Here is a 49,382-nt window from a genome sequence, read left to right as displayed (position 1 = left end):
GCGGGCGGGGCCGCGCGTGTCAGCCGGCGGGCCGCGGGCCGGCCTCGGCCAGCGCCCGCCGCACCTGCGGCGAGCCGACGAAGGCGTCGGTGACCTGGCCCAGCCAGGCCAGTTCGGCCACGAGCAGGTCCCCGGGCTGCCACATCGGAGGCTCGGGCGCGGCGTCGCACACCGCCGCGCCCGCGCGCTTGCGCCGGATGGCGAGCGCCACCAGGCTCGCCTCCGTCGCCGCCCGCCGCTCCGCGTCGCCCAGGCCCGCGCCGTCGGCCAGCCGCCGGGCCAGGTCCACGTCGGCGGGGCGCATGTACGGGCGCAGCGCGCGCTGCCCGTCCCGGATCTCGATGACGGTCCGGTACAGGCGGGTGCGTACCGGCCCGACCCACAGCGGCGGCCGCGGCGAGCGCGGCGGAGAGCCCAGCACGATCTCCGGCACCACCTCGCACAGTGCGTACCACAGGGGGTACAGGCGGCGCACGGCGCGGTACTGGCGCAGCCACCCGGCCGGGCAGCGGCGCGGGGGGACCTGGATCAGGTAGCAGGCGGCGAACGCGGTGGCTCCGAGACAGCCCAGCACGGGGGAGCACAGCACCGCCAGCGCGTCCAGCCGGCTGGTGCCGCACCAGCGGCCGGCGACGCCGGCGGACGCGGTGAGGACGTAGCCGGCCATCAGCAGCGAGCCCAGGGCGCGCAGCCGCAGCGACTCGCGCAGCCAGGGGCGGCCCGCCGACCGCAGCGCCGTGCGCACCCGCACGAAAGTGGGGTAGAGGTACGCGCCGCAGGTCACCAGCCAGACGGCCAGGTGCGCGCCGGCCTGGTCGAAGGACGCGTAGCGCACCGCGAAGTCGACCGGGTGCTGGCCGTGCCGCGGCGCGCGGAGGAACAGGACGGCCATGGCCACGACGGCCAGGGCGCACCACGCCGTCGCCCGGGCCGCCCTGCGCCGCGCCTCCCCGGCCTCGTACAGCCAGCTGAGCGGCAGGGTGTACGAGGCCAGGAGCGTCAGCGCGCTGCTGACGTGCATGAGGAACACGCCGAGTTCGGCCACGCCGGCCCGCCGGCCGACCGCCGCGCACAGCGGCGGGGTCATCAGGAGGTAGGTGACGCAGGCGAGGACGAGCGTGCCGCACACGGCCCACAGGGACGCGTTCCGCCGGTCGTGCCGCAGGTCGTCCAGCTTGTAGCCGAGGGCCAGCGCGTCGGCCGCCGCGCACAGCGGGAACCACACGGTCAGCAGCGCGGCGGCCGTACCGGTCACCGCGCGCCCCCGCCGTGCTGGAAGGAGCGCTCCAGGCGGCCCACGAGGCCGGCCGTGCCGGACGGCGCGGCGGGCCCGGGCGCGGGCGCCGGGTGGTACCACGCGCTGACCTCCCGGAGCACCTGCGTGGCGAAGTACTCGGCGGCGTACTCCTCCGGCTGCGCGTAGTGGCTGCGGGCGAGCATGTGGCGTACGAGGGTGGGGCTGACGTCCTCGGGCAGCAGCCCGCGCACGGGTCCCGGCAGGGATAAGGACGTGGGCTCGTGACCCAGCAGCAGATGGCCCAGCTCGTGCACGATGACGTGCGTCTGGTGGGTGGCGGTGGTGTGCGCCTCATAGAAGACGTAGTCGGCCGTTGCGGTGGAGATCAGCAGGCCGCCGGGGCCTCCCGGCGGAAAGCCCAGGGGAACCCGTCGGATTGGCCGTCCGCGCCGCTCGGCTATGCGGGTGCAAAGTATTCCAACATCGAACGGGTCCGGAATGTCGAGGCCCCGTATCAGTCTGGTGCACGTTTTCCGCAGCGACCTTTGCACCACTGTCGACCTCCCCGCGCACGTAGGGCTGCGAACGCCGCCGCCACGTGACACGAAGATACCTCAGCGCGGTCTCTTTTCCCGTGCCACCGATCCGTGTGTCGCGCCCGCCAATCCCCGTGCGGCGGGGGCCGGTTCGCCGGGCGGCGGGCCCGGGGCGGGCCACCGGGGGCCTCACCTCTGCGGCGGTGTCAACCCNCGGGGGCCTCACCTCTGCGGCGGTGTCAACCCCGCGCGCAGGGCGTAGAGCGCGGCCTGCGTGCGGTCGGTGGCGCCGATCTTCCCGTAGATTCCGCTCAGATGGTTCTTGACCGTCTTCTCGGAGATTTCGAGGCTGCGCGCGATGCGGCGGTTCGTCATGCCGCAGGCGACGAGGCGGAGAATTCCGACCTCTCGGGGTGTGAGTTTTCCGGACTGCGGTAAAATCCGGTCGCGCGCGGCCGGTCGCGGCGGAATGTACGCGGGGCGCTGTTCGCCGACACCGGCCCGGACGGCGTAGAGCGCGGCCTGTGTGCGGTCGGTGGCGCCGATTTTCCCGTAGATCGCGGTGAGGTGGTTCTTGACCGTCTTCTCGGAGATTTCGAGGCTGCGGGCGATGAGGCGATTGGTCAATCCGCGTGCGACGAGGGTGAGAACGGTGACCTCGCGAGCGGTCAGGTCGGCGGGCGGCGATTTGCGCACCGGCACCGGGACGGGCGCGAGCACCCCTCCGGGGGCACGCCGCGCACTCGTCGGCTCACTCATGAACACTCCTTCGCTCCGGCGCCGCGGCGAGCGGAATCCACTTCTCGGCGGGGGCCCCGCGCACGGTATGGATATGGGGTGTTGCCATGCACTAACATGCGTGGTGCGTGTGGCGACCACAGCAGTTGTCGATGATCGTACGTAACCCCCGGATACCCGTCAACTGGTGTGGTCACCAAGGACCTCCCGCGCACCGCAGTTGTCACTCGTGCAAGGGACAAGGAGCAGGGCAGATGGCGGACAAGTCACCCAGCGTGCTGGCGGAACGGCTCAACCACCTGTTCGCCACCGTCCACCCCCGTGGTCGCGGTCCGTACAGCAACGGGGAGGTGGCGCAGTTCATCCGCGACCAGGGCGGTGATATCTCCAAGCAGTACATCGCCTACCTGCGCAACGGCGAGCGCGACAATCCGCGGATGCACCATCTGGCGGCGCTGGCCCGTTTCTTCGGTGTCAAGGTGTCGTACTTCTTCGACGACGGGACCGAGCACCAGACCAACGCCGCGCTGGAGGAACTGGCCGCGTTGCGGGACGGTGGTCTGTCACAGCGGGACCTGGGGGCGCTGGAGGACGCGGGAGTCACCCGGCTGGCGATGCGGGCGGTCGGACTTTCGCCCAAGGGGCTGGACTTCGCCGAGGTCGTGCTCGACCGGCTGCGGGAACTGGAAGGGCTTCCTCCGAAAGATTGCGGGCCGGAAGATTCCGGTACCACGGACTCCGGGGACGAAGGCACCGACGGCGGCACCGGCGGCAAAGACACCTGAGCCCCGGATCCGGCGCGTACGGGTCCGGCGCGGACTCCGGCCGGCATTCCGGAAAGGGCGGCGGCGGGCACGCGGACCCGCCCGCGGCGCGCGGATCACGGGGCGCCGCCGCCCGGACCGGGCTTCCGCCCGCCCCCGTCGGACCCGTCGGACCCGTCGGACCCGTCGCCCCCGTCGGACCCGTCGGACCCGTAAGGCCCGTCCGATTCGCCGCTGCCGCTGCCGCTGCCGTTCGCCCGCGCCGTCCCGCCCGTCATGCGCAGCCGTACCGCGCGGGCCTCGTCGGCCAGGCCCAGCTCCTCGTACAGCGCCAGCGCGTCCCGCCACAGGGCCTCGGCCGCCTCGCCGCCCTGCCGGGAGCGCACCAGGTCCGCGATGGCCTCCAGCGCGCGGGCCTCCTCCAGGGGCCGGTGCAGCCGGTGGGCCGCCGACCTGGCCTCCCGGTACGTGGCCAGCGCCTCCTCCTGCTGCCCGCACGCCCGCTGGGAGGCGGCCGTCGCGGCGAGCACCTGCTGGCGCTGGTAGGCGTCGCCGGTGCGCTGGGCGAGGGTGTCGGCGAGCGCCAGGTGCGTACGGGCCTCGGCGTGCCGGCCCAGGGCCTGGTAGGCGAGACCGAGGTTGATGAGCGAGTCCGCCTCGCCGTGCCGGTCGCCGATGGCCTGGTAGGTCTCCAGCGCCAGGCGGAAGTAGTCGAGGGCGCGGGCGGACCGGCCGCCGTCACGGCAGGTGTTGCCGAGGTTGTTGTAGAGGATCGCCAGCTCCTGGCGGCCGCCGACCTGCCGGACCAGCTCCAGCGACCGCTCGTAGTACTCCCGCGCCTTCTCGAACCGCTCGCGCATGCCGTACAGCTCGCCGATGTTGTTCAGCGCCTTGATCTGGCCGCGGACGTTGCCGGTGGCCCGGTGCAGGGCGAGCATGTCGCGGAACTGCCGGGCCGCCTCCTCCAGGCGGCCCAGCTGGGCCAGGGCGATGCCCTGGTGGTTCAGCGCCTCCGCCTCGCCGCTGCGGTTGCCGGCCGTGCGGTGCAGCGGCAGCGCCTCCCGGAAGCGCGCCAGCGCCTCGGCCAGCCGGCCGGACACCAGGTCGGCGATGCCCATCTGCTCCAGCGCCTCGGCGGCCACCCACCGGTCGCCCGCCTCCCGGGCCGCCGCCAGCGCCTCCCGCCCGCAGCGCATCGCGTCGTCGGGGGCACCCCGCGGCCACAGCAGGGCGGCCCGTTCGACCAGGGCCAGCGCCACCGCGGCCCGGTCGCCGCCGGAGCGCAGCGCCGCGAGCGCCGCCGCGTTGAGGTCGACGGCGATGCCCCACATGCCCCAGATGTGGAACGCCTGGTCCAGCACGTGCGGGAAGAGCGCCGCGTGCTCGGGGGAGCGGTCGGCGGCCAGCCGCGCGGCGGCCAGCAGGTTGCCGCGGTTCAGGTCGAACCACGCCATCGCCTCGTCGGCGTCGGCGAACTGCGGCGCGTACCCGCGCGGGTGGGCGACGGGCACCTCGCGGCGCCGCCGCAGGGGGTGGACCAGACGGTCGGCGCGGTCGGCCACCACCAGGTAGTGGTCCAGGACCCGCCGCACGGCGGCCGCGCGGTCGGCCTCGGAGTCGTCGCGCTCGCCGACCCGGACCGCGTAGCCGCGCACCACGTCGTGCAGCCGGTAGCGCTCCTTGACCGGCTCCTCCAGCAGGTGCACGTCCAGCAGCTCGTCGAGGCCGCGGCGCACCTCGGCCGGGTCCGCGTCGGCCAGCACGCACGCGGCCTGGAGCGTGAAGTCGCCGCCGGGGTGCAGGGCCAGGCGGCGCAGCAGGAGCCGGTCGCTCTCGCGCAGCCCGGCGTAGGACAGGTCGAACGCGGTCGCGATGCCCGGCGCGGTGTCGATCTCCTCCAGCGGGTGCGGCGAGCGGGCCAGCTGGTCGGCCAGGTCGTGCACCTCCCACGCGTCCCGGTGCCGGAAGCGGTGCGCGGCCAGCCGGATCGCCAGCGGGAACCGGTTGCACAGGTTCACCACCTTCCGTACGGTCCCCGAGTCGGCCACCCGGCCGCGCCCGGCGACGCGGGTGAACATGTCGGCGGCCTCGGCCGTGTCCGGCACGTCGAGGAAGACCGACCGCGCGCCCTCCAGGTCCGCCAGCCGGTAGCGGCTGGTGACGAACACGCAGCAGGTGGGCGTGCCCGGCAGCAGCGGGCGGATCTGCGCGGCGCTGCGCGCGTCGTCCAGGACCAGCAGCACCGACCGGTGCGCGGTGCGCTCCCGCCACAGCGCCGCCCGTGCGTCCAGGGCCTTGATCTCCTGGAGTTCGTCGGCTCGTACGCCGACCATGCGCAGCAGTATCGCCAGCGCGTCGGCGGGGTCCTTCAGCGGCTGCTCGGCGTGGGCGTGCAGCTCCACGAAGAAGCGGCCGTCGGGGTAGCGGTCGGCCAGCAGGTGGGCCGCGCGGGTCGCCAGGGTCGTCTTGCCCACCCCGCCCAGGCCGTGCACGACCGTCAGCGGCAGCGCGGTGTCGCCCGGCTCCGGCTCGCGCAGCAGCCGGGCCAGCTCGGCTCGGCGGCCGGTGAAGTCGTGCACGTCGCGCGGCAGGTTGCCCTGCGGGGCCGGCCGCGGGCGGGAGCGGTCCCGCGCGGGGGCCGCCAGCGTGGCGTCGCGGTTGAGGATGCGCTGGTGCAGATCCTCCAGCTCAGGGCTGGGGTCGGTGCCCAGCTCCGCGCTGAGCCGCCGCCTGGTCTCCCGGTAGACGGCCAGCGCGTCGCCCTGCCGGCCGCAGCGGTGCAGGGCCACCATCAGGTGCCGGGCGTACGGGTCCGGGTCGGGCTCGTGCGCGACCAGCTCGTACAGCTCGCCGACCAGGTCGGCGTGGCGGCCCAGGTCCAGTTCGAGCCGGATGCGGCCGTCCCGCACCCGGCGCAGGTCCTCGGTGAGCCGCTTGCGGGTGGCCGCCGCCCAGCTGCCGGGGAACTCGGCCAGCGGCTCGGCCCGCCACAGCGCCTCCGCCTGCCGCAGCAGGGCCGCCGCGCGGTGCGGGTCGTCGCCGTCGGCCGCGGCCCGCGCCTGGGAGCGCAGCTGCTGGAAGCGGCGGAGGTCGACCGCGCCCGGGTCCACGCGCAGCACGTAGCTGCGGGCGGCGAAGGCCACGTGCGCGCCGTCCCCCACCGCGGCCCGCAGCTGGGAGCGCAGCCGGGAGATATTGCTGTGCAGGGTGGCGGAGCTGGGCTGATCCTGCCCGTCCCACACGCGCCGCATGAGCGTGTCGACGGGCACCGGCGTCCCCTCCGCGCACAGCAGGACGGCCAGCAGGCACCGTACTTTGGGTGAGTCGAGCGGATGCTGGGAACCGCCCGCCCACAGCTCCAGGGGTCCGAGTACTCGGAACTCCACCAGCGTCCCCTTCGCGCCGGTCGTTCCTGATGTCAGATGTGCTGTTCTTCCGTGCCATCACGTCCCGTACGGTGCCGCGCGCGGTCCGTGTTCAATGCAGCCAGTGTTGCCCTCCGCGCGGGGCCGGGCAAGGGACATTGCGGTGCGCCGGGAGCGCGTGGAGCGCCGGGGGCGCGCGCGCTGTCCGGGCGTCGCGCTCCCCGGCGCTGCCCTCCGCGCGCGTCACCGGGGGCCGTCCAGGAGGTTTGCACCTGGAATGATCAGGGGATGTTAAATGTTACGCACCGGTAAGTCTCCCGTCGATGTGCCCTTGCCGGGGAGGGCAGGTTGGGGGTAGGGGGCCGTGGAGGCTGAAGGTTGTCGCACGCCGGCCGACGCGCCCGGTGAGGCCGTGTCCAACGCGATCTCCGGCACGGTCCGCGGCCCCAGCCTCCAGGCCGCCATGATCCACGGCGACGTGTACCTCGGCGCCCCCGCCGCGCCGCGCCCCGTCGCCCCCCGGCAGCTGCCGCCCGCGCCGCGCCACTTCACCGGCCGCGGCGACGACCTGGCCGCGCTGGACGCCCTGCGCCGGCCCGGCCAGCCCGCGATGGCCGTCGTCACCGGACCCGCCGGCGTGGGCAAGACCGCGCTGGCCCTGCGCTGGCTGCACGAGCACAGCGACGACTACCCCGACGGTCAGCTGTACGTCGACCTCGGCGGCCACGACGCCGACGACCCCGTCGCCCCCTCCACCGTCCTGCCGTGGTTCCTGCGCGCCCTCGGCGTGCCGACCGGCGAGGTGCCGGTGGACCTCGCCGAACAGGCCGCGCTCTACCGCACGGTCACCGCCGGCCTGCGCGTCGCCGTGCTGTGCGACAACGCCCTGTCGGCCGCGCAGGTGCGGCCCCTGGCGCCCGCCTCGCCGCGCGGCGTCTGCCTGGTCACCAGCCGCTGGCGGCTGACGTCCCTGCTGCTGGACGGCGCGGACCTGCTGCCGGTCGAACCGCTGGACACCGACGCGGCCGTGGACCTGCTCGGCCGCATCGCGGGCCGGGACCGGATCGCCTCCGAGCGCCGGGCCGCACGGGACCTGGTGACCTCCCTGGGCCGCTTCCCCCTGGCGGTGTGCGTGGGCGCCGCCCTGCTCCTGACCCGCCCGGGCTGGAGCGTCGCCTCCGCCGCGGCCGGGTTCACCGCGCTGCGCTCCGCCGTTCCGGGCGAGGAGGTTTCCATGACCGCCAGTCTCGACCAGTCGTACGCGGCGCTGCCCGCCGACGCCGCCTGCCTGTACCGGCGCCTGGGCCTGCACCCGGGCACCGAGTTCAGCGCGGACCTCGCGCGGGAGGCGGCCCTGACCGAGCCGCCGGTCCAGCGGGTCGGCGACTGCCTGACCGCGCTCACCGAGGCCAACCTCCTCACCGCGCCGGGCCCCGAGCGCCACCGCTTCCACGACCTGATCAGGCGGCACGCGCGGGATCGCGCCGAGGCCGACGAGACCCCGGCGCAGCGCCAGGAGACCGTCCAGCGCATCACCGACCACTACCTGGCCAGCGCCTACGCGGCCGACAAGGTCCTGTACCCGCAGCGGCAGCGGCCCGTGAAGGTGTACGAGTCGATCGCCCGCCACCCCGTCGACTGCCCCACCCCGGCCGCCGCGCTCCAGTGGTTCGACAGCGAGCGGCACAACCTGCTGGCCGTCCAGCGCCTGGCGGCCGACGAGGGCCTGCACGCGCAGAGCTGGCAGCTGGCCGACGCCCTGTGGGGGCTGTTCGTCTTCCTGCGCTACCACCCCGACTGGATCGCCGCCTACGAACTCGGCGTCACCAGCGCCCGCGCGTGCGGCCACCGGCTCGCCGAGGCGCGGCTGCGCACGGGCCTGGGAGTCGCCTTCCGGGACACCGGCCGGTACGACGCGGCGCTGGCCGAGTTCGAGGCGGCGATCGCCCTGCGCCGGGAGATCGGCGACCGGCGCGGCGAGGCGGTCGGCCTGCACAACGTGGCCCTCACCCACCGGGAGCGCGGCGACCTGGACCGGGCCCGGGAGACCCTGCGCGCCGCCCTGGCCCTCCGCGAGGAGGCCGGCGACCGGCGCGGGGTCGCCCGCGAGCACACCACGCTCGGCGAGGTGGCGAGCCTGGCCGGCGACCATCCGGCCGCCGTCGCCCACCTCACCCGCGCCCGCGACGAACTGGCCGGCACCGGCGACCCCTTCGCGGTCCTGGCCGAGCGGCTGCTGGGCGAGGCGCACCTGCGCGCGGGCCACGAGACGGCGGCCGAGGCACACCTGACCGCCGCCCTGGAGCTGTCCGCCGAGACCGGCCAGGGGCTGTTCGAGGAGGCGCGGATCCACGAGACGCTGGGCGAACTGGCCGAGCGCCGCCGGGACCGGGACGCCGCCGCCGACCGCTACGCGCGGGCCGAGGACATCTACACCGGCCTCGCCGCCGCCGCGGACGCCCGCCGCGCCGCCGCCCGGCGCCGCCGCCTCGACCCGGAGCCCGGCGGGTGAGCGCCCGCCCGGCCCGGCGCCCCGGGCGCCGTCCGCGCGGGCTCAGCGCCAGCTGCCGACCCGGGTCCGCACCGGGTAGACCTGGCGCAGCGCGGCCAGCTCCCGGTCGGTGAGGAACCCCTCGGCCGCCGACTCCGCGCCGACCTTCCAGCCGGCGAAGACGGTGGCGGACTCCAGCGCCTCCACCGGTTCGCCCGAGGCGAGCCAGCCGTGCAGGAAGGAGGCGAACAGCGCGTCGCCCGCGCCGTCGGTGCTGCGCACCGGACGGGGCGACACCGCCTCGATCTCCACCAGCCGCCCGTCCCTGAGCCCCATCGCACAGCCCCGCTCGCCGCGCCCGACGGCCGCGATCCGGCAGCCCGGGTAGCGGCGCAGCACGTCGCCGATCCACTGCTGGGGCGTGGAGGTCAGCTGTTCGTGGCTGCGGAACAGCACGTCCGCGCACTCCAGCCAGGGCAGCACCTGCGTGTCGTCGGCGTCGGCCGCCACGTGCAGGTCGGTGGCGACCGGCAGGTTCAGCAGTTCCTTGGCCGTGCGTACGAAGGGCCGGCCGAAGGGGTTGGCGCCGATGACGGCCAGGTCGGCGCCGACGGCCCGTTCGATGAACCGCTCCATCGGATAGTCGGTGGTCCCGCTGGCCGAGGCGGTACGCGCCACCCGCCCGTCCGGCTCGGTCATGATGACCGTCTTGGCGGACTCCCGGGCGGTGACCACCCCCGGCCCCGCGAGCCCGGCGCGGCGGATGGCCGCCCGGATGCTCTCCCCGGCCGGGTCGGCCCCCACCAGCGTGCACAGCCGGGGCTCGTCGCCCAGCCGCAGCAGCGCGCCGGCCACGTTGTACGCGCCTCCCACCACGTCGCACCGCATCCCCGACGAGTGCCGGTAGGCGTTGAACTGGAGCGGGAACCCCTCGACCGGTACGGTCATGCACAGCCGGGTCATTCCCGCGATCACGATACTTGCCACGAGCGTTTCAGCCTTCCCCCGAAGTTCTGGTCTATACCACGGTCCCGGGCGCACTCAGGGTGTCCGGGGACTGGTCGCGGTCCGCGGACGAATGTGGCCCGTTGGTACTTCGAGGATGGGGGAGGCCGCTCGACGGAATCCTTGCAATATCCTTGCGTCCGGCTTTCAGGGCGGGCCCGGCGCGCCACGGCCCGGGCCCGGGCGGTGACTTCGGCCCGTACCGCCGGGCGGGAGAACGGCCCGGGACGGGGCCGCGCGGTGTGCGGCCGCCGCGGCCGCGCGTGACGGAATTATGACCTCCGAAGAAGCGCAGCGGCAGGGATGTGAACGAAATACGGCCCCGCGGCACGCGACGCGGCCCCCGCACCCGCTTTCCGGGTCCCCGTGCTCCGCCGGCTGGGGCACTACGCCTCCGGCAGGACGTACCGCAGGTCGGCCGCGTGGATGAGCGGCTGGGCCGGGAGCGTGCCGGCGTAGAGGGTGACGTCGAAGCGGATGGCGCCCTTGGGGGGCTCCGCCGCCTCGTACCAGTCCTGCACCGCGTCGCCCACCGTGCGGACGAAGTTCCCCTCGCCGGGCTCCCAGTCCTTGTTCGGGTCGAAGTCGTGGGTGGGCACCAGCAGCACCGGCACCAGCGAGTCGAGTGACGTCTCGCCGTCGGCGCTGGTGGCCATCGGGTAGCTGTAGCCCGCGGCGAGCCGGACCGGCAGGCGGTCGTCGGACTGCCACGTGTCCCGGGTCCACAGCAGGTCGTACAGGAAGCCGCCGAGCGCCTTGGCGATCCGCTCGCCCAGGTCCCCGGACGACGTGTCGTTCAGGGTGACCCGGGCCGTGCCGGTGACCGAGCCGACGGCCGGGGCGGCGAAGCTGACGGCCGGGGTGCGGTAGACGAACGCCTGGGCCGTGGGGGTCTCGTCCACCAGGACGCGGTTGCGCACGATCGACATGCCGGCGACGGCGGTCCGGTGGGAGAGCACGTCGGTGCCCCGGAAGCGGAACCACTGCGGCGCGGCGAAACCGGTGACGGGCGGTGCGGGCAGGAGCGGGAGCCGGCCGGCCTTCGGCCAGGTGAACTGGAAGTCGTACGGGCAGGGCTCGGTCGCCGGGATCTCCGGCTCCGCCGGGTAGTCGTAGACGGCCCGGGTCGGGCTCGGCTCCGGTTCCGAGTGCCGTTCGAGCGGTATGTGACGGCCCTGCCAGGTCACGGTTACGTCCGGCCAGAGTTCGGTCGGGTTCGCCGCGGGCTGGAGGGTCTCTCCGTCCACCGCGTCGATGGTCAGGGTGCCCAGCACGGGCTGTGTGCCGGACCCCGTGCCGGGCCTGGGGTCCTTGCGCAGCAGGTAGCGGTAGACGGTGGTCGGCGGCGCCCCGGCGGCCGGCGCGGCGGGGCCGGTGAACGCGTCGGCCACCTGCTTCGCCAGCTGGGCCAGAGCATTGACGGCCGTGGCCGCCACGCCGTTCGGCTTGCCGGGCGGAGTGTGGGCCAGGCCCTCCAGGTCGTCGCGCAGCGCGGGCCACACCGCGGTGAAACGCGCCAGCGCCTCGAATACCGCCCGGGTCCTGCCGTCGCCGCGCGGTGCGGCGAGGTTCGCCGTGGCCGCGTCCTCGGGGTTGAACGAGACCTGGACCAGCGGGGTGTCCTGCGCGGCGTCCTGGTGGGTGAAGCCGCAGGACAGGTCCCAGCACAGGAAGTCCGCGGCCTTGGCGGGCGGAGGCCCGGTCAGGGCGAACGTCTGCGCGGCGCTCTGGGAGACGAGGGTGACCGGCCCGGGGTACGAGCGCAGCGGCACCGGGATGGTCTGCGCCCCCAGGGACGGTGACAGCTCGTCCGCCGGGTTGACGAACGTCAGCCAGCGGGAGCCCCGGTAGGCGTCGTCGGCCGCGACCGGCCCGCGCGCCCCGGCGGGCCCGGCCGCCGGGGGCCTCCTGACCGCCGCGCCGTCGAGCGGCAGCTCCAGCGCACTGATCCGGTAGCTCAGGTCCAGGGCCACCGACTTGCGGTCGGCCGGCGTCTTCACGCTGAAGAGGAAGGAGGCCGTGGTCTCCGCCGAGCCGCCGCCTCCCCCGCCGGCTGCGGCGCCCCCGCCGCCGTCACCCCCGCCGTCACCGCGCAGCGGGACCGACGCCGTCGAGAAGCTGTACGCGCTCGGCGGGCCGTCCTGGTCCCGCCTCCTCCCCTCGTCCTCTTCGTACACCGGCTGGCCGAACAGCCGGGGAGCGGTCGCCGGGTCGGTGTACGGCGAGTCCACCGTCACCGGTACCTGCACCACCGTGGAGACGGCCGAGCCCGCGGACAGCCGGTTCAGCATCACCTGGCGGACGGCCTCGGCCGCGTCCTCCTGGGAACCCCCTTCCGCGCCCTGGTACACGGACGCGGTACGGGCGGCGAGCGCACCCGCGACCGCCCGCTTGGCGGAGGCCACCGCGGTCGCGGCGTCCCGGCTGAGGGCGTACCCGGGCACGGCGTACGGCGGGGAGAGGAACGTGTCGACGGCTTCTGCGAACGCGGCCAGCCAAACCTCCAGATCCACCGACCGGAACGCGCGCTCCGCCGCCGGTCCCACCAGGCCGGAGCCGCTGACGTACGGGGTGACGTCCACCGTGCCGCCGACCAGCGAGGTGGACAGCGGCGGCAGCGCGAAGAACCGGGCCCGCGCGGGGTGGAACTCGTAGCTGATCGCCGGGCCGGCCACGTGGCCGAGGTTGACGGCCCAGACCGTGCGGGCGGTGGAGGGGTGGCCCTCCCCGCCCGGCTCCCCGGTCGCGACGCGCACGCCGGGCAGCGCGTCCTCCACGCTCGTGGCGAACCCCGCCAGCGACAGGCCGCCGCTCGCGCCCGGGGTCTGCTCGGGGGCGACGGGGCACACCGCCCGCGCGACCGCGGGGGAGCCGGCGAAGTCCGGGTCGACCAGGCTCCGGTCCCGGTCGAGGGCAAGGTCCATGGTCAGGGGGAACACAGCGGAGTCGAAGGCCGGGGAGACCGCCACCGGCGGCACGGCGACGGCGGGCGGCACCGGCGCGACCCGGGCGTCCTCACGCACCAGCCCGGCCGTGCCCTTGAACGCGTCCGCCAGCGCGGCCGCGTCGGTCCGTACGCCCTGGGACGCGAAGCGGGTGACCAGCGAGTTCAGGGTCTCACGCGGGCCGGTGGTCACCTGGGCCGAGCCGAGCGTCAGGGCCACGCCGGAAGCCAGCACGCCGAGCACGGCGGCGTTGGCCTCGGCGAGCGCCACCGGGTCGGTGCGGTAGGCGGCCGCGAGACCGGCGAGGGTCCGGGCCGTGTTGTGGCCGTGCGCGCCGCCGGTCATCGGCGGGCAGATCCACAGGCCGCCGCCGGCGAGCAGCCCGGTCTGGTCCCGCACGGCCTCCGCCAGCTGCGCAAGCGTCAGGTCGAGGCTGTGCTGCTGCTCGAAAGCGGCGATCAGCGCGGTGAAGGTGGAGTCCTGTCCGGTCGTCACGGACTTCCCGGAGACGGTGACGGTCCGGCCCGCCTTCAGCAGGCCCGGCAGGTCCGGGTTCAGCCCGGCGATGCCCCCGGGCGCGGCGCCGAACCGCCCGGCGACGCCGCCCAGGGTGTCGTCCGCGGCGGCCCGGTACGCGCAGTACTGCGGGTCGGCCGAGGTGTTGGCGACCGTGCCGGGCACCGGCAGCTCCGCCTTGTCGGCGAGGTAGGTGATCACACCTGGCGCGGTGTTGGCGTCGCCGAGCTGGGCGACGGTGACCTGGTTGGCGGAGGCGAACGTGGCGAGGGTGTCGTCGGCCTTGGGCCCGGTGACCTCGGCGCGGGTGCCCAGCGTCAGCGGCGTGCCGGGGGCGAAGGGGCCGACGGTGGCGGCGTTGAGCCGGGCCAGGTCGGCGAGTCTGCCGCCCGCGTACGCGTTCGCCAGGGAGGTCCACGTGTCGCTCGCCCTGACCACGGCACCGGTCACCTTCAGCGCGGTGCCGGCCGGGAAGAGCCCGGGGACCCAGGCGTTGGCGGGGGCCAGCTCGCGGACCGTGGTGCCCAGTTTCTCCGCGGCCGCGTCGAGGGTGTCGTTCGCGGCGGTGGTGTGCGAGCGGGTCCGGTAGGTGAGCACGACGCCGCTGTTCAGCGTGGTGTCCTTGTTCTGCTCGGCGAGGCCCGGCACGTCGGTCGGGGCGGCCTCGGCGAGCGTGTGCAGGGAGTCGCCCGATCCGGCGCTGATCTGGCGCTGCTGCGTGGCGAGCACGGCGCCGGTGGCGAGCGGGACCCCGGCGTTCAGCTGCGCGAGCTCGGCGGGGGTGAGCCCGCCGGGCCCCTCGGCGGCGATCGAGGTGAGCGTGTCCCCGGTGACCGCGCAGTGGATCCAGGGCACGGTGATCTCGTTGGCGAGGCCGAAGACCTCGGCGTAGAGCCGGTCGGCGTTGGCCGACAGCAGCGCGCCGCCGGTCACGCCGTAGTCGGCCGCCACGGACGCCAGCGTGGTCGTGGTACCCGAGACGGTGACGCGCGCCGCGGCCATGGTTGCCAGGGCCGCCAGGTAGACGTACGCGCCGCGGGCGAAGGCGGCGAAGGCGGGTTTTGCCACCGGGTGGCTGACCGGCTCCCCGGTGCCGGCCCGGCCGTGCGTCCCGGTTTCGACGGCGAGGCTGGTGGCGAGGGAGAAGCCGAGGTCGGGCTGGGCGAGCTGGTGGTGGATACCGGCGTACGCGTCGAGGTCGGCGCGTACGGCGGCGAAGGCGGATGCCGCGTCGGCACCCGGCGCGGGCACGTACCGGGTGCCGTGCATGGACAGCGATACGGAGACGGCCGCGCTGCCGTCCGCGCGGGAGGTCTTGGCCAGCCGGTACGCGGCGGCCAGCGACGGCCAGCTCGCCAGCGGCGTCACCTCGTCGCGGTAGCCGACGGGCACGCGCAGCGGGCTGCCGAGGGCGTCGGTCCGCTGCCGGTTGCCGTGGATGTCCTGGAGGCACAGGGCCAGGCCGGCCTGGCCGAGCTGCCCGCCGTCCAGGGCGATTCCGGCGTACGGACTGTCCGCCGGGCGGGGCAGCGCGGGCGAGGCGCTGCCGTGCCGGACGGTGCCGAACGGCGCGATGTTCAGGGTCTGGTGGTAGGTCCACTCGGTCGGCCGGGTACCGGACAGGTCCCGCTGGGTCAGCCCGTCGGTGCCCTGCTGGGCGCTGTCGGCGGGCGTCGTGGGCAGGCCCTGGCCGCTGGCGAGGAAGCCCGGCCCCTCGGCGGTGGCGAAGCCGACGAGGTGGAACAGGGCGGCGACCGTCTGTTCGGCGTCGAGTTCGGCGAACACGGCGTTGCCGGGGTCGGGGTGGTCGCGGGTGAGGGTGTAGCCGGTGACGCCCTGCCGCACGGTGGCGGCGGGCCGCAGGGTGCCGGTCGCGAGCTGCGTCTGGGCGCCCTCGGCCAGCACCTTCGCCGTGGTGTTGGCCTGGACGAGGGCGGTGAGGTCCACCGACTTCCGCTGCGCGACACCCTCCCAGGTGTCGCCGGGCTGGATGGTGTAGGGCTGCTGGTTCGGCACGGTGAGCTGGGCGCCGGGGCGCAGGACCAGCGGTACGGACGCGTTGGCGGCCGCGAAGGAGGCGGCGTCGAAGGCGGTGTCCCAGCGCTCGTTCACCGCCCGGCTCGCGGACGTCAGCGTGTCGTCGCGGGCGGCGGTGTACGTCGCGGGCTGGACGAACACCGTGGCCGTGGCCGGGTCGAGGGCGTCCGCGACCACCGCGCAGTTGGTGAACGGCAGTACGGGCGCGGTGGGCTTGGACGCCTGCGAGCCGAGTACCGCCACCAGCGTCAGCCGTGCCGTGCCGGTGTCGCCGAAGAGGGAGGCGGGCAGCGGCGCGCCGCCGTTGTCGAGGTTGAGGTAGAAGCCGCCGCTGCGGGTCACGCTGGCCTGCCACAGCAGGGTGAGGAAGTTCGCGGCGTCCGTCAGCGGCGCGGCGTACGTGTCGTCGGCCGCGGCCTCGGCGGCCGAATCCTCCGGGGCCCCCGCCGCGGCGAGGGTCCGGGGGTGCCCCACCGTCGACAGGTTGGCCTTGAACAGGAAGGTCCCGGTGTCGTTCAGCGCGTCCGAGACCAGCCCGGACCGGTTGCCGCCGACCGGGTCGGGGTCGTGCAGCAGGAACAGCTCGGCCGTGTCGCCGCCCCCGTCCCCCGACTCGCCCGACAGGTGGGCGACGAGCTGCTGGAGCAGGGCGGCGCCGCTGTCGTCGGCGCCGCCCATGACGTACGCGGCGGCGGCCGACGGGGTGGGCTGGGCGGCGGCCGGCAGGGCGATCTCCAGGTCGACGGCGGTGGCCCAGGCGTACGCGGCGGCCCGGGTGACCACGACCGGCTGGTCCGGGTCGTGGTGCCGGGCGATGACGGTCTCGAACAGCGCGGGCGGGGCCTGGTCGGCGACCGCGTCCCGCAGGGTGTCCGGGAAGGGCCAGATCACCGGGTTGGCGACGCCTGCCGCCGCGAGGGTGCCCCTGGGGCGGCGGGCGGCCTGCCACTCGATGCGGTGGGGCAGGGCCACGCGTCGCGGGGTCATGGCGTACAGCGGGAGGCGGCCCAGGGCCCGGACGCCGGGTTGCAGAGCGGTCTTGGCGACATCGGCGAGCAGGTCGCGCTGGTCCCCGGTCAGCGGCATGTCCAGCGAGGCGCCGCCGGTGGCGACCCAGGACGCGTTGCTCGTCAGGGAGAGCTGGTAGCCGTCCGGCGGGGAGGCCGCGATGGGGAACTGCTGGCCGGTCAGGTGCGACAGGGGCGTGGTCGCGACGGCGGCGAGCTGGGCCGGGTCGTGCAGGTCGGCGACGGACATGTCCTTGAAGGGGGCCTTGTCCGGGTCGGGCAGCCGCAGCCCGGAGAGCAGGAAGCGGGACACCAGGCCGGAGGCGTTGTTCCACTCCCCGGTGCCGGACAGTCCTGCCACGAGCGTGTCCGTGCCGACGGCGGGTACGTCCAGCACGGTGACGGTCTGCCGCGCGGCGAACAGCCCGTCCGCCTCGGCCGCCCGCGCGGCCAGCTCCGCCAGTGGCAGGTCGAGGACCTCCGCGATGCCCGCCAGGGTGTCGTCGGCCCGCACCGGATAGCGCAGCGGGACGCGCAGCACGGCGTGCGGCGCGAGCAGCGGCGTCTCGGACACGTCCAGCAGGGCGGTGGTGACCAGGTCGAGCGTGGTGAGCAGGAGGCCGGCGAGGCTCCGCGGGGTGTCGCCGGGGGCGATGCGGCGGGTCACCGGCGGCAGGGCCAGCGCGGTGTCCTGGGGCTGCGGCCGGTCGGGATCGGCGACGCTCAGCCCGGTGTTGAGGCCGAGAAGCCGGGCGACGAAGTCGGGCAGCCCGAGGGAGACGGCCAGCTGGGGAATGGCCAGCAGGTAGGCGGCGACCAGGCGCGGGGTGTCGCCGGGGACGCTGGTGTACCGCCGTTCCTCGCCTGGAAGAAGGATCTCGGCGCGCAACTCGGCCGGAAGCGTGATGTCGGTGCCCTCGTCGATCGGCTCGTCGGGGGCGGGCAGGCCGGGGTTGAGCGCGCCGAGCCGGGTGACGAGCGCGTCGAGCCCGGTGAGCGCGTTGAGGGCGCCGGGACCCGCGGCCCGCAGCAGCAGCCGTACGGAGACCAGGTTGAGCGTGTCGCCGGGCCTGGTGGTCCAGCCCAGGCCGGGCACGGACACGGGGGCGTCCACCGCGAGACAGCCGGGGTTGTCGGCGTTGGCTTCGACCAGCGCGGCCGGCGTGTACGCGGCGCCCCGCGGATCGGTGGCGCCCAGCTCCTCGAACGCGCCGGCGATCGAGGCGAACGTCTCTCCGGAGCGGGCCTGGCGTACGACGCCGGGCAGGTCGAGCACCGCGCCCGCCGCGAGCACCTTCCGGTCCTGGTTCGGCGAGACGAGCCGCAGAGGCTCGTCGTTCAGCGTCTCGTCGCCGAGCGCGGTGGCGATGTCGGCGACGCCGGCGGCCGCGTCCCCGGTCGCGTACGGGAAGGCGGCGAGGTGGTCGCCGGCGGCTGTCACCGCGTGGCTGAGCAGCATCTGGAAGTACTGCTGGGCCACGACCTCGGCCACCGAGCGGGTCGCCCGGGTCTCCTCGGCGGCCACGGCCCGGCCGCCGCCGCTGCCCTGGGCGGCCTGGGCCTGGATCAGGGTGAAGTAGGCGTCGACCTTCCCGGCGTAGGTGCCGTCGACCGGCCGGTAGGAGCCGAAGTCGACGTCGAGCGGCTGCTGCTTCTTGTTGTCGGTCAACGTCAGCTCGGGCAGGGCGGGGAAGACGGCGGCTCCCGTCGCCTTCCTGAGGTCGGTGGCCGACGCCAGGTCCACCGTCAGGTTGGTCCTGAGGAACGGAACCAGCCCGCCGTCCCAGTCGAAGGCGCCCGCCTGCGCGTCGTGGGGCAGCCACTGCCGCAGCCGCGCCAACTGGTCGGCGGTGACCCGTACGTTCTCGCCCTCCGTGGCGGCCTTCCCGGTCACGGCGGAGACGCCCCAGCGCAGCATGGCCTCCAGCAGCAGGTCGAAGGGGACGGACGCGTCGCCGTACTCGGGCGCGGTGTACGGAGCGCGGTGCTCGGCGAGAGTGACCGCGCCGGGGTCGACCGCGTTGCGCACGGTGAAGATCATCACCGCGGCCGCCTCCCCCGTGGCGGGCCCCAGGTCGGGCTTGGTGAACATCGGCGTGGCGTGCACGGTGACCGACTTCTTCCCGGTGAAGACCTGCACCGGCTTCCAGGCCAGGTACGGCTCTCCCAGCACCGACGGGGCCGCCGCGCGGGCGGCGGGCGCGGGCGCCGCCGCGGCCACCGGTGCTCCCTCGACCGTCGGCGCCGCCCCGGCCGGCGCCTGGGCCCGGGCCTGCGCCCAGGCGGCCTCCAGCACCGCCGCCTGGGCGGCCTCGGCCCGCGCCCGCCGCACCGCCCGCGCGTGCCCGGCGTGCCGCGGGAAGGCGGACTCCACGGCCCGGTCCCCGCGGGCCTCCAGGGCGGACACGCCGTGCGCGAGCTGCCAGGGGGTCGGGGACGCCTCGCCGATGGTGAAGGACGCGTGGATGGTCGCCCGGAAGCTGAAGTGCACCGTGACGAACACGATCTTCAGGCTGACCTGGACGGACACGCTCGCCGACGCCTCGATGTAGATCGGCTTGTACGACTCGACGACCAGGGCGGCGGTGAGGTAAGCGGTGACGTCGACGCTCGCCTTCACCACGGCGAAGTCGACCGTCGCGAACAGCCTGCCGACCACCGCGATGGTGCCGTGCAGCGAGAAGTACTCGGACTTGGGCGCGGGCTGCGTCGGGTTGAACCAGGCGAGGACGCCCTCCACGATGCCCGTCACGGTCACCGACAGGCCGCCGGCGAGGATGCCCTCCTGGATCGTCTTGCCCACGCCGACGGACAGCCCGACGCCGAATTCGATGACCGGGGCCCAGCCGCCGTTGCTGATCCGCGGCACGCGGGAGGAGGTGGCGCCGTCCAGCACCGCCAGGTAGAAGCCGCCGTAGCCGATGAACGGGAAGACCTGGAGGCAGAAGGAGTCGGTGAAGTCCAGGCCGCGGGGGAAACCGAGGTCGATGCGGAAGTCGCCGTTGGTGTAGATGTCGAGGACGGCGACCGGGAGGGTCAGCGACACCGCGCCGAACTCCAGGGTGCGCATGGCGTCCGGGAGTTTCAGCTCGGTGTGGTAGACGCCGAGCTTTTCGCTGATCTTGCGGTAGAGGATCTCGAACTTCAGCCCGGCGAAGACCCGCGCCTTCTCGCCCGACAGGCCCACCAGGACGCCGTACAGGTTCGGGTCGTTGAATATGGCGCTGATGGCGACGGTGTCCATCACGCTGAACTGCGCGCCGATCAGCCAGCCGGCCGACTCGTCGAAGCGCAGCCCTGTTCCGTCGAGTGGCGGCCTGGCGCCCGGCTGCACGGGGGTGGCGTGCTCGCGCAGGGCCTTCATCACGCCTTCGATGGTGGAAGGGGCTGAGCTGAGCGCGATGTGCTGGCCCAGCCCCGTGTACGAGATGTCCAGCAGCCCGCCGCCCTTGCCGGGCACGGCGGGCGGGGAGCCGTTGACGGCGTCCCAGCCCAGGGCGGGCCGATCGGATCCGCTGCCGTATTTCACGCCGAGGAAGGTGGCGTCGAGGGCGAACCGCACAGTGCTGCGGAGGGCGCCCTTGGCGGGCCTGGTGCGGGTGTAGACGAGGGAAATGCCGCTGATGCTGACGAATCCGAGGTCGATGGCGGTCTGGTAGTCCAGTGTGACCTTCTGCGTGCCGCCGCCGACGGAGAACTTCAGGACGAGGGCGTCGAGGTCGATGGCGAGCAGCTTGTCCCAGGGAGCGGGGAGGCCGATGTCGTGGGTGGGGTCGACCAGGTGCACGAGGTCGTTCAGCAGGTCGCCGAGCCTGGTGTCGACGAGGCGGGCCTGGAATTCGACGGTCCTGCCGTACTGGGCGTCGACGGCGAAGTCCAGGCCGAGGACGGTGACAATGCCGTTGAGCGAGCCGGAGACGGCCTTTTCCTTCTTGCCCTTGTCGCTCCTGTCGGCGGTCAGGCTCAGCCGGGTGTCCCGCAGTCCGAGCAGCTTCGTGCCGAAGAGGCTCAGTTCGGCGTCGGCGAGGCAGGAGAGGGTGAAGACCTTGTTCGGGATGTCGACGGTGACCGCGAGGTCGGAGAACGCGAAGCCGGCGAGGTGCTCAGGCGGCGGCGGGAGCTGGACGCCGAAGAAGGAGTTCAGCTTGTCGACGGCGTCCTTGAGTGTGAGGGAGACGGTGCCGCGGTAGCGGCCGGTGAGCAGGAGACCGGGCAGGGCCACCTCGATGTCGAAGAGGAACTTCGGGTCGTCGAAGAGCTGGAGTTCGGCCGCGACGGTGGCGCTCTGGGCAGTGCCCTTGGCGAGGCGGACGATGTTCCAGTCCACCGTGAACCGTTTGACCTGGAGTTCGTCACCGACGATTTTCCACGGCTGGCCGATGCCGGCGGTGAGACCGAAGGACGTGGGGCTCAGCTGACGCAGGCCCACGTCGACCAGGAGCCGCTCCAGGCCGAAGGAGGTGACCAGGCCCTTGAGCTCGCTCGCGGCCGGGTTGGCGAAGAAGGCGTCCCATTTCTCACCGCCCACGAGTTCGCCGAGTTTGTCGACGCTGGTGACCACCCCGTCGGACGGCTCCACGACGAAGGTCATCGTGGGCAGGTCCTTGCGGAGGGGGAGTTGGACGGTGACGGTCTCGGACACGGGCTTGCCCTCGTGGTCCTTCACCGAAACGGTGGCGGCGGCGTAGACGGCGGCCATGCCGTACCAGTGCTCGTCCGCACCCTGCCGGCGGTCGAGCCGCAGGCCCAGCCAGAGCCCGTCCATCGTGATGCCGCCGAGCTTTCTCGGCGTGCCCAGCGGGACGTGCAGGTCGAAGACGGTGCCCCCGTGGTTCTGCCGGATCGCCCCGGTCAGGGCGTAGGTCGGCTGCGGGCTGGGCAGCAGCTTCGCCACGGCGTCCAGCGGGCCGGTGAGGCCCACGGCCGCTCGGAGGCTCAGACCTTCGGGGTCCTTCTGCTCGGTGGCGTACGTCGAGAAGGTCAGCTTGGGGGTGGCGAGCGGCACCGTGCGGAAAAGGTACGCCTCCGGGCCGAAACTGGTGTCCAGCGTCCACCCGACGGCGGCGCCGCCCTGGTGGCAGGGGTCGACGGCGAGCACGACGTCGACACGGTCCACGCCCTTCACGGAGCGGCGGACGAAGGTGACGGTGCAGTCGCGGCCGAGCAGCGAGAAGAAGGTGTCCGCCGCGCCCGGCGGCTGCGATCCGTTGAGCGTGAACCCGGTGTCGGGCGGGTCGGACGGGATCGTGGCGGGGTCCACGGTCATCAACAGACCGTCGCGCAGCAGGGACTTCAGGATCAGCGCGTCCACCTCGGTGCGGCCGAGCAGCGCGTCGTTCACGGTGATCCGGTGCGGGTCGGAGGAGGCCTGGGCCTTGAGCTGCTGGGCGATCTGCCGCATGGTCGGCGCCGTCATGAGTCCACCTCGCGCGGGTTCAGGGAATGTCGATCACGATGGGCAGGTGGTCGCTGACGCCAGGGTTGGGCCCGATGGAACCGTAATTGCGCCCGTTTTGAAATTCGTCTTTCTGCTCGTCAGGGTCCGGAAAAAGTTCCTCCAGTGTGGCGATGTCCTGGAACATTGCCGTCGGATATCCGGGGATACCCCTTACGCGATCCACCACGCGCGGCCGGAAATCACCCGGGGGAGTTCTCCCCGGCGCATACCGCACATACGCATTATCCAGGTAGCCGGGCATTAGTTGCTCGCGTTTGCGCTTGCCTCCCGGGCCCTTCCCGCCGCTCAGGCTCATTTGATAGCGATAAAGCTTGCCCGCCCCTGTCCACGATTCGCAGCAGAGCCCTTGCGCCAGGGTGGCGTTATCGACTGTTTCGACCATTGTGGGATTCTCCCGGTAGTCGGGCACCTGTCTGAAGCCCTTGAAGGAACACCCCTCTTCGTGCAGCGACAGATTCTTCTTGGTGGTAGAGAAGTTGACGTCGCCGGCAAGGACTGCCACGTCCGCCCCCTTGAGGTCCACAAACTCGCTGTGTCCGAGCGCCCTGCCCAGTTCTCGCTGAGTCGGCTCACCGTCGCCAGGTGTCAGATGTACTGAAAAGAGACGCAGAGTGCGATCCGCCTTGCGATCGTGGAAGTACGTAGCGTGCATGCCGCGCCTACTCTGCAGAAAATCCCCTTCTGCGTTCAGCGAGACGACCCTCGGAGCGTACTGGATCGCATCAGGAAGCGCGCCCTGCCAATCCTGAGGGTACGGGTACTGATGCTGTGGAGGAAAATCGACCGAGGCCTTGTTTTCGCCCTTGAAGTAGTTCGGCCCGACAAATTTGACCCTGTCATTACGGAAGAAGACCGCAATGCCTTCCGAGTAAGTACTGCCCTGTGCGTTGTTCAACAGCACCGGCGGAACGACGCACCAGTTGTCGTTCACTTCTCTCAATTTTCCGAGGAGATCGAGAACTCCCGTCTTCCCCCCTCCGGTGATGAGCCAGCCCTCGTCTCTGTTGCGATCGGTCTGGACCTCGATCAGGGAGAATATGTCGACGCCGCTTCCCTGGTCGACCGCACACACGGTATCGACTATATATGCCGAACTTCCATTCCATACCCGATACAGTGTTTCCGTGCTGAAACGCTGGATATTCCAGGCCATCAGTCGAATCATCGTCTTCTCCTCATTGGATCGTCGACCGGAGAGCCGATACCGTGTTGATCACGTCACACCCGAAGTCACGCCCCGGCAGACAGCGCCTTCTGCCCGGACGTCCCGTCCGGCTTCGCGTACGCCGCGTACCAGCCCAGGCTCGTCCCGCCGCTCTCCGACCCCGGGTCGCCGAAGAGCACGAAGTCGACCTGCCCGGTCGGTGGGAACGTGATCACGAAGAACCGCAGCCCGATCCCGTACAGCACCAGCACGTATTCCTTCTCGCCCAGCCGGAGGATCTCCAGCGTCTTGAACGTGATGTCGAAAAGGCCCTGGACGCTGATCGCCCGCTTGGACCCACTCGCTCCCGGCAGTCGCAGCCCGGTGAAGACGCTGTACGCCGCGCCCCCGGTCGGCGACCACGCGACCGTCAACGTCGCCGTGAACCCGGCCGCGGCGGCGAGCGCGCCCGGGGTGCCGAGGTCGAGGTCGAAGTCCAGCGAGTACCAGGGGTATTCGAGCGCGGACTGGCTCAACGGAGTTTGCACGCCCAGGAATCCCTCCCCGGTCGGCGTCGCGCCCTCCTTCGCCTGCGTGAAGGTCGGGAGGGCGAGCGGCAGGTGGCGGTAGGGGCTGGACTCGCGGGCGGTGCTGGCGGCGCGGTCGAACGACAGGTGGGCCGCGTCGAAGGAGAACACCGGGTCCGGCCGCGCGGCCTGCGGGTCGAACGTCATCCCGACCGTCAGGCCCCCGAAGGCGAGACCGTCCGGTGCCTTCGCGTCCGGCTCGCGGCCGAAGGAGAAGGCGTCGAAGCCGTCCAGTGCGGCGAAGTCCAGCAGTCCCCAGAACAGGAAGCGCGCCTCGGTGCGCCCCGCCGCGTTCTTCGGGGTCACGGTCACGAACTGGCCCCGGGCGAGCCGCACCGCGGTGAGCACCTTGCCGGCCATGGTGAAAACCGACGGCTCACCGGATCTGGTCTGGAAGGAATACGACTCCTCCACCCCGCTGCCCGTCGCGTGCCGGTCGCAGGTGCCGTACAGGTGGACGACGTTGTCGGTCGTGCCCTGGAGGGTGGCGGACTCGCCGAACAGCGCGTTCACCTGGAAGTCGAGGGTGCTGGAGAAGGACGCCACATCGGAGTGCCGGAACAGCACCCGCAGTTGGGCGACCTGGAACCGGTAGTCGGGCCGACCGGGCGGCAGGCCGGCCTGTGCCGTGTAGTCGACCAGCCCGAACATGTCGGACGGCTCGACCGAGATGTCGCCCTCCGCCGGTACGTTGATCTTCGCGGCGGTGATGCCGAGGTGGTGCGCGCGGAACCGGGACGCGTCGATACCGGCGGCGAGCCCGGCGAGCTGGGGCGGCAGGCGGTCCAGGGGCGCCTTGGCGCCGAAGGCCAGGATTCCGTTCCAGTGCGGGGTGCTGACCGCCGTCCACAGGTCGGCGTAGTCCGGGTCGGCCTTCTGCTTCTCGACCCCCTCCAGAATGTCCTGGAGGGTCTTCCTCGCGGTGCCCGGACTGGCGTTGAACGCCTCCGGTGACGCCCACAGCGACGTGTCCCGGACCAGCTCGGTCATGGGCTTGTCGGTGAACTTCAGGATCAGGACGGTGCCGTTGCTCTGCCAGGTCCCCGGGCTGAGGTCGAGGGTCCAGCGGTTCACCGGGTCCGCGCCGAGCAGCACGCGCGCGTCGTCGTCGGCCAGGTAGGGGCGGAGGGCCTGCCCGTCGGTGGCCACCAGGAACATCTTGTTGGACTGGAAGGCCGCCAGCAGCTTGTCCGTCAGCGTATGGAACGCCAGTTGCGGGCCCGCCCCGCCGCTGTCCCCTCGCATCTGCCCGAGCACCACCCGCTCCCATGTGCCGCCGCCCAGGCCCTTGGCCAGCAACCCCTGCGGGGTGGTGCTGTACGCGCTGGCCCCGGTGGCGATGTCCTCCGGACGCGCGCCGCGCTCCCAGCCCGGCGCGCTGCCTTCCCAGGCCGCCGAGGGCGGGACGTCCAGCAGCAGCCGCCGCCGGGCCGGGCTGACGACCTGCGACTCCAGCTGGCCCTGCCCGGCCACCGGGCCGCCGCCGCCCAGCCCGGCGTACGGCAGCAGCGGCATCGGCGGCGCCTGGCGGACCTGCGACGAGCCCCGCGCGGGCAGCGTCGCCGCGAGCACCGGGACCGGTCCCAGGGTGGTCACGCCGTCCCCGGCCCCGGCGGTGTCCGTGCGCGGGCGGTTGTACAGGACGGACTGGTCGGGCTGCGCGTAGTAGCCCAGTGCGTCGGTCGCCGACACGCTTCCGTACGCGGTGGTGGGCGGCTCCCGGGGGACCAGGCTTGTCGCGTTCGGCGGCTTGCCGGGCAGGAAGCCGGTGGCGTAGGCGGGTTGTCCGGGGGCGAAGGTCAGCACCGGGTCGTGGCCGGACAGCGCCACGTACTCCACGCCCGACAGGCCGCACATCAGGTCGGCGCCGGATCGCTTCGTCGTCAGGGCGAAGTCGCCGGCGGGCACGAAGCACAGCGGGTCGCGGGGCGTGGGAGTGCTCGTCTCCCGGCGCACGGCCGCCACCAGCGCGGCGAAGCGGTACGGGGCCGTCGCGCCGCCCAGCGGCTCCAGTGTGACGGGGTGGCCGAGCGTGGTCCGGTAGTACGAGGCGAGTGCGGCGGGCGCGGGACCGGTCTGCCCGGCGTCCGACGGGTCGAAGGCGAGGTAGCTGCGGTCGGCGTCGAGCGGGGCGAGCGGGTTGAGCTGGGCGTAGACGGTGATGTCCTTGACCTGCGCGGAGCCGGGGAACGCGAAGACCGGGTAGCGGTACGAGGCCAGGTCGAAGCCGGCGTCCTCGGCCCCGTCGCCCGCCGCCTGGTCACCGCCGGTGCCCTCCGGGTCGGCGTAGTAGTAGCGCAGCCCGGCGTCCAGCGCGGTGAGGTCCGCCTCGGTCAGCGTGAGCGCGAACCGCAGGCACCCCGCCGGGGTACCCCACAGCGGCACGGACAGCGAGGCGCCGCCGGTGCCCACCGGGGTGCCGCCCCATCCGGCCGTGACCCGGACCCGCTGCCCGGACAGCGGGGTGAAGGTGAACGACGCGCTGTCCGCCCCCGGCTCGACGGTGCTGCGCGCGGGCAGCACGACGGACACGCTGCCGAGGCGGTGCACCGCCTGACGGGAGGTCAGGGCGTGCTGCCCTGAGCGGCGCACGGCGATCCGGGTGCCCGACAGCAGGGCGCCCTCGCGGAACGGCGCGAGCCACAGGAATCGGGTGCCCGCCGCTGCCGGGTCGCTCAGGTAGGCCCACGCCGCCTGGGCGAACCGCTGGTCGCGCCCGGCCGGAAGCGGATCGGCGAAGACGACGTACACGCCGGGTGCCTGCCACGACTCGTCGAAACCGTACCGCTCCGGTGGGTTCGCCGTCTCCTTCGGCAGCAGGTACAGAATCCTGCGGGATTCGGTCCCGGCGTCGTCGCGGGCGGTGAAAAGCAGCGGTTCGTCGCTGGTCTGAGCAAAGTACATGCCGGTGTTCCGCTCATTCGGCTTCCGGGGATCATCCGGGCTGGCTGATGTTCACCTGGTCGCCGGCGACCAGCGGCAGGTCGTACATTTCGGCGGGGAGGGCGGGAAGCTTCGTACCTTCGTACCAGGCGCTGAAGGAGATCTGCGGGAAATCCCAGGTCGGCAGTCGCCGGAAAACCGAGACCAGATTCGAGTTGCTGGCCAGCGGGACCTCGGCGAACCGCTTGACGATGTCGGCGACCGTGGTTCCGAGCGGCACGTACTCGTAGGAGTGGAGGCCCTTGTTCGGCTGGCTGACCCATACCGCGATCTCCGGGACCGGCACCGCCCGGCCGAGGACCAGGTAATAGAGGGTGGGCCGGTCCGCGCCGTCGCCCGCCGGCTTCGGATACGCCTCGGTGGCCTCCTTCATCAGCTTTCGGGTATCCGCCGCGACGATTCCCGCGTTGTCGTCCAGCCCGGTGCTGCCCGGCTGGCACGGATTCTGCATCGTCGTCGGGTAGAAGAGCCGCCAGTGGCTCCGGGCCGCTCCCCGCGGGTGCAGGTCGACCATTCCGCCGACCAGTCGGGCCGGTCCGTCGCCGCTTGCGACGTCCGGGGTGTCGACCGCTCCGAGGAAGGGGTCGAAGGTCGCCGCGCGCGGCCCGTCCTCGGTCGGCACCGACCCGATCAGGACCGATGTCCGGGACGCGGGGACATAGGCGTTGAGCGGCCTGGCAGGCCCGAGATACTGACTGACGCTCGTATCCAGGCGCAGCCGCATGCCCGGCAGCAGGTCGGCGTAGACCTTGGCCTCGCCCTCGCGGCGGCCCGTGGACAGCGCGTAGTGATACCGCAGGACCTCGTCCGCCCGGAGCGGGAGCGTGCTGGTGACGGCCCGGGCGACGCGCCTGGTCGCGCCGTCGACGAGCACGCCCTTGCGCTCGCATTCGGATTCGATCCAGATCAGCAGATCCGTAAAGTTTTCGGCCAACTGGGCGCGGGCACCAGGCCCGCACTTCCACGCGTTTCCGTTCTTGATGTCGACTTTCACCGACACCTTCTCCCGGAATGACCCGGAATCGTTGTCCAGAACCAAGGAGAACGCGAAATCGCTTTTGTCGTCGTACTGGTAATCTGGATACTCTTCGCCGCCGAGGTAGAGCAGGCCAACCTTCACGGACAGGGCTTTGGGGTCGGTGGCACCCGGAGGCAGGAGGAACGGTGCACCGGCTTTTTCGCCGTCTGTCCCCTTGAAGTCCGGCCGCAGTTCCCAGTTGACCATGGTGACTCCCTTCGGCGCTTTCCGGTATGTGCAGCGGCTTCGGGAGCGGGTTGCGCACCGTCCTCCTGCCTTACCGATGACGCGCCTCACACTCCCACGGCCGCCAACTGGGGCACGGGCCGGAAGATCTCGGTCTTCCCGTCCTTGCTCACCAGCGTGACCTGGTCCTCGAAGAGGTAGAGCTGGAGGTCCTGGCCGATCGGATGATCGCTCTGGTAAATCGTGACCGGGAAGGGCACCGGGTTTCCGTCGTCATACGAGACGGCCAGGGTGTTGTACGTTCCGAACTCGTTGGTGCCCGAATGATCCGCCGGGTTCCGCTTGACCGGTTTCACCTCCGCCTTGTATTCATTCTCCACTTTGATGCCGTTCAGAGGGCTCATGATGGCCTTGTTATTGAGGACCATCGTGACCTGGTAAGGAGTGGCGTTGAATATATACACCTTGCCGGCATTCGCGAGTTCTTCGGGCATGGCTGGGCTCCTTGCGGGAAATGACCTCGGAGTCGGCCTTGTCGCTGGCAGCGGTGACGCTGATGACGGCGGGCCACCGCACGCCGCGGGCCGCTGGACGCATGATTCGTCCCAATTCGACCCTAACTGCCTCCTTTGTGCCGTGCTAGTCGACCAAGAAGCCCCCGCAGCCCGCTCACCGGCAACCCGCCCCGGCGCCTCGGGCTCCGGTCCCGGCGACGCCCGGTCGGCGGCGGTCGCCGCTCACCAGTGCGGCGCCGTGAAGTCCGCCGGCGCTGTCCGCGGCGTGTGCGTACGGCCCGTCAGGCTCCGTCGGCCGACGGGACGTCTCCTGGGCGACGCGCGCGCCGCGATCACCCTCGGCCCGGATCGACGCCCGCCTCACCGGTGCGCCACGAGTCCACCCTCGCGCCGGCCGCTTCCCATGACTTCGCCCCGTCGACCAGATGATCGACGGGGCGAAGAGGGCGTAGGGCCCGGATTCAACCAACGGCGTCCCGCTTCCGGGTGGCGGGGCCGTCGCGCGTGACCGGCCGCGGGCTGCCGCTCGCCGTGCCGCGCCGTGCGGTCGCCGCGGGTCAGATCATGAACCTCGCGATCAGCTCCATGACCTCGGGCGCGGTGGGCGTGGCGGCGTAGGCGAACGGGCTCAGGGCGTATGACACTTTAACGATTCTCCAGGCACAGGTGTCACATCGGGAATGTGGGTGCTCATCAAGATCACCTGCCCCGAACGCTACCAGAGGTTTCACCCGTTCGGGCGAGCTGGTGGTCGGGCGTGCGAAAACCGGTGCACCGCGCCGATTCCTTCGCCGAAACGTCGGATATAACCCTTTTACTTTGGGTAACACCCATAACTCGCGAGGTGGTTGAGTCATCAATGACGAATTCCTGGCGCCCTTCCCCCGGCCGCCGTACAGCCCCGCGCGGGCCGCCGTCCGCGCGGGGCTTCCGACGGCCGTCGGCGGGGGCTCGTACCCCGGCCGTCCGGACTCGTGAGCGAAACGATTCAGACGAGTCTTCGGGCGGGGCCACCGATACGGGTGCCTTCCGGCCGAATCGGCTGCGCCCGGACGGACGCACGGGCATCCTGGCGCCATGGTGCAGGAGGGTGACGACGTACCGGCCTACCGGACGATCAAGGTGACGGCCCTGGAGTCGCCGGTCGCGGCGCTCGCGGACGTCGAGGCGTGGCGCGCGCGGGAGGCCTACCCGCGCACCTGGTTCGCGGGCGGGCCCTGCTTCGGGACGGCGCGGGAGCGGGAGGAGGGCGGCTGGGAGCTGCTGCCGTACTTCTCCTCGCTCACCCCCCAGCAGGCCCGCGACAACCTGGACCCCTACTTCCGCGGCCTGGCGCAGAAGGCCCGCGAGTCGGGCGACGAGTCCGGCGCCGCGGAGTGCGAGCGGGCCGCGGAGCAGATCGACTGGGAGCCGGTGAACGAGCTGACCGTCCTGGGCGCCCGGTACCGGGTGGTGCGCGCGGAGCCGTACGTCCGGATGGGCCCCGACGGGCCCGAGCCGCCGCGCAGCACCGACCCCGACCCGGCGCGGCCCGGCGGGGCGCAGCGGGTCCCCGAGCCGGCGGCGGGCTTCGTCATCGACCCGTTCACCGCCACGGGCATGTCCGAGGGCATCCTGCGGCTCGAACTGCTCGGCGGCGTGCGGAAGCGGGGCACGGTGCCGCCCGAGGTCTACGAGGACGCACTGCGCGCGGCGGACACCCACCCGGGCGGCGTGCTGCTGCCCGCCACATTCATGACGGCCGAGAAGAAGTCCGGCGCCTGGCGCCCGTACTCCACGGCCATCGCCACCACCCCGCAGGCCGCCCGCGACGCGCTGACGCTGTACCTGCGGGTCCTCGCGCCGTGCTGGCTCCGGCTCGGCCCCGAGGAGCGCGCGGCGTACGTGCGCGCGGCCGACCGGCTGGACGAGGAGCGCGGGCACGAGGTGGCGGTGGCGGGCCGGTACTTCCGGGTGGCGCGGGTCGAGCGCCTGGTGCGCATCGGACCGGACGGCCCCGAGGGCCCCCGCCCGTCCGACCACGACCCCACGCCGCCCTTCAAGCGGCTGGGCCTGCCGGAGAGCGAGCGGGGCCTGGTGCGCGTCGGCGACGATGACGACGACGATCCCGAGGGGCTGTGCGAGGACGACGCGGAGGAGAGCGAGGAGAGCAAGGAGCTGACCCGGCTGCTGCTGGCGGAGGTGCGCCGCCGCCAGGCCATGGACCCGTGACCGCGCCGGTGCCGCGCGTCCCGTGACCGCCTCCGGGACCGTGTCGGGGCCGCGGCGCGGTCCGGGGACGGGGGCGGCCGCGTCCCGGCCGGGGGGTACGGCCCCGTGCCGACCGGGGGCTACGGGCACGCGCGCGCGGGACGCGGGGTACGGACCCCGGGCCGGCCGGGGTACGGCTCCGGGCACGTATGAGGCGGGCGCGCGCTCCGGCGCGTACGCCGCCGGTCGCCCCCGGGCGCACCCGTCCCGCCCCGCCGGGCCCGGTCGCGGCGCCGTGCGGTCAGCGCAGTTCCACCGGCAGGCGGGCCAGTCCGCGCAGGACCAGGTTGTCCTTCCACGCGGGCTCCCCGGCCAGCCGCAGCCCAGGGGCGCGCGCGACCAGCTCGCGCAGCGCGATCCGGCCCTCAAGACGGGCCAGCGGCGCGCCGAGGCAGAAGTGCACGCCGTGGCCGAAGGCCAGGTGGCGGCTGGGCTCGCGGCGGATGTCGAGCCGTTCGGGGTCGTCGTGGGCGGCCGGGTCGCGGCCCGCGGCGCCGATGACCACCAGGGCGTACGCGCCCTTCGGCACGGGCACGCCGCCGACCTCCGCGTCCTTCAGCGCCGTGCGCGTGGTGAACTGCACGGGCGAGTCGTACCGCAGCAGCTCCTCCACGGCCCGCTCGGCCAGGTCCGGCTCGGCGCGCAGCAGGTCGAGCTGCGCGGGGTCGCGCAGCAGGGCCAGGGTGCCGTTGCCGATCAGGTTGACCGTCGTCTCGTGGCCGGCGATCAACAGCAGGGTGCAGGTGGTGAGAAGTTCCAGCTCGGTGAGCGTGTCGCCCTGGTCGTGCACGCTGACCAGCGCCGACAGCAGGTCCTCGCCCGGCTCCCGGCGGCGCCGCGCGGCCAGTTCGCGGAAGTACTCGGCGAACTCGCCGCGGGCGCGCAGCTGCTGGTCGCGCAGGCCCGCCGGCAGCAGGAAGTCGGGGTCGAGGCCGCGGGCCATGGCGTGCGACCAGCCCGTGAAGCGGTCCCGGTCGGCCAGCGGCACGTCGAGCAGTTCGCTGATGACGATCACGGGCAGGGGTGAGGCGAGCGCGTCGATCAGGTCCACCGGCCCGCCTCGCGCCAGCGCGGCGTCGAGCAGTTCGGCGGTGACCTGCTCGACGCGCGGCGCGAGCCGGGCGACCATGCGCGGGGTGAACGCCTTGGACACCAGGCCCCGCAGCCGGGTGTGGTCGGGCGGGTTCAGGCCGAGGAACGACCGCACCGGCCGGCCGTCGTCGCCGACCAGCGGGTCGCGCCGCACCGCGGACGCCTCGCGCAGCGGGCCGGTCTGGTCCGGCTCGGTGTGCCCGAACCGCGGGTCGCGCAGCACCGCCGCGCAGTCCTCGTGCCGGGTGAGCACGAAAAGCCCCTTCTGAGGCTGTGATATCGGCTCGCTCGCGCGCCACTCGCGGTAGACGGGATACGGGTCCGCCCGGTGGCGCACGTCGAACAGCGTGGCCAGGGCGGGCCGCCCGGCGGAAGCGGGAGCGGGGCTGGGCGTGGGGGAAGCGGTCTCGGTCACCGCGCGGCCTCCTGTCGGGTGGGCCTCCGCCCGGCCGCGGCCGCCGTCGTCGTACGCGCGGGAGAGCGGCCGAGCGGAGACAGGGCACGACCGCCTCGAACGCTACCCGCGGTACGGCCGGAGGTCTCCTCACCGGTCGGCGAAGCGCCGCCGGGGCGGCAGTCAGTGGCGTGAGCAACGGAACACCGGCCCGGCCCGGGTCCGCGCCGCATCGCCGTCGCCCCCGCCGACCAACCGCCGCCGGAACTCTGGCGTCGCCGTCGCGATGGCAACACAGTGGACCGTAAATCACCCAGAAGAGTGAATGCGGGCGCTGTCTGTGACGGGTCCCGGCTCGGGCGTGCAGGCTCTCTCCCCACCAGATCCGGCAGACGGGCACGAAAGGGAGATCACGATGTGCCGACACGACGACGACAGAGACGGACGGGAACCGCACTTTCCCTACGGCGACGGCGCCGATGACGCCCTCCTCGCCATCCTGTCCACGGCGGTGCCGGAGGACCGCCGGGCCAGGGACCGCGCCGCCCGCGGCGTGCCTCCGCCGGTCGTCCTGCTCGCTCCGGGCGAGGACGGCCAGGCGCGTGCCCGGCAGGTGGCACGCTGGCTTCACGCATGCCTGCACAACAGGTCGGAGCCGGGACAGCCGTCGCCCGCGCTGCTTCCCCACGCCCTGATCACCGCCCAGGCCGCGGGGGACGGGACCGCGCAGGCAGGCCGTCCGCTCACCCCGTCGGCCGTGGCGGACTGGGAGGCGGGCACGGACCGCGGGACGGTCGGCCCGCTGCCGCTGCCGGACTACCGGCTGCTGAGCGACGTCGCGGACTGGGTGCGAACGAACTCCGCGGCCCGGCCCTCCTTACGCGAGCACTGCTACGCGCAGCTGTGCAAGCGCTCGCCCGTGCACCGGGCCCTGGAGTGGCTGGGCGGCGCCGGCGGCGGGGACGGGCTCCCGGCCGTCTGGCACGTCATCGTGCGCCCGTTCCTGGTGTTCCTGCCGAGGTGGTGGTGGAGCCTGCGGCGCACGCACCGCCTGGTGCGGCGGCGGCGCCGCGGCTGGTATGCGGCGGTCCGAGCCCTGCCGCGGTCCGCCGACTTCTTCGCCGACGCGGCCAACATCGGCCCGGACGAACTCGACGGGCTCCTGCTGCGCGCCCTGTTCGCGGACCTGAACCGGGCCACCCGGCCCAGCCGCGTCTCACCCTGGCGGCGCCGGCGGGCCACCCGGTACGTCGTCCTGCTCGAACTGCCGCCCGGCCCGCCCGGGCAGCGGCCCGCCGCCCCGGCGGCCCGGTTCCTGGCCGACTGGACCGCCGCCCTGAAGGCGGTGCCCTGCACCGCCGTGACGCTGGTGGCGGTGGCGGGCCCCGGGAGCGCCCCGCCCGGCGCGTACCGCCCGCTCGCCGACGCGGCGCCGGACATCGGCGCCGTCGACTTCCGGGACACGCTCCAGCCGGTCCTGGCCCGGCTGCCCGAGGAGGCCGGCGCCTGGTCCCCGCCCAGGCCCCCCAGGCGGGTGCAGCCCGGCACCTGGCGGATACCCGTGCGGTGGGTCGCCGCCTTCGAGTCCGTGGCGCTGATCGCCGCGCTCACCGTCGGCGGCTGGCTGGCGGCCGGTGTGTTCCCCGATCCCGAACCCGACGACTGCCTCGGCGGCCTGGCCGCCGCCCCGTCCGGCACGCAGGGCCCGTCGGACACCCGACCGGGCACCGCCTCGCCGGCACCCGGCACGGTGCGCGCGCGGTACACGGAGGCCGAGGACCGTATCGAACGGCAGAACGCCCGGGCCGAGGCGGCCCGCCGCGCGGGCGCGACCGTGCGCACCCTCGCGTACCTGGGGACCTCGGTGGGCGGCGACGGGGACGAGCCGTGGTCCGACGGGGCCCTGCCGGAGCTGCGCGGGGTGGCCCTGGCCCAGGACGAGCTGAACGACGAGGCGAACAGCGACGAACGGAAGATCTGGTGGCGGGTCGAGCGCTTCGACACCGGCGAGCGTTTCGGCCACGCGGTCGAAGCCGCCCGGTCCCTCGCGGCCCGGGCCGGGCGGAGCTCCGACGACGTCGTCGGAGCCGTCGGCATCGCGCAGAGCCGGGACACCACCCGGGCGGCCGTACGGGTGCTGGACACCGCGCAGGTCCCCACGATCCTGACCAACGCCACCGCGGACGCGATGCAGGTAGGCGAGCACGTGCACCAGATCGCGCCCCCCAGCAGCCGCGAGGCCGAGATCGCCGGCCAGTTCATGCGGCACGCCCGCATCGTCCAGGGCACGGCCGGCGGCTGCGCGCCCGCCCAGGACGTGACGATCGTCCAGGACCCGACGGACCTCTACAGCAGGACCCTCGGCGGCGGGTTCGCCGACGCGTTCCGGCGCGCCGGAGGCACCCGGCACACCCTCTGGTACACGCCGTCCGACGGCGACGCCGCGCCCCCGCCCTCGCCCACCGGCCCCGACGTCGCCCAGGAGAGGAGCATCCACGGCGTGTCCGAGGCGGTGTGCCGCCGCCTCCAGGAAGCCTCCGGCCGGAAGGCCGCCGTGTACTGGGCGGCCCGCTCCCGCGAACTGCTCGCCTTCCTCAACGACTTCGAGGACTCCACACCCTGCTCGGGCAACGCCCTCACGGTGGTGGGCGGCAACGGCCTCACCAACGCCACGCTGTCCGGCACGTACGAGGTCCCCGCATGGCTGCGGCTGTACCACGCGGCACACGTACGGCCGGCCGGCCAGTCGCTCAGCCATATCGCCGAGGAGTTCAACGCCCGCTACGCCCGGGAGTTCGGCGCGGACGACCCCTGGCGCGACGACGGGCACGCCGCGCTGGGCTACGACGCGGTGCAGGTCATGGCGGAGGCCGCGAACGAGGCGTACCGCAGCAGCGGAGGGCGCAGCGTGAACCGCGAGAGCGTCCAGGCGAGCCTCTACCAGGGCGTCAGCAAAGCGGGGGCCAGCGGCGCCATCGCCTTCCCCACGGGCGAGCCGGTGTCCCGGGACAAGCCCGTGATCATGCTGTACCACACCGACGGGCACTCGGTGCCCGTGCTGTCCTGCGGGACGTTCGCACCGAACAGCGGACGGCGCGAACACTGGGGCCCGGGAGACGGCTTCGACTGCCCGACCGGGCCGTGAGCCCCGGCTGCCCGCTGGGCCTCCAGTCCGCCCCTCCCGGCGTCCGGAGTCCCTGACGGCGGCCCGGATACGATGGACGACCCGGCCGCCCCCATCCGGTGACCCGCGGCTGCGGCGGCGAGAGCGAACGGACGGACCTGGGCGCGATGGACACGGCGAACACCACCACGGCGACGTGGACCCGGGTCTACCGGAACCCCCGGCAGCCCCTCGTCCGCGGGCTGCTGCTGACCGGGCTGGCGCTGCCGGTGGCCGTGCTCGTCGCCGCCCTGGTGCGGGCGGGAGCGGTCGTGGGCACCGCGCTCGGGATCGCCGCCCTCCTCGCCCTGGCCTTCCTGCTGCCGAGGGTGGGCAGGACCCTGTGGCGCGGCACGTCGAGCGGGATCTACGTCGGCGCGGCGGGCATCAGGCTGCTCGGCCCGGCCGAGCTGGTCATCCCGTGGTCCGAGGTCGCCGGGGTGGAGACCAGGCGGCTGGATCCGCTGGACGGCATGGCGGGTCCCGGAAACGTGCTGTGGATCGTCCGCAGGGACGGCACCGAGGTCCGCACCCCCCTGGCCCAGACCGGCCCGTTCTCGCTGCCCGGCCCGGGCGCGTACGACCGGGTCGTGGCGCTCCTGGAGAGCGAGATCACGGCTCACCGGGACGGTTCCTGACGCGTCATCAACCGGACAGGCGACGTCGCCCGACCGTCCAGTAGTCACCCGACCGGATGACTGTCAGGGACCCGGGCGCGGCGATAGGGTGCAGCACTACCGGGGAGGCCTCCCGGCAGGGGTGGACGCCGTGTGCGGTGCTGCGCGGGCCTCGCGGGGCGGCCGGCCGTACGCGGTCGGTGGTACGCGGTCGGTGGTACGCGGTCGGTGGTACGCGGTCGGTTGTACGCGGTCGGCGGCGCGCGCCCAGCGCACCGCGTCGCGTCACGCGCGGGACGACGCCCGCCGCCGGACCTCGCCGCCGGCCTTCTCCTCGCCCGTTCCGTCCTGTCCGTCGCTGCCCGCCGCCCGTCGGCTGACCGGCCGCCGTTACCGTCCGGAGTCGCCCGTGAGCATACGACGCCCGTCGATCCACTTCCGGTGCGACGACGAGACGCCCTACCCCGTCATCCCGTACGCGCCCGCGGCGGTCGACGTCGACCGGCTCGTCCCGGCGCTCGAAGCGCTGTCCGCCGCGCTGCACGCGGTGCGCGAGCCGCTGCGGCCGGCCCTGGCGCGCCTGACCGGGGCCGACCTGGCCGCCGTGCTCAAGGCGCTGCCCGTCGCCAGGCGGGGCCACGCGCTGGAGCCGCTGGGCATCGGCCTGAGCCCGCGCAGCGTCAGCCCCGCGCTCGGCCGGGACGTGCTGGCCCGGCTGGCGCGCGACCCGGCGTCGCCCCGTGTGCGGCACGCGCTGCGGCATCTCACCGAGCCGTTGGAGCCGGTCATGTTCGACCTGTTCTGGCCGGACTACCTGCAAGAGGAGTGCCCCGGCGGGCACGAGCCGCCGTCGGAGCGGAGCCCGGACCTGGCGCGGGTGTGCCTGTGGGCGCGGTGCACCGCCTCCGTCGCCGACGCCTTCCTGTGGCACGAGGCGCTGCGGAGCGACGGGGCGGCGGAGGGGCTCGACCCGGACGAGGTGGCGCGGGTGATCGCCGCCGCCGAGGCGGTGATCGCGCTGACGCCCGCCGCCGACGTCCTGACGGAGGCCCCGCCGGACGGCGCCGCCGCCCTCCCCGCCGTCGAGGCGGCGGCCGACGCGCTGCGCCGGGCCGTCGCCGACGCGGCCGGGCCCGCCCAGCGCGTGGCCAAGGCCGTGGACTGCGCGGCCCGGCCGGCGGACGAGGACCTCGCCGCGATCCGGCGGCTCGCCGAGGCGTTCGACGAGACCGCGGGCGCCTTCGCCGCGCACGACCTGGACGTTCCGGCGGCGACGGTCGAAGCCGTGGAGTCGGCCGTCGCCGAACTCGCGGCCCGTACGGCCGACCAGGAGGCGCGCGCCGCGCTCGCCGAGGTGCTGGACCTGGCGGCCCGGCCCGACAGCCCCGCCGTACCGCTGCTGGAGCGGGCGCGGCAGCGGGTGCGGGACCTGCTGGCCGAGTCCTCGTGGACCGACGGCGACCGCACCTTCGCGCAGGCCATGACCGCGCTGGTCGACCTGCGGAGGGCGTTGGCCGGGCCGGAGGTGTCGGCCGAGGACATCGGCGACGCCATGAAGCGCTGGTCGGCCGGAGTCCCCGACGACCTCATGCGACTGGCCATGCTGACGCAGGACCTCGCCGTGCGGCCGGCGGCCGACGGCGGCGGCGCCGAGGCCCCAGAGGGTTCCGACGGCGGCCCCGGTGACGGGAGCGCTCCCGCCGGACCCGCGGAACCGGGCGGCCCCGCGGCCTCGGCCCCTTCTCCGGCCGACGCCTTGACGGACGGTCCGGACGACGCCGGTCCCGACCACGCCGGTCTGGAGGACGATGGTCTGGACGACGCCGGTCCGGAGGACGCTCTGGACGACGCCGTCCCGGGCGACGCCGTCCCGGGCGACGCGGGACTGGGCAGCGGCCCGGCCGACGCCTCGGACGACGGCGTCTCCCCGGCCGCCGACGGCGTGTCACCCGCCGACGTGCCGCCTTCGCTCCCCGGTCCCGTCCCGGACTCCGCCGACCGCCTGCCCGGCGAACCCGAACCTGAGCCCGAGCCCGCCACCCCCACCGCGCCCCAAGCGGCGGACGCGCCCGTCGCCGTATCCGAGCCCGGCCCGCCCGGGGCGCCGCAGCGGCCCGCCGACCCCGGGGCGTCCGGCCCGGCCCCCAGCCTGCCCTGGTCCGACGGCGCCGAGCCGACCGTCGCCGTGCTGATCGGGCAGGGCCGGCTGGCCGAGGCGTACTGGCTGACCCGCGCCGCCGGCGAGTCCGCCGACCGTGCCCGGGCGCTGGCCTTCGCCGCCGCCGCGTTCGGCGCGGCGGGCGACACCGCCGCCAGCGCCGCCCTCATGGCGTACAACTACGCGCCCGAGCAGCTCGCCGACGACCGCGAGGCGCTGCTCGTGGCCCTGACCGCCGCGCTGCGCGCCGGGCTGACCGCCGGGTGGCCCAGCGCCCTGGTCACCGGCTTCAGCGGGGTGCCGGGGCTGCCGGAGCGCTGGCAGGACCTGCTGGCCGTGCTCGTGGAGGCCGTACGCGAGTGCCGCCGGCTGGAACCCGGGTCGATGAACCTGGACTCCGAGCCCCGGGTGGCCCACAGCCGGGTCGAGATCGGCGACCTGGCCCGGCAGCTGCTCGCCGACCTGCCGCGCCGCACGATCAAGTACCAGCGCGGCACCAGAGTGCTGCAACGGCTGGCCGGCAAGGACGGCGCGCTCCACCGGACCCTGGTGTGCGTCGCGGAGTGGGCCGAGGGGAGCGCCGACGCCGCCGACCTGCTGGCCGAGGCGGACCGGTACCGCAAGGCGGACGCCGGGATGCGGGTCATCGAGGAGGCCGACCGGGCCTGCCGCACGCCCAAGCAGGCCCGCGAGCAGATCAAGGCCGCGGCGCTGCGCCAGTTGCAGAACGCGGTGACCGAGGTGCACGACCTGCTCGCCCGCGCGTGCAACGTGGCCGCCGCCGGCTCCGCGAGCGGCGCCCCCAGTGCCGAGACCGCGCTGGCCCCGGTGGTGAACACCGTGCGCGACGAGCCCGCCCCGCCCGGCCCGGGCGGCGCCGCGCTGCACCTGCTGCTGCGCTGGCTGCGGCACGAGGCGCCGCCCGCGGCCGAACGGCCGCTCGTGCCCGGCGGCGAGTACGGCGAAAACGGTGCGTACGGTGCGTACGGCGCCTATGGCGAGCACGCTGGACACGGCCCGTACGGCGGGCACGGCGAGACCCCGTACGGCGGCGAGCCGACGGCCCCGGTCGGCCTGACCCCGGACGGCGCGGCCCCCGGCGACCCGGCCCCCGGCGGAGCCCCCGGTCCCGGCCCCGTCCCCTCCGCCGACTGCCTGCTCGTCCTGCCGGACCTGCCGCGCCACGACTCCGGCGAGCCCGACCTCGCCCACCCCGACACCGCCCGCCTGCTCGCCGACGTCACCGAAGCCGCCGACCCGGTGCGCGCCCTGGCCGCCTACCGGACGCGCGGCGACCTGCACCTCGCCCACCGGCTGCTCGCCGCCCTCGAACGCGGCGCCGTGGCCGAGGCCGAGCGGCCGGCCGAGGACCAGCTGGCCGCGCTGCGCCAGCAGACCGCCGACGCCGCCGCCCAGTGGCGCGACCGGGTGCGCGCCGGGCACGCGCAGGTCGGCACCCTGCTGGCGCAGGTGCGTACGCTGAACCTGCTCGACCAGGACAAGGAGCACGAGTTCACCGGGCGGCTCCAGGACCTGGCCCGGCCCGACGCGTCCGGCCGCTACCGGGCCGCGCTGCGCGAGGTGGCCGACCTCACCGCCCGGCTGACCGCGCTCATCGACGAGCACACCGCCGCCCTGCGCCGCGAACTCGCCGAACTCGACCTCGGCCCGGCCGACCACGACCGCGTCGCCGCGCTCATCGCCGACGGCGACACCGTCACCGCGGGCGAGTTCCTGTCGTTCGCCCGGCGCGGCCGGCCGCTGCCCGAGCACCCGCGGGCGCGCGCCGACGACCTCGCCGAGTTCCTGCGGGTGCTGTCCGCGCCGGACGCGCCGCGGCCGTCCGGACAGGGCGTCAGCGCCCGCTGGTGGGCGCAGGGCTACGCCGGGGGCACGCCGCTGACCGAGGGCGCCAAGAGCGGGCTCCAGGCGTGGGACGCGCTGTGCGACCCGAGCCGGCGCGGCAGCGAGTGGCAGCGGCACGTACCGCAGGTGCTGCGGCTGCTGGGCCTGGAGACCCAGCCGGTGAGCCCGCTGGAGAGCGAGCGGCCCACCCGGGGCGTGCAGCGGCTGCGGGCCCGCGCCACGGTGTCCGAGGCGACCCCGGGGTACGTGGCGGTCCTCGGCTCGCGCGCCACCACGTACACCGTGTTGCTGATCTCCGAGGAGCAGCGCGGCGGCGGCCCGCTGGCGCACCTGGAGGACGCCGACCTGGAGGCGAACATCGTCCTCTACCTGCACCCGCTGGGCCTGGCCGGGCGCGACCGGCTGGCCGAGGAGTCGCGCGGCAGGCCGCAGCAGGCGCTGGTGGTCGATCCCGCCGTGCTCGGCTGGACGGCGGCCCGCGCCCCCCGCTCCTTCCGCGCGCTCCAGCGGGTCACGCTGCCGTGGACCTGCTACAACCCGTACACGCCGTTCGTGGCGGGCCTGGTGCCGCCGGAGGTCTTCTACGGGCGGGACAAGGAGATGCGGGAGGTGATGGACCGGGACGGGAGGCTGTTCGTGTACGGCGGGCGGCAGCTGGGCAAGTCGGCGCTGCTGCGCCGGGCCGCCGGGGTGTTCCCGCAGCGCAACCCCGACCACGTCGCCCTGTACGTGGACCTGCTGAAGGCCGAGATCGGGCAGGCCGAGCCGCCCGAGCGGATCTGGGGGCTGTTCGCCTCCCACCTGCGGGACCTGGGAGTGCTGCGCGGGCGGGCCAGGGGGCCGCAGCCCACCAGCGCCAAGGCGGTCAGCGACGGCATCCGCGAGTGGCTGCGCGACAACCCCAACCGGCGGCTGCTGGTGCTGGCCGACGAGGCCGACGCCTTCCTCACCGCCGACTCGCGCCCGGAGTACACGCGCGGCGGCCAGTCGACGTTCCCGCACTTCACCAAGCTCCAGCAGCTGATGGAGGAGACCGGCCGCCGCTTCAAGGTGGTCTTCGCCGGCCTGCACCAGGTGCAGCGCTTCGGCCACCTGCAGAACGTCGTGGTGGTGCACGGCGGCCCGGACATCCCGGTCGGCCCGCTCGACCCGCGCGCCGCGCTGCAACTGGTGGTCGAGCCGATCGCCGCCCTCGGCTACGTCTTCGAGCGGCCCGAACTGGCCTGGCGGGTGCTGGCCATCACCAACTACCAGGCCAACCTCGTGCAGATCTTCTGCAGCGAGCTGGTGCGCGCCCTGCACGCCCGCCCGGCCGCCCGCGGCGGTCGGCCCACCGCCATCACCGAACAGGACGTACGGTCGGTCGCCGGCTCGGACGTGGTGCGCCAGCGCATCGCGGAGCGGCTGCGCTTCACCATCAACCTGGAGGACCGCTACCGGGTGCTGGCCCTGGTCATCGCCCTGGAGAGCCTGGAGAAGGGCTACTCCACCAGCTACCGCCCCAAGGAGCTGCTGGACCGGGCCCGCGAGGTGTGGGCCGAGGGCTTCGACACCATGAGCGTGAGTCAGATCCGCATCTACCTGGAGGAGATGGAGGGCCTGGGGCTGCTCATCCAGCTGCCCGACCAGGGCAGGTTCGCCGTCCGCAGCCCCAACGTGGTCAACATGCTCGGCACCCGCGAGGAGTTGGAGGCGGAGCTGAAGGAGACCGAGTTCGGGCTGCCCTACGACTACAACCCGCGCGCCTCGCGGCGGCTCATCGGCCTCGACCGGCAGGGCGTGCTGCGCTACAGCCCGCTGACGGAGGGCCAGCTGAACGAGGCGGTGCGCCGGGGCGTCACCGTGGTGGCCGCGTCCGCCCTGTTCCAGCCGCCGCTGATCCTGCGGGCGGCGAGCGCGTGCGCCGAGGGGCGCGGGGCGCGGGTGCTCACCCACCAGGCGGGCGCCGACGTGCACCGGGCGGGCGCCGACGTGACCCTCACCCTGGCGCCGCTCGCGGCGGCGCGCGGGGCGTACTTCCTGCTGGCCGACCTGTCCGGCGCCGACCCGCGCACCCTCAACGAGACCGTCGCGCAGCTCGTCCGGCACCTCGGCACCGGGGCCGGCGAGCGCCCGGCGCCGGGCAAGGCCGGCGGCCGCGCCCCGGACGAGCGGGCCGCCCTGGTCGTCGCCGACCCGGACGCGGCGGCCGGACTGACGGCCGCGGGCGTGCCGGTGGTGCGCCCGGAGCGGTGGACGGTGGACAGCCTGCGGTCGTGGCCCGAGTGCCCGTTCGCCTCGCTCGACGAGCGGCGGAGGCTGATCGCGGCCACCGGCGGCTGGCCGCACCTGGTGGAGCGGGTGATCGCCGAGGTACGCGGCGGCGCCACCCTGGAGGCCGCGCTGGACAAGGTGCGGCAGGCCACCAGCGCCCCCGAGGCCGCCCGCGCCCACCTGCGGCTGTCCGGCCTGGACGCGGGCCTGGTGGACCTGGTCGCCCTGTGGAGCGCGTACGTGAACGAGGGGGAGGCGGCGGACACCGCCGGGGTCGCGGCGGCCATGGACATCGACCTGAGCGAGGCGGAGAAGCACCTGGCCCGGCTGGCCGACCGCGGCATGCTGGACGAGCGGGAGGAGGGCGTCGCACTGGACCCGGTGACGTTCCGGGCGGTGAGCGCGCTGGGACCGGAGGCGTGACGGCGCGGACCGGCGGCGGGCCGGCGAGGGCGGACACGGCGGCGGGCGGCAGGGACGGGGGAGCGGTGGGATACGCGGGGGGCGGCGTGGCGCCCCGGCCGGGGACCGGCGGGCCGTCAGGCACGGGGCGTCCCGGGCCGGGGCCGTCGGACACGGGACCGTCCGGGCCGGGGCCGTCCGGAGCGGGGCCGTCCGGGCCGGGACCGTCAGGCGCGGGGCCGTCCGGAGCGGGGCCGGACGTGCGGCTGGGCGCGCTGCCCGGGCCGCGCGCCCAGCTGCGCCGGATCGCGGAGGACCTGGCCCGCGGCCTGAACTGCGTGTGGGTGCTGCCCGACCGGCTGGTGGCCGACGGGCACGCCGACCACCTGTACGACGACCTGCTCGCCAGCCTGCCGCACCCCGTGTCCGTCCCGCCGCCCGTCCCGCCGCCGGGCCCGCGGCCGTACGACCCGCCTCCGCCGCCCGCGCCTCCCGCCGCGGACCCCTTCGCGGCGGCCGACGGCGTGCCGCTGCTCGGCGACTACGACGACGGGCTCGGCGCGGCCTGGCCCGGCGCCGCGCCGGTCCCGTCGCGAGCGGCCGAACCCGTGCCCGCGTCCGTACTCGTACTGCCCGCGCAGCGCCCGCCGGTGCCCGCCTGCGAACCGCCGTCGCCGCTGCGGCGGCTGGCCGAGGCGGTGGCGGCGCCCGACGGCGACGCGGTCGGCCGACTGGTGGCGGGAAGCGCCGACCGGTGCCCGGTGGTGGCGGTACGGGGCTGGCGCGAGCCCGTACCGGCCGAGACGGCGCGGCTGCTGCGCGTCCTGTCCGCCGCCGTCAAGGAGGCCGGACTGCCCCCGGAGCGGCGGCCGCGGGCCCTGCTCGCGGTGCGGCTCGGCGACCTGCCGGAGGCCCTGGTGGACTCCCTCGACGCGTCGGCCACGGCGGTGCACTGGTGGTGGTCCACGCTGAGCCGGCTGGACACGGCCATCGTGATCAGCGAGGTCCGCCCGCCGCGCGCCGCGGAGTACCCGGCGCGCGGCACCGGCGCGGTACGCCAGCGGATCGCGGCCGCGCTGCGCCGCGAGACGATCGCCGAGGTCAGCGGCCCGGACCTGGCACTGGCCGGGGCGCTGGCCGAGCGCTGGGACGGGCGGCTGGCGACCCTGGCCGACACCGTCCTGGAGTGCGTGGAGCGCCTGGAAGGCCCGGACGCCCCGGCCCTTCGGACCGTCCCCGCAGACCGCGGCGCCCGCGCGTACGGCCCGGACCGCCCGCACGGAGCGGACGGCCGGTGCGGGACCGCCCACCGCGCCGGCCACCCGGCCGGCAGCCCGTCCGTAGGCGAGCCGCCGCCCGCCCGGCCCGGCGCCGCGGTGGCCGCGCACCCGGAGCTGGCGCTGCGCGCCGCGTGGACGGCGGGGGCGGTGGACTCCTGGGAGGGCCAGTTGCGGCTCCACGCGGCCGGCTGGGCGGCGAAACCGGAGGAGACGCTGACCAAGCTGGTCTGGCAGGCCCAGAACCGGGTCCTGCTGCCGCTGCTCGACGACGCCCGCGCCCGGCTCGCCGCCGACCTTCCGACGGCGGCCGTGCACGGCCCGAGGCGGCTGGCGGCGGCGTACGGCGCGCGGCGGCCGCCGGGGGTGGACGGCCCGGCCGAGGCGGAGGGCGATCCGGCGCGGCGGCTGGCGGCGATGGAGCTGGGCGAGATGTGGGCGGCGGTCTGCCGGGGCGAGATCCGCCTCGACGCCCGCGCCCGCCGCGCCCTGCGCCGCCTGCGCCAGGCCCGCAACCGCCTGGCCCACCGCATCCCGCTGGACGACGAGGGACTGCGCGGCCTGTGCGAGGCACTGGTGGGCTGAGCCGTTCCACCCGTCGGCGCCCGCCGCCCGCCGCGCCGTCCGCTCGCCGCCGGAGTGCCGCCGAAGTACTGTCCACGGAGCGGACACCGCCGACGCGGCTGACGTGCCGTCAGATACTGTCTCCACGCAGAGTGACAGCGGGGAACACGGTCTGTCCTGGCCGGGGGCGCGGATGAAGGGGAGGCCGGGAGCCGCGGCTTCGTGTCCTCCTGATGTACGGTGCCCCCGGCAGGACTCGAACCTGCGGCCAAGTGCTTAGAAGGCACCTGCTCTGTCCGCTGAGCTACGGGGGCCGACCTGGGAAAGCGCGGCCTTCCGGCATTGTCCCCCGCAGCCCGGGAGACGCGGGGAGGGATTCGCGGACGCCTGACTGGCCGTAGGAGTCGGCGCCGCGGCAGGCTGCCGCCCGCCCTCCCCACAGGGCCGGAGCCTCCTGGCGGCAACAATCCTCCCACTGCCCGGCGCTGGCGGCCCGTCGGCGAGCGCGTACGGCACCCGTCCCCTTCCGCGACCGGCTCGGGGCCGCCGGCTGCGCCTGAGCGGCACCCGGCCGAACTCCTCACCGCCCTCCAGCACCCGGCGCGTCTCCCCGGCCCGCGTCGTCCGTCCGGGCGGGCGGGTCCGGCGCCGGGCCCGATCCGGTGTCGCGGTCGGCCGTCGACTGGCCTGCGGAAAGGCGGTCGTCTGACACGGTGTCAGTGGCGCCCCCGGCAGGACTCGAACCTGCGGCCAAGTGCTTAGAAGGCACCTGCTCTGTCCACTGAGCTACGGGGGCCGACTGTGAGAACCAGCCTCCCGGCGCGCTCCCCGCGACCCGGGGCCCCTGGGCGTGCGTACGGTCGGGGTCCGCGGGCCCCGGCCGTGCGGCAGGCTGCTCTCCGCTTTTCTTCACGGGGCCGAAGCCCCTCACGGGCACGAATCCGCCCTCGCCCGGCGTCGGCGGTGCCCGGAGCCGATGAGGAAACCGCCGGGAGACGGAACCGCTCGTGGCTCCGCCGCGTCATCCGCACCATGTGCGGGTTTTCGGAGGAGACATGACAAGCCGCCAGCGGCGGGGTGGCGAGGACCGCGGCGCGCCGCCCCGGCGGGCGCCGCCCGGCCGTCGCGGAGCACACCGGCTGCCTCGACGGCGCCCGGCCGCGCGCCCGCCCGGCCGACTCCGGCCGCACCTGGAGGCGCGGCCGGAGCGGCTGGGCTTCAGTCCGCGTGGCGGGTGCCGACCAGGCGTGGCGCGGTCGCGCCCTTGGCGGGGATGAACCCGCAGGCCTGGGCGCGCAGCACGGTGCTGAGGCGGTCCTTGGTGCCGAGCTTCCGGTAAATGCTCTCGACGTGCTTCTGTGCCGTGCGCACGGATATGCCGAGGCGGCGTCCGATGGCGGCGGCGGTGAGCGAGTCGCCGAGCAGCGTCAGGACGGAGACCTCACGCGGCGTCAGGCCGGCCCCGGCGCTCTCCTTGGGCGGGTCGAAGCCCAGTCTGTCGGCCGTGTGGTTTTCCGAATATCCGCTCCAGCGGCGCAGTAGTGTGACCTGCCTCTCAAAACCCGCGAGGAGCGGCTGGATTCGCTGACCGTACGTCAGGTCCTCGTCGGTGAATCCACTTCCCGCTCGGTAGATGAGGCAGCCGCGCAGAGGACCCGAGTTGTCGGGCAGTGGGAGGCTCAGGATGTGATCCACGCCCAGGGTGTCGCGCATGAGCTTCGCCGCGGCGCTGTTTTTCCATTCAACTTCCCCGACGGCCTGGCAGGCGGTTACCGGCGCCCGGTCGTTGGATGAAGCATAGTGGTCCGCAAAGAGTCGGCGGTGACGGATCAACTGCTGTGCGTGAGCGCCGATCGGTCCGCGGGTCGTCCCGTTCGGCAGGTAAATGCGGACAGGGCCCTGGCCGGCCCGGTCGTTGGTCTCCAGGGCGAGGAACTCGGCGCTGTACGCGCGGAGTAGCTCGGCGGCGATCGGCGGCCACAGCCGCTCCGGATCCTGCTCGTGGAGCGCTGTCACCGCGAGGTTGAGCATGCGCTCATGGTCGCGTACAGGCGTGACTGACACGTGTTCCCCCGTTGATAGATGTGCGTCGGTACGCACTATTACTTATATCAGAGGTCGTCTGCCTTGGGTGAAGATGGGTAGGGCCGGAGACCGGCCTATGAGTCATCGCCGCGGGCCGTTAGCCAGGCCGACGCGAGAATCGGGGGAAGAGTGCTCAGGATGAGCCAGAGGAGAAGGTGCTCCGCCGCAGGCCCTGACCGGGTCCGGCGGTAGGTTTCGGAACACGCCGCACTGTATCCCAAGGATGCTGCATACACGCGTTGTTGGTGCCTGGAACGGCGCCCGCCGACGGGTGTGGGCTGGGTAATGCCGACCGGTCGATTCGGTCTCGTATGTCTTCACTCTCTAGTGAGACTCAGTTCACTTGCGATCGATATTCGCCGCCGGGGGAGCGCCTCGTGTCAGTAAAATCTGACATCATTCAGCCTTCAACAAATACCGAATTGGTCGTCGCCGCGGGAAGGTATACGGCGCGCGGAGCCTCGCCGCGCCGTCCAGAACGCCTGCCGGCGCACACCCGGCCGGCCCGCCCCGCGCCGGTGCGCCGACGCGAGCGGACTACAGCAAGCGGTCGGCAGCCCGGACGACAGCTCACCCACGGCCAGGGCCCCGCAGCGCCCCGCCCGTGGCCGGTGGGGCCCTGATCCGGACGGCCTGAGTCGAACGTGGCCTGAGAGCAGTCGAGGACAACGTGGTTGCCGCTGGGCGCCCGGACGTTGAGGAGTAGGCATGGCCGCCGAGAAGAACAACATCGTCGAGGCCCTCCGGAAGTCGCTCAAGGAGACCGAGCGCCTCCGGCGGCAGAACCAGCAGCTGGTGGACCGCGCGAGCGAGCCGCTGGCGATCGTCGGCATGAGCTGCCGGTTCCCCGGCGGCGTGACCTCTCCGGACGAGCTGTGGGACCTGGTGAACGCCAAGCGCGTCGGGATCACCGAGTTCCCCGACGACCGCGGCTGGGACCTGGAGGCGCTGTACGACCCCGACCCGGACCACCCGGGCACCTCCTACACCCGCGAGGGCGGGTTCCTGGACGGGGTGGGCGAGTTCGACGCGGAGTTCTTCGGCATCAGTCCGCGTGAGGCGCTGGCGATGGACCCGCAGCAGCGGCTGCTGCTGGAGGCGGCCTGGGAGGCGTTCGAGGACGCCGGTCTTGACCCGACCTCGCTGCGCGGCAGCGACACCGGCGTCTTCTGCGGCGTGATGTTCCAGGACTACGGGTTCGTCGCGGGGATGAGCGACCGGAGCGCCGAGATCGAGGGCTACCTCCCGACCGCCGCCGCCGGCAGCGTCGCCTCGGGGCGGGTCAGTTACACGTTCGGCTTCGAGGGGCCGGCCGTGACGGTCGACACGGCCTGCTCGTCCTCGCTCGTCGCGGTCGACCTGGCGTGCAAGTCCCTGCGGGCCAGGGAGTGCTCGCTGGCCCTGGTGGGCGGCGTGACGGTGCTCCCGAGGCCGAACTCCTTCGTCGAGTTCAGCCGGCAGCGGGCGCTGTCCCCGGACGGGCGGTGCAAGGCGTACGCGGCCGCCGCGGACGGTGTGAGCTGGGCCGAAGGCGTGGGACTGCTGCTGATGGAGCGCCTGTCGGACGCGCGCCGGAACGGGCACCGCGTCCTGGGCCTGGTGCGCGGCAGCGCGATCAACCAGGACGGTGCGAGCAACGGCCTGACGGCGCCGAACGGCCCGTCGCAGGAGCGGGTGATCCAGCGGGCGCTGGCCAACGCGGGCCTGACCCCGGCCGACGTGGACGCCGTGGAGGGCCACGGGACCGGGACCACGCTGGGCGACCCGATCGAAGCGGAGGCCCTGCTGGCGACCTACGGGCAGGACCGGGCGGACGGCCCGCTGAAGCTGGGCTCGATCAAGTCCAACATCGGGCACACGATGGCGGCGGCCGGTGTGGCCGGCGTCATCAAGATGGTGATGGCCCTGCGGCACGGCGAACTGCCGGCCACGCTGCACGTCGACGCGCCCTCGCCGCACGTCGACTGGGCCTCCGGCGAGGTGGAGCTGCTGACCGAGGCGCAGAAGTGGCCGGCCGCGGAACGGCCGCGCCGGGCCGGGGTCTCGTCGTTCGGCATCAGCGGCACCAACGCGCACGTGATCCTGGAGGAGGCGCCCGCCGAAGAGGAGACGCCCGCCGACGACACGGGCGAGCCGCGTCCGCTGCCGGCCGTGCCGGTGCTGCTGTCCGCGCGCAGCGAGGCGGCGCTGCGGGAGCAGGCCGACCGGCTGCGGGCGCACATGATCGAGCAGCCCGACGTCCCCGTCCTGGACATCGGCTTCTCCTCGGTGACGACCCGTGCGCAGCTGGAGCGCCGCGCGGTGGTGGTCGCCTCCGACCGCGGCGCCCTGCTGAGCGGCCTGGCGGCCCTCACCTCCGCCGACCCCGCCGGGCACGTGGTCGAGGGTCGGCCGGTGTCGGGTGGGAAGTCGGTGTTCGTGTTCCCGGGTCAGGGGGCGCAGTGGGTGGGGATGGCGGTGGGGTTGCTGGAGTCCTCGCCGGTGTTCGCGGAGCGGATTGCGGCGTGTGGTGGGGCGCTGTCGGAGTTCGTGGACTGGCGTCTTGAGGACGTGCTGCGGGGTGTCGAGGGTGCGCCGTCGCTGGAGCGGGTGGATGTGGTGCAGCCTGCGCTGTGGGCGGTGATGGTGTCGCTGGCCGCGTTGTGGCGGTCGCATGGTGTGGAGCCGTCGGCGGTGGTGGGCCACTCGCAGGGTGAGATCGCTGCGGCGGTGGTGGCCGGTGGTCTGTCGTTGAAGGACGGCGCGCGGGTCGCGGCGTTGCGCAGTCGT

20 protein-coding genes, 2 tRNA genes and 1 pseudogene are annotated in these 49,382 nt (G+C 74.0%); 8 read left to right on the top strand and 15 right to left on the bottom strand.

Annotation, left to right across the window (positions count from 1 at the left end):
• Window positions 1-19: 19 nt before the first annotated feature.
• The 4 genes and pseudogenes from RKE29_RS04555 to RKE29_RS04540 all read right to left on the bottom strand — a co-directional run.
• A complete protein-coding gene (locus RKE29_RS04555; protein ID WP_312003710.1) occupies window positions 20-1,255 on the bottom strand; it encodes an MAB_1171c family putative transporter in 1,236 nt (411 codons plus the stop codon).
• Window positions 1,252-1,791, bottom strand: coding sequence for an ImmA/IrrE family metallo-endopeptidase (locus tag RKE29_RS04550; RefSeq protein ID WP_312003709.1), 540 nt, complete (start codon window positions 1,789-1,791; stop codon window positions 1,252-1,254). The genes RKE29_RS04555 and RKE29_RS04550 overlap by 4 nt, the downstream gene beginning before the upstream one ends.
• A 204-nt stretch (window positions 1,792-1,995) precedes the next feature.
• Complete coding sequence (locus RKE29_RS04545; RefSeq protein WP_369016024.1) at window positions 1,996-2,319, bottom strand: LuxR C-terminal-related transcriptional regulator; 324 nt, start codon at window positions 2,317-2,319, stop codon at window positions 1,996-1,998.
• Window positions 2,302-2,445: pseudogene (locus RKE29_RS04540) on the bottom strand (response regulator transcription factor); the annotation flags it as partial. The gene RKE29_RS04545 and the pseudogene RKE29_RS04540, both read right to left, overlap by 18 nt.
• 320 nt (window positions 2,446-2,765) lie before the next feature.
• Between RKE29_RS04540 and RKE29_RS04535 the strand changes: the two are divergent.
• Complete coding sequence (locus RKE29_RS04535; RefSeq protein WP_312003708.1) at window positions 2,766-3,296, top strand: XRE family transcriptional regulator; 531 nt, start codon at window positions 2,766-2,768, stop codon at window positions 3,294-3,296.
• A 95-nt stretch (window positions 3,297-3,391) separates the two neighbouring features.
• Here the strand turns inward: RKE29_RS04535 and RKE29_RS04530 are convergent, their stop codons facing one another.
• Entirely contained in the window at window positions 3,392-6,661 is a 3,270-nt protein-coding gene (locus RKE29_RS04530; protein ID WP_312003707.1) for a BTAD domain-containing putative transcriptional regulator, read from the bottom strand.
• A 391-nt stretch (window positions 6,662-7,052) separates the two neighbouring features.
• Between RKE29_RS04530 and RKE29_RS04525 the strand changes: the two genes are divergently transcribed.
• Entirely contained in the window at window positions 7,053-9,152 is a 2,100-nt protein-coding gene (locus RKE29_RS04525; protein ID WP_312003706.1) for a tetratricopeptide repeat protein, read from the top strand.
• A 42-nt stretch (window positions 9,153-9,194) separates the two neighbouring features.
• On the opposite strand, the gene RKE29_RS04520 is transcribed toward RKE29_RS04525, so the two are convergent.
• From RKE29_RS04520 to RKE29_RS04495, 6 genes are all read right to left on the bottom strand, one after another.
• Entirely contained in the window at window positions 9,195-10,118 is a 924-nt protein-coding gene (locus RKE29_RS04520; RefSeq protein WP_312003705.1) for a carbohydrate kinase family protein, read from the bottom strand.
• Window positions 10,119-10,522: 404 nt separating this feature from the next.
• Entirely contained in the window at window positions 10,523-22,057 is an 11,535-nt protein-coding gene (locus RKE29_RS04515; protein WP_312003704.1) for a LysM peptidoglycan-binding domain-containing protein, read from the bottom strand.
• Window positions 22,058-22,076: 19 nt separating this feature from the next.
• Entirely contained in the window at window positions 22,077-23,264 is a 1,188-nt protein-coding gene (locus tag RKE29_RS04510; RefSeq protein WP_312003703.1) for a hypothetical protein, read from the bottom strand.
• A gap of 65 nt (window positions 23,265-23,329) precedes the next feature.
• Entirely contained in the window at window positions 23,330-26,734 is a 3,405-nt protein-coding gene (locus tag RKE29_RS04505) for a hypothetical protein (RefSeq protein WP_312003702.1), read from the bottom strand.
• Between the two features lie 31 nt (window positions 26,735-26,765).
• A complete protein-coding gene (locus RKE29_RS04500) occupies window positions 26,766-27,998 on the bottom strand; it encodes a hypothetical protein (RefSeq protein WP_312003701.1) in 1,233 nt (410 codons plus the stop codon).
• A gap of 86 nt (window positions 27,999-28,084) precedes the next feature.
• On the bottom strand, window positions 28,085-28,471 hold the full coding sequence (locus tag RKE29_RS04495; protein WP_312003700.1) for a hypothetical protein: 387 nt from the start codon (window positions 28,469-28,471) through the stop codon (window positions 28,085-28,087).
• Window positions 28,472-29,569: 1,098 nt separating this feature from the next.
• On the opposite strand from RKE29_RS04495, the gene RKE29_RS04490 reads away from it, so the two are divergent.
• Window positions 29,570-30,703 carry a DUF5954 family protein gene (locus tag RKE29_RS04490; protein WP_312003699.1) on the top strand — a complete coding sequence of 378 codons (1,134 nt, stop codon included), beginning with the start codon at window positions 29,570-29,572 and terminating at the stop codon, window positions 30,701-30,703.
• Between the two features lie 280 nt (window positions 30,704-30,983).
• Here the strand turns inward: RKE29_RS04490 and RKE29_RS04485 are convergent, their stop codons facing one another.
• Complete coding sequence (locus RKE29_RS04485; protein ID WP_312003698.1) at window positions 30,984-32,249, bottom strand: cytochrome P450; 1,266 nt, start codon at window positions 32,247-32,249, stop codon at window positions 30,984-30,986.
• 394 nt (window positions 32,250-32,643) lie between these two features.
• Here RKE29_RS04485 and RKE29_RS04480 point away from each other — a divergent pair, with 394 nt between their 5' ends.
• The 4 genes from RKE29_RS04480 (at window position 32,644) to RKE29_RS04465 (ending at window position 44,549) form a co-directional block, all read left to right on the top strand.
• Window positions 32,644-35,373 (top strand): hypothetical protein, encoded by a 2,730-nt coding sequence (locus RKE29_RS04480; RefSeq protein ID WP_312003697.1) that lies wholly within the window; start codon window positions 32,644-32,646, stop codon window positions 35,371-35,373.
• A 146-nt stretch (window positions 35,374-35,519) separates the two neighbouring features.
• On the top strand, window positions 35,520-36,029 hold the full coding sequence (locus RKE29_RS04475; RefSeq protein WP_312003696.1) for a hypothetical protein: 510 nt from the start codon (window positions 35,520-35,522) through the stop codon (window positions 36,027-36,029).
• A 388-nt stretch (window positions 36,030-36,417) separates the two neighbouring features.
• Window positions 36,418-42,708 carry a hypothetical protein gene (locus RKE29_RS04470; protein WP_312003695.1) on the top strand — a complete coding sequence of 2,097 codons (6,291 nt, stop codon included), beginning with the start codon at window positions 36,418-36,420 and terminating at the stop codon, window positions 42,706-42,708.
• Window positions 42,709-42,947: 239 nt separating this feature from the next.
• A complete protein-coding gene (locus RKE29_RS04465; protein ID WP_312003694.1) occupies window positions 42,948-44,549 on the top strand; it encodes a hypothetical protein in 1,602 nt (533 codons plus the stop codon).
• Window positions 44,550-44,769: 220 nt separating this feature from the next.
• Here RKE29_RS04465 and RKE29_RS04460 read toward each other — a convergent pair.
• The 3 genes from RKE29_RS04460 to RKE29_RS04450 form a co-directional block, all read right to left on the bottom strand.
• A tRNA-Arg gene (locus tag RKE29_RS04460) sits at window positions 44,770-44,842 on the bottom strand.
• A 406-nt stretch (window positions 44,843-45,248) separates the two neighbouring features.
• Window positions 45,249-45,324 (bottom strand) — tRNA-Arg (locus RKE29_RS04455).
• Window positions 45,325-45,746: 422 nt separating this feature from the next.
• Window positions 45,747-46,559, bottom strand: a complete 813-nt coding sequence (locus tag RKE29_RS04450) for a helix-turn-helix transcriptional regulator (RefSeq protein WP_312003693.1) — start codon at window positions 46,557-46,559, stop codon at window positions 45,747-45,749.
• 762 nt (window positions 46,560-47,321) lie between these two features.
• On the opposite strand from RKE29_RS04450, the gene RKE29_RS04445 reads away from it, so the two are divergent.
• Window positions 47,322-49,382: type I polyketide synthase (locus RKE29_RS04445; RefSeq protein WP_312003692.1), on the top strand; the 2,061-nt coding region annotated here is incomplete at its 3' end.

Source organism: Streptomyces sp. B1866 (assembly GCF_031932565.1).
In the GTDB taxonomy this organism is placed as follows: domain Bacteria; phylum Actinomycetota; class Actinomycetes; order Streptomycetales; family Streptomycetaceae; genus Streptomyces.
This window is presented reverse-complemented; position numbering and strand designations above follow the sequence as displayed.

Coding starts and splice junctions, on each gene's coding strand:
- RKE29_RS04535 (WP_312003708.1), top strand. CDS start 2,766: ATGGCGGACAAGTCACCCAGCGTGCTGGCGGAACGGCTCAACCACCTG.
- RKE29_RS04515 (WP_312003704.1), bottom strand. CDS start 22,057: ATGACGGCGCCGACCATGCGGCAGATCGCCCAGCAGCTCAAGGCCCAG.
- RKE29_RS04510 (WP_312003703.1), bottom strand. CDS start 23,264: ATGATTCGACTGATGGCCTGGAATATCCAGCGTTTCAGCACGGAAACA.
- RKE29_RS04505 (WP_312003702.1), bottom strand. CDS start 26,734: ATGTACTTTGCTCAGACCAGCGACGAACCGCTGCTTTTCACCGCCCGC.
- RKE29_RS04500 (WP_312003701.1), bottom strand. CDS start 27,998: ATGGTCAACTGGGAACTGCGGCCGGACTTCAAGGGGACAGACGGCGAA.
- RKE29_RS04495 (WP_312003700.1), bottom strand. CDS start 28,471: ATGCCCGAAGAACTCGCGAATGCCGGCAAGGTGTATATATTCAACGCC.
- RKE29_RS04490 (WP_312003699.1), top strand. CDS start 29,570: ATGGTGCAGGAGGGTGACGACGTACCGGCCTACCGGACGATCAAGGTG.
- RKE29_RS04480 (WP_312003697.1), top strand. CDS start 32,644: ATGTGCCGACACGACGACGACAGAGACGGACGGGAACCGCACTTTCCC.
- RKE29_RS04475 (WP_312003696.1), top strand. CDS start 35,520: ATGGACACGGCGAACACCACCACGGCGACGTGGACCCGGGTCTACCGG.
- RKE29_RS04450 (WP_312003693.1), bottom strand. CDS start 46,559: ATGCTCAACCTCGCGGTGACAGCGCTCCACGAGCAGGATCCGGAGCGG.